General features: G+C 39.4%; 40 protein-coding genes. 25 read left to right on the forward strand and 15 right to left on the reverse strand.

Translation table 11 applies throughout. The features are described from left to right. Positions 1-792 precede the first annotated feature (792 nt). The 3 genes from phoB (at position 793) to CXF64_RS05785 (ending at position 3,939) form a co-directional block, all read left to right on the forward strand. Positions 793-1,482, forward strand: coding sequence for a phosphate regulon transcriptional regulator PhoB (phoB, locus tag CXF64_RS05775; RefSeq protein WP_006791869.1), 690 nt, complete (start codon positions 793-795; stop codon positions 1,480-1,482). Positions 1,483-1,547: 65 nt separating this feature from the next. Further along, positions 1,548-2,855 carry a phosphate regulon sensor histidine kinase PhoR gene (gene phoR / locus CXF64_RS05780; RefSeq protein WP_024608321.1) on the forward strand — a complete coding sequence of 436 codons (1,308 nt, stop codon included), beginning with the start codon at positions 1,548-1,550 and terminating at the stop codon, positions 2,853-2,855. A 115-nt stretch (positions 2,856-2,970) separates the two neighbouring features. After that, entirely contained in the window at positions 2,971-3,939 is a 969-nt protein-coding gene (locus tag CXF64_RS05785) for a PstS family phosphate ABC transporter substrate-binding protein (protein WP_010554592.1), read from the forward strand. A 233-nt stretch (positions 3,940-4,172) separates the two neighbouring features. Here CXF64_RS05785 and CXF64_RS05790 read toward each other — a convergent pair whose 3' ends face one another. The 8 genes from CXF64_RS05790 to sfsA form a co-directional block, all read right to left on the reverse strand. After that, positions 4,173-4,409 (reverse strand): hypothetical protein, encoded by a 237-nt coding sequence (locus tag CXF64_RS05790; RefSeq protein WP_024598974.1) that lies wholly within the window; start codon positions 4,407-4,409, stop codon positions 4,173-4,175. A 33-nt stretch (positions 4,410-4,442) separates the two neighbouring features. Continuing rightward, complete coding sequence (gene panC / locus CXF64_RS05795; protein WP_101216559.1) at positions 4,443-5,291, reverse strand: pantoate--beta-alanine ligase; 849 nt, start codon at positions 5,289-5,291, stop codon at positions 4,443-4,445. Continuing rightward, positions 5,291-6,085, reverse strand: a complete 795-nt coding sequence (gene panB / locus CXF64_RS05800; protein ID WP_007587166.1) for a 3-methyl-2-oxobutanoate hydroxymethyltransferase — start codon at positions 6,083-6,085, stop codon at positions 5,291-5,293. The genes panC and panB overlap by 1 nt, the downstream gene beginning before the upstream one ends. A gap of 30 nt (positions 6,086-6,115) precedes the next feature. Further along, positions 6,116-6,601: a 2-amino-4-hydroxy-6-hydroxymethyldihydropteridine diphosphokinase gene (folK, locus tag CXF64_RS05805; protein WP_024593696.1), complete on the reverse strand. Its 486-nt coding sequence runs from the start codon at positions 6,599-6,601 to the stop codon at positions 6,116-6,118. Between the two features lie 4 nt (positions 6,602-6,605). After that, positions 6,606-8,087 (reverse strand): polynucleotide adenylyltransferase PcnB, encoded by a 1,482-nt coding sequence (gene pcnB, locus CXF64_RS05810; protein ID WP_024608323.1) that lies wholly within the window; start codon positions 8,085-8,087, stop codon positions 6,606-6,608. Between the two features lie 78 nt (positions 8,088-8,165). Then, positions 8,166-9,110, reverse strand: coding sequence for a tRNA glutamyl-Q(34) synthetase GluQRS (gluQRS, locus tag CXF64_RS05815; RefSeq protein WP_024608324.1), 945 nt, complete (start codon positions 9,108-9,110; stop codon positions 8,166-8,168). 20 nt (positions 9,111-9,130) lie between these two features. Continuing rightward, on the reverse strand, positions 9,131-9,574 hold the full coding sequence (dksA, locus tag CXF64_RS05820) for an RNA polymerase-binding protein DksA (protein WP_002962671.1): 444 nt from the start codon (positions 9,572-9,574) through the stop codon (positions 9,131-9,133). Between the two features lie 316 nt (positions 9,575-9,890). Further along, complete coding sequence (gene sfsA / locus CXF64_RS05825; RefSeq protein ID WP_007587160.1) at positions 9,891-10,610, reverse strand: DNA/RNA nuclease SfsA; 720 nt, start codon at positions 10,608-10,610, stop codon at positions 9,891-9,893. A 123-nt stretch (positions 10,611-10,733) separates the two neighbouring features. Here sfsA and pepB point away from each other — a divergent pair, with 123 nt between their 5' ends. Next, positions 10,734-12,029 carry an aminopeptidase PepB gene (pepB, locus tag CXF64_RS05830; RefSeq protein WP_024589754.1) on the forward strand — a complete coding sequence of 432 codons (1,296 nt, stop codon included), beginning with the start codon at positions 10,734-10,736 and terminating at the stop codon, positions 12,027-12,029. 183 nt (positions 12,030-12,212) lie between these two features. Beyond that, positions 12,213-12,779, forward strand: a complete 567-nt coding sequence (locus tag CXF64_RS05835) for a phosphoribosyltransferase (protein ID WP_007377478.1) — start codon at positions 12,213-12,215, stop codon at positions 12,777-12,779. A gap of 48 nt (positions 12,780-12,827) precedes the next feature. Here CXF64_RS05835 and CXF64_RS05840 read toward each other — a convergent pair whose 3' ends face one another. Beyond that, positions 12,828-13,484, reverse strand: coding sequence for a Crp/Fnr family transcriptional regulator (locus tag CXF64_RS05840; RefSeq protein WP_002962665.1), 657 nt, complete (start codon positions 13,482-13,484; stop codon positions 12,828-12,830). Positions 13,485-13,772: 288 nt separating this feature from the next. Here CXF64_RS05840 and CXF64_RS05845 point away from each other — a divergent pair, with 288 nt between their 5' ends. Continuing rightward, complete coding sequence (locus CXF64_RS05845) at positions 13,773-14,009, forward strand: YgjV family protein (RefSeq protein WP_002962663.1); 237 nt, start codon at positions 13,773-13,775, stop codon at positions 14,007-14,009. A 367-nt stretch (positions 14,010-14,376) separates the two neighbouring features. Here the strand turns inward: CXF64_RS05845 and rdgC are convergent, their stop codons facing one another. Both rdgC and CXF64_RS05855 read right to left on the reverse strand, forming a co-directional pair. Then, positions 14,377-15,294, reverse strand: coding sequence for a recombination-associated protein RdgC (rdgC, locus tag CXF64_RS05850; protein ID WP_101216560.1), 918 nt, complete (start codon positions 15,292-15,294; stop codon positions 14,377-14,379). Positions 15,295-15,662: 368 nt separating this feature from the next. Then, a complete protein-coding gene (locus CXF64_RS05855; RefSeq protein WP_024593692.1) occupies positions 15,663-17,432 on the reverse strand; it encodes a sensor histidine kinase in 1,770 nt (589 codons plus the stop codon). 366 nt (positions 17,433-17,798) lie between these two features. Between CXF64_RS05855 and CXF64_RS05860 the strand changes: the two genes are divergently transcribed. The 14 genes from CXF64_RS05860 (at position 17,799) to CXF64_RS05925 (ending at position 33,703) form a co-directional block, all read left to right on the forward strand. After that, positions 17,799-18,167: a response regulator gene (locus tag CXF64_RS05860; protein WP_007587152.1), complete on the forward strand. Its 369-nt coding sequence runs from the start codon at positions 17,799-17,801 to the stop codon at positions 18,165-18,167. A 228-nt stretch (positions 18,168-18,395) separates the two neighbouring features. After that, positions 18,396-20,813: a bifunctional aspartate kinase/homoserine dehydrogenase I gene (gene thrA, locus CXF64_RS05865; protein WP_101216561.1), complete on the forward strand. Its 2,418-nt coding sequence runs from the start codon at positions 18,396-18,398 to the stop codon at positions 20,811-20,813. Positions 20,814-20,822: 9 nt separating this feature from the next. After that, a complete protein-coding gene (gene thrB, locus CXF64_RS05870; RefSeq protein WP_101216562.1) occupies positions 20,823-21,758 on the forward strand; it encodes a homoserine kinase in 936 nt (311 codons plus the stop codon). Positions 21,759-21,769: 11 nt separating this feature from the next. Next, the gene (gene thrC / locus CXF64_RS05875; protein ID WP_101216563.1) at positions 21,770-23,053 is read left to right on the forward strand and encodes a threonine synthase; all 1,284 of its coding nucleotides are present in this window, start codon (positions 21,770-21,772) and stop codon (positions 23,051-23,053) included. A 269-nt stretch (positions 23,054-23,322) separates the two neighbouring features. After that, positions 23,323-24,579, forward strand: a complete 1,257-nt coding sequence (glyA, locus tag CXF64_RS05880) for a serine hydroxymethyltransferase (protein ID WP_024593690.1) — start codon at positions 23,323-23,325, stop codon at positions 24,577-24,579. 104 nt (positions 24,580-24,683) lie between these two features. Then, positions 24,684-25,133 carry a transcriptional regulator NrdR gene (nrdR, locus tag CXF64_RS05885; RefSeq protein ID WP_024589761.1) on the forward strand — a complete coding sequence of 150 codons (450 nt, stop codon included), beginning with the start codon at positions 24,684-24,686 and terminating at the stop codon, positions 25,131-25,133. A gap of 3 nt (positions 25,134-25,136) precedes the next feature. After that, the gene (ribD, locus tag CXF64_RS05890) at positions 25,137-26,261 is read left to right on the forward strand and encodes a bifunctional diaminohydroxyphosphoribosylaminopyrimidine deaminase/5-amino-6-(5-phosphoribosylamino)uracil reductase RibD (RefSeq protein ID WP_101216564.1); all 1,125 of its coding nucleotides are present in this window, start codon (positions 25,137-25,139) and stop codon (positions 26,259-26,261) included. A gap of 27 nt (positions 26,262-26,288) precedes the next feature. Then, positions 26,289-26,942, forward strand: coding sequence for a riboflavin synthase (locus tag CXF64_RS05895; RefSeq protein ID WP_024608327.1), 654 nt, complete (start codon positions 26,289-26,291; stop codon positions 26,940-26,942). 29 nt (positions 26,943-26,971) lie between these two features. Then, entirely contained in the window at positions 26,972-28,084 is a 1,113-nt protein-coding gene (gene ribBA, locus CXF64_RS05900; protein WP_024608328.1) for a bifunctional 3,4-dihydroxy-2-butanone-4-phosphate synthase/GTP cyclohydrolase II, read from the forward strand. Between the two features lie 100 nt (positions 28,085-28,184). Further along, positions 28,185-28,649 (forward strand): 6,7-dimethyl-8-ribityllumazine synthase, encoded by a 465-nt coding sequence (ribH, locus tag CXF64_RS05905; RefSeq protein WP_007587130.1) that lies wholly within the window; start codon positions 28,185-28,187, stop codon positions 28,647-28,649. A 15-nt stretch (positions 28,650-28,664) separates the two neighbouring features. Beyond that, positions 28,665-29,075 (forward strand): transcription antitermination factor NusB, encoded by a 411-nt coding sequence (gene nusB / locus CXF64_RS05910; protein WP_007587129.1) that lies wholly within the window; start codon positions 28,665-28,667, stop codon positions 29,073-29,075. Positions 29,076-29,121: 46 nt separating this feature from the next. Continuing rightward, a complete protein-coding gene (gene thiL, locus CXF64_RS05915) occupies positions 29,122-30,096 on the forward strand; it encodes a thiamine-phosphate kinase (protein WP_101164009.1) in 975 nt (324 codons plus the stop codon). Then, positions 30,093-30,578: a phosphatidylglycerophosphatase A family protein gene (locus CXF64_RS05920; RefSeq protein ID WP_007587120.1), complete on the forward strand. Its 486-nt coding sequence runs from the start codon at positions 30,093-30,095 to the stop codon at positions 30,576-30,578. Before thiL ends, CXF64_RS05920 begins: the two co-directional genes overlap by 4 nt. A gap of 38 nt (positions 30,579-30,616) precedes the next feature. Further along, on the forward strand, positions 30,617-33,703 hold the full coding sequence (locus CXF64_RS05925) for a ligand-binding sensor domain-containing diguanylate cyclase (protein ID WP_007587118.1): 3,087 nt from the start codon (positions 30,617-30,619) through the stop codon (positions 33,701-33,703). 73 nt (positions 33,704-33,776) lie between these two features. On the opposite strand, the gene dxs is transcribed toward CXF64_RS05925, so the two are convergent. The 3 genes from dxs to CXF64_RS05940 all read right to left on the reverse strand — a co-directional run bounded on the left by dxs (position 33,777) and on the right by CXF64_RS05940 (position 36,877). Further along, the gene (dxs, locus tag CXF64_RS05930) at positions 33,777-35,639 is read right to left on the reverse strand and encodes a 1-deoxy-D-xylulose-5-phosphate synthase (protein WP_007587116.1); all 1,863 of its coding nucleotides are present in this window, start codon (positions 35,637-35,639) and stop codon (positions 33,777-33,779) included. A gap of 105 nt (positions 35,640-35,744) precedes the next feature. Further along, entirely contained in the window at positions 35,745-36,632 is an 888-nt protein-coding gene (ispA, locus tag CXF64_RS05935) for a (2E,6E)-farnesyl diphosphate synthase (protein WP_007587115.1), read from the reverse strand. 2 nt (positions 36,633-36,634) lie between these two features. Beyond that, entirely contained in the window at positions 36,635-36,877 is a 243-nt protein-coding gene (locus CXF64_RS05940) for an exodeoxyribonuclease VII small subunit (protein WP_002961738.1), read from the reverse strand. 321 nt (positions 36,878-37,198) lie between these two features. Here CXF64_RS05940 and pomA point away from each other — a divergent pair, with 321 nt between their 5' ends. The 4 genes from pomA (at position 37,199) to CXF64_RS05960 (ending at position 41,474) form a co-directional block, all read left to right on the forward strand. Further along, complete coding sequence (gene pomA, locus CXF64_RS05945; protein ID WP_007587114.1) at positions 37,199-37,966, forward strand: flagellar motor protein PomA; 768 nt, start codon at positions 37,199-37,201, stop codon at positions 37,964-37,966. Between the two features lie 2 nt (positions 37,967-37,968). Continuing rightward, positions 37,969-38,889, forward strand: coding sequence for a flagellar motor protein MotB (locus tag CXF64_RS05950; RefSeq protein ID WP_007587113.1), 921 nt, complete (start codon positions 37,969-37,971; stop codon positions 38,887-38,889). Positions 38,890-39,032: 143 nt separating this feature from the next. Beyond that, positions 39,033-39,548, forward strand: coding sequence for a hypothetical protein (locus CXF64_RS05955; protein ID WP_024589766.1), 516 nt, complete (start codon positions 39,033-39,035; stop codon positions 39,546-39,548). Positions 39,549-39,590: 42 nt separating this feature from the next. Next, the gene (locus tag CXF64_RS05960; RefSeq protein ID WP_101216566.1) at positions 39,591-41,474 is read left to right on the forward strand and encodes a DNA topoisomerase III; all 1,884 of its coding nucleotides are present in this window, start codon (positions 39,591-39,593) and stop codon (positions 41,472-41,474) included. A 133-nt stretch (positions 41,475-41,607) separates the two neighbouring features. Here the strand turns inward: CXF64_RS05960 and CXF64_RS05965 are convergent, their stop codons facing one another. Continuing rightward, positions 41,608-42,918 (reverse strand): M20 metallopeptidase family protein, encoded by a 1,311-nt coding sequence (locus tag CXF64_RS05965; protein ID WP_101216565.1) that lies wholly within the window; start codon positions 42,916-42,918, stop codon positions 41,608-41,610. A gap of 111 nt (positions 42,919-43,029) precedes the next feature. Between CXF64_RS05965 and CXF64_RS05970 the strand changes: the two genes are divergently transcribed. Continuing rightward, positions 43,030-43,887 carry a tetratricopeptide repeat protein gene (locus CXF64_RS05970; RefSeq protein WP_024589769.1) on the forward strand — a complete coding sequence of 286 codons (858 nt, stop codon included), beginning with the start codon at positions 43,030-43,032 and terminating at the stop codon, positions 43,885-43,887. The last annotated feature ends 309 nt before the right edge of the window (positions 43,888-44,196 follow it).

A 44,196-nucleotide genomic window follows, 5' to 3' on the forward strand; every position in this document is an offset into this window, starting at 1 on the left:
GTTTTTACTTAGCCCGCTAGGTTACAAACCTCACGCCGCGATTAAATCGCCCCTAGATTGAACAAATTTTAATCCTGAAAGGTCAACAGGCCCTAAGCCAGTAACTTTGTTGCTGGCTTTTTTAATGTCAGCCCTTTTTATATTGCAGGTTACGGCTTCTATTGATCAGATCGCTGTACTATCAACGCCGTACTTTGGGATCACGCATTTACTAACACAGCCTTTTCGGATCATTACTTTACTAAGCCAAATACACTTTTTCGCTATTTTAGGCTCTGAGATAATTTGATCGTTATTTATTTGTATAAACAATCAACAACTTATGGCTTTGACTAGGTACAACTCTGATCTGAGAGTGGATCGGCTTGGTAAAAATCTGATCCTTTATTTGGAGCTTAGTAAAATTTAGATCTATTTTTAAACGTATTGATTGTTACACAGGCGGGTATGTTAATTTTAAAATAGCTTTAAAGTTACTTTTAAACGATCGATCTGTAAAAAAGTCTTGGTTAGTAAAACAATGATCCCAGCTAATTTTGTATTATTTAATGATTTACTAGCGACAAAAAGCAGATAATTTCAAAAATTAGCTATTTTATAAATTTATCGTAAATCTCTTTTTATTACGTTAAATATTAAAAAGGTTTTAAAAATATGACGTTAATGAGGTTTTTTGTCACTAATTTGTGTTTTTTTTACCACCATTTTAATTTACACGTTACACTTTCATAAAAATGTCATACTTAGTCATAATAATGAAAACTAATTCGATAGCGTAAGAGATAAATTGGAATGTCACGTAAAGTACTAGTCGTAGATGACGAAGCTCCTATCAGGGAGATGTTGGTTTTTGTTTTAGAGCAAAATGGATTTCAAGCAATTGAAGCAGAAGATTACGACTCTGCTATTGCAGCTATGGTTGAACCTTACCCAGATATGGTTTTACTTGATTGGATGTTACCAGGTGGAAGCGGTATTCAAATTGCTAAAAAGTTTAAGCAAAACGAACACACCCGCCAAATCCCAATTATTATGCTTACAGCCCGCGGCGAAGAAGAAGACAAAGTACGTGGCCTTGAAGTAGGTGCTGACGATTACGTCACTAAGCCGTTTTCTCCTAAAGAGCTTATGGCGCGTATTAAAGCGGTTATTCGCCGTGTATCGCCAACCTCATTAGAAGAAGCTATTGAAGTACATGGCCTGCGTTTAGACCCTATTTCGCATCGTGTTACCTCAGAAGGTAATGAGCTTGATATGGGGCCAACCGAATTTAGATTACTGCACTTTTTTATGACTCACCCAGAGCGTGTTTATAGCCGTGAACAACTGCTTGATCATGTATGGGGAACTAATGTTTACGTAGAAGATCGCACGGTTGATGTGCACATTCGTCGTCTGCGTAAAGCAATTGGCCCACTTGGACATGACCGTTTGGTGCAAACTGTACGTGGTGCTGGATATCGTTTTTCAAGTAAGCTGTGATCAGCTTAAAGCTTAGCTAATGTATGAAATACGCATGTATTACTACTCTAAGGTAAAGTGAGTGTATGTATCGAGTTGTTAATAAGCAGGCGTTAGTAAAGCGCCTGTTTATCTATTTTTTACCCTTACTATTAATTGGTGTGCTAGTTGGCGCGCCATTTTTGCTTTTATTTTTAGGATCTTTTTCCCTCCTTATTTGGCACTACCATCAACTTTATCGTTTGAGCGATTGGCTACTTAATCAACGTAGCTTTAATCCACCTGAGGGCGAGGGTGCATGGGAGCAAGTGTTTGAAGGTATTTATCATCTACAGCACCGTAATCGTAAAAAACGTAATGAGCTTGCTGATTTAATTCGTCGCTTTCGCGATGGAGCTGAAGCAGTACCTGATGCGGTAGTGGTACTGCAAAATGATTTAAGTATTGTGTGGTGTAATCAACTAGCGCTTAAAGTGCTTGGTTTGCAGTGGCCAACCGATCATGGTCAGCGTCTTGATAATTTAATTCGCGAACCTAAGTTTGCTAAATACATGCACAAAGGTGAATTTGACGACGCGCTTGAGCTGGATAACGGCCATAGCATTGAGCAAGTACTAGAATTTAGGGTAATGCCTTATGCAAGCACGCAACTTATGGTTGTTGTGCGTGATGTAACGCGCTTAAAACAGCTAGAACAGATGCGTAAAGACTTTGTAGCCAATGTGTCACACGAACTACGTACACCGCTTACAGTGGTTACTGGGTATCTTGAGATGATGGATGGCGACATGATGCCGCCGCCAGCAATGTGGAACAAAGCGCAAAATACTATGCTTGAACAATGCAAGCGCATGGATAGCTTAGTCAGCCAATTATTATCGCTTTCGCGTATTGAAGGTGCTCGTCGCCAAGACAACGATAAAGCTATAAACGTACCGCAATTACTTGGTTATATTCACACTGAGGCAAACTCAATTAATCAAGATAAAGGCCATGAGCTTATTTTTAATATTGATAAAACCCTCGATATTAAAGGCTCTGAGGATGAACTGCGTAGTGCGTTTTCTAATTTAGTATTTAACGCCATTCATTACACTAAACCCGGTGGCAAAGTGGAAGTATGTTGGCAGCGCAAAAACAATAAAGCGTGTTTTAGTGTTACCGATAATGGTGATGGTATTGCGCCAGAGCATATTAACCGTTTAACTGAGCGTTTTTATCGTGTTGATAAAGCCCGCAGCAGAACAACAGGTGGCTCAGGTTTAGGGCTTGCGATTACAAAACATGTACTAACGCGCCACGATAGTAAATTAAATATTAGCAGTGAAGTTAACAAAGGTTCGTGTTTTTCTTTCGAATTTTCAATAGATAAGACAGTTTCGCTAGCTAAGTAATTAGGCTGAAAAGCAAAGTCATAAAAGTGTCATTTAAGAGTAATGTAACTGTCATGTACTCACTTTAGAGTGGGCAGCAGTTAGAAAATGGGACGAACAAACCGGAGAACCCTACATGAAATTTAAAAACTTAGTTGCCGCAATGGGTGTGGCTGTTACAACTTTCGTATCTGCACAAGCAGTTGCTTTAGACCAAGATATTCCTGAGTATCAAAAAATTAGTGGTGTTTCAGGTAACTTCTCATCAGTAGGTTCTGACACTTTAGCCAACATGATGACGTTCTGGGCTGAAGAGTACAAACGTATTTACCCAAATGTAAATATTCAAATTCAAGCGGCAGGTTCTTCTACTGCGCCACCGGCACTTACCGAAGGTACAGCTAACCTAGGTCCAATGAGCCGTAAAATGAAATCTAAAGAAATCGAAGCGTTCGAAAAACGTTACGGTTATAAGCCAACAGAAGTTCGCGTAGCTATTGATGCACTTGCTGTATTTGTACATAAAGATAACCCAATTGAAGGTCTTCGTATTGACCAAGTAGATGCTATTTTTTCATCTACTCGTAAATGTGGCGCACCAGAGCAAGTTAATCGTTGGAGCGATGTCGGCCTAACAGGCGATTGGGCTGCTAAAGACGTTCAGCTTTATGGACGTAACTCAGTATCAGGTACGTATGGTTACTTTAAAAAGAAAGCACTGTGTAAAGGTGATTTCCGTAATAACGTAAATGAGCAACCGGGTTCTGCATCAGTAGTACAGTCAATTTCATCTTCATTAAATGCAATTGGTTACTCAGGTATTGGTTATAAAACATCGGGCGTACGTACAGTACCGCTTGCTAAAAAAGGCGATAACTTTGTTGATGCAACACTTGATAACGTTGCGCAAGGTAAATACCCGCTATCGCGCTTTTTATATGTTTATGTGAATAAACACCCGAATAAGCCGCTATCACCTATGGAAGAACAATTTTTAAGAATGGTACTTTCAAAAGATGGTCAGCAAATTGTAGAAAAAGATGGTTATGTACCACTTTCTGCAAAGCTAGTAAAAACAGAACTTAAAAAGCTTGGTTTGAACTAATACCAATTGCATTAAATTAGTGAGTTATTATAGCGATAAGAAAATAGCGCAATAACAAGGCTAAAATTATGATACATAGTTGTTCTATATAAATAATTTTTAACGTAGTTAGTGAGTTATTTAATACGCTAGAATGGTCATGTTTTTAATAAAATTGGTATGATAAACCATAGGCAATAAAAAACCGCTCACTGAGCGGTTTTTTTGTACCTAAAACTAAAAATTTTAAGGAATTAAATATTACCTAATTTTTCGGCTTGTACTTTACATTGATTATAGCTCTCAACACATTTACCAGAGCATACTTGCTGCTTTAAGCTATCAGCAGTTGTTTGCTGTTCACATGTACTTTCGCATTGGTAATTTTGTTGAGCACACTGATTCATTTCAGGGTTTTCAACTTGGTTTTGGCAACCTACTAATAGTGCAAAAGTAAGGGCGACTACGCTTGTTTTTATTAAAGTGTGCATGCTTCTTATCCTTAAAATGGAGTCGCAATAATATTAAATTTCGACTTGAATATTGTCGATCAATCTAACACCACCAAAATAGGCTGCGGCTAAAATAACAAATTGAGTATCTTCGATTGTAGCAGTTTTTAATGTATCTCGTTGAGCAATCTCAAAATAGTCTGGTTTTAGGCCAGCTTGCTCTAAGCTCTGTTTAGCTAAGCTTTCAAGTTTTACGAAGTCTTTTTCGCCGCTTTTAAGTTGCTCAGCGCATGTATTAAGTGCTTTAAATAATACGGTTGCAGTCGCTTTTTGCTCATCAGATAAGTAACCATTACGTGAGCTCATAGCAAGGCCAGAAACTTCTCGCATTGTAGGTACACCAATAACTTCGACCGGAATTGATAGGTCGCGCGCCATGGTTTTAATTACTTGCAGTTGCTGAAAATCTTTTTCACCAAAGCAGGCGTAATCGGGTTGTACAAGGTTAAATAATTTTGTAACTACAGTGGCAACACCTCTAAAGTGACCAGGGCGTGAGCCACCACAGTAACCTAATGAAATATCAGGCACATCTACAAAGCTCTGTGCGCCAAGTCCATTTGGATAAATTGTCTCTACACTTGGGGTAAATACAATATCAGTGCCTAGTTCTGCAAGGCCTTGTTTATCTTCGTTTAGTGTACGAGGATAGTTATCTAAATCTTCGTTAGCACCAAATTGCATTGGGTTAACAAAAATACTCACAACGACTTTATCGGCTAAGTTTTTTGCTTTTTCTACTAGCGAAAAATGCCCACGATGCAAGTTGCCCATCGTTGGCACAAGTGCCACGCTAAGACCCGCTTGGCGCCATGCTTTAATTTGACTACGTAACGATCTGATTTCAATAATTGACTGCATTATTTAAACTCGTGTTCAGCGCTTGGAAACGCGCCATTTTTAACGTCTGTACAATACTTTTGAACGGCTGCAGGCATATTGCCTGTTTCGAGCAAAAAGTTTTTAGAAAATTTAGGAATGTAACCTGCCGAAATACCAACCAGGTCATGCATTACCAGTATTTGGCCGTCAGTTAAGCTGCCTGCACCAATACCAATAGTTGGGATGCTTAGGGCGTCTGTAATGCGTTTTGCCAGTGCACTTGGAATACACTCAAGTACTAATAATTGTGCGCCAGCAGCTTCAAGTGCTTTTGCGTCATCAATCATTTTTTGTGCTTTGTCTTCTTCGCGACCTTGTATTTTAAAGCCGCCAAATACATGTACTGACTGTGGTGTAAGGCCTAAATGCCCACAAACTGGAATACCTTGTTGAGTAAGCGTTTTAATGCTCTCGTAAAGCCATTCTCCGCCTTCAAGCTTAATCATGTTTGCGCCAGCGCGCATAAGCTCAGCTGCATTTTTACAAGTATCACTTACGCTTGAGTAGGTCATAAAAGGTAAGTCAGCAATTACAAATAATTCGCGGCTACCCGCGCGTACACAGCGGGTATGATATGCAATATCTTGATTGGTTACGCCAAGGGTGTCATCGCCGCCTTGTAGTACCATGCCCAAAGAGTCGCCCACTAAAATAACTTCAACGCCGTTATCATGAAATAACTTTGCAAAACTAGCGTCGTAGGCTGTTAATGCAGTAATTTTGTTATTTTCTGCTTTCATTTTATTTAAAGTAGAAACGGTTATTTTAGACATAATATCCTCGCAGGCAAAAGCCTAGGTTAATTACAGAGGTAATTGTTGTAAGTCGTTGAGCGGTAAATTATTTGCAATGGTTTTTAATGCAATGCCGCTAGGTAAAATAAGTTCAGGTGCAAGCTCTAATAGTGGATAAACCACAAACTCGCGATTATTCAAACCATAATGAGGCACAGTTAAGCGCACCGTATTTATAATTTGATCATCAAATAATAGAGTATCGATATCAAGTGTGCGTGGACCCCAACGCTCAGCCTTTCTTACTCGACCATGCTCAAGTTCAATACGTTGCGTTAAATCAAGTAATTGCTCTGGCTCAAGGGTCGTTTTAATGCACGCTACTGCATTGATATAGTCTGGTTGATCTTGTGGGCCCATAGGCTTACTTGCATAGTAATGCGATACGTTTATAAATTCACAATTAGGCAGCTTTTTAAGCGCGATTACCGCGTTATCAAGCTGCTCTTTTGGTGAGTTTAGGTTGGCACCTAAACCCAAATAAACACAGTACATGTTATTACTCAGCTGGCTTTTTAGTAGGTCGACGGCGCTTTCGCGGCTTAGGACCACCTTGGTGGCCTAAGTTTTTAACCATCTCTTTTTGGCCGTTTATATCTTGGCTTAAGTATTGTGTCCACCACTGGGCAAGCTCAGTATGCTGTGTTTCGCCCGCGTCTACGCGTAAGAGTAAAAAGTCGTAGGCGGCTTTAAAGCGAGGTTGCTGCGTTAGTCTGTAAGCACGTTGGCCTGCGCGTTTATCCAAACGGTGTTGAATATGCCAAATATCGCGAGCACCTAAAGTAAAGCGTTTAGGAACCGCAATGTGTTGTGAGTTATCGCTTAGTACTTTATTCATTGCTTGTGCGAAAGCATCGTACTCAGGTAGTTGCTCTTGGCTTTGAATCTTTTTAGTACGTTCAAGCAGTGGGAACCAAAGTAGTGCGGCAAAAATAAACGCTGGTGTTACTTTTTTATCTGCATTAATACGTTTGTCGGTATTTTGAAACATTTGCTGAATAAGCGTGTGTTCTAAGCCACTTGGGTTTTTATCTAAGATTTTATCAAGCTCAGGAAACAGTGAGCGGAATAAGCCGTATTTACGCAGCATTAAAAAGTTAGCTTCGGCCTTGCCGTTTAAAAACAGCTTAAGAATTTCTTCAAATAAACGTGCTGGCGGAATGTTATCAAGCAAACTTGCAAGCTCGCTAATTGGCTTTTCACTTTTAGGCGCAATGCTCATATCAAGTTTAGTAGCAAAGCGAACTGCACGTAACATACGAACAGGGTCTTCGCGGTAACGCGTTTCAGGGTCGCCGATTAGCTCAATTTGTTTAGCTTTAATTGCCGCTAAGCCGTTGGCGTAATCGTGAATACTAAAATCTTTGATTGAGTAATAAAGTGCATTGATTGAAAAGTCGCGGCGTTCTGCATCTTCTTCAATACTGCCAAATACGTTGTCACGTAGTAATTGGCCTTCATCGCTTGATTGGCTTATTTGATTTTTGTCTTCTTGCGCTTCGTGGTGGCCACGCATAGTCGCCACTTCAATAATTTCACGACCAAATACAATATGTGCTAAACGAAAGCGACGGCCAATAAGGCGACAGTTTCTAAATAGTTTTTTTACTTGATCTGGCGTCGCGTTAGTAACTACGTCAAAATCTTTTGGCTGTTGGCCTAACAATATATCGCGAATACAACCACCAACAAGGTAGGCATCGTAGCCACCGTCTTTTAAGCGGTATAATACTTTGATTGCATTTGGGCTAAATTGTTTGCGAGAAATACCATGCTCACCACGAGTGACAACAATAGGTTCACTGCTTACAGAAGCGCTTTCGGCACTGGTATTCGGGCCGATTATTTGTCGGCAAAATTGAAAAAGCTTGGAAATAATAGTCTGTCTCCTAGAAGGTGTGATTGACTCTGCATCGCAATCAAAAGTTACAGCAAATGGGGCGGTTATAGCCCAGTACAAGCTGTTTGACGTAATTAGCATATATTTAGGCGGCTATCATATACCAGCAGGGTTTAAAAATTAAGTTGATGTGTTGAAATTAAGCCGTTTTTAGCTATTTTATTTACTTAAATGTGTAAATTGGACTTTCTGACTACGTGGATGCTGAGAAATTTGTATTTCGGATACTTGTGGTACCTGTTTTAAGCTAAAGTTTTTAATTCCCCAAGCGATTAATTGTTCAATATTTAAATCGATTAAATCAGCTATAACAGGCAATCCTAAAAATTCAAATGCACTAATTAAAGCAGGCTTTGGATTTTGTTTGCTAATGGCAGGAGCATAATTTTGTTTAGACAATTTGAAACCAGGCTTGGCAACCGCTAAAGGTAAATGAGCAAATTCAGGTACAGGGCTATCGAGTTGTTTAAATAAACTAATTTGGCGTGCGGTTGGCTCAATTAAATCAGCGCCTCTTACAATTCGATTAATCCCTTGATCAATATCATCGACGACCACAACAAGTTGATATGCAAATAAGTCATCGCTGCGTTTAATTAAGTAATCTTCATGGGAAAGCGCGCTATTTACCGTTATATCACCTTGAATTAAGTCATTAAATTGAGTCGTTGGATGTTGCTGAACTAAGCGAAGCGCACCGGATTGAGTATTATGATTAAGTGCTTGGCAATGCCCCTGATAAATACCGCCAATGGCTTTTATTTGTTTGCGAGTACAGGTGCAACCATAAACAAGTTTTTGTTTTAAAAGTGAGTGGGTAATATCTTGGTATAAAGGCAGACGCTGCGTTTGATATACAACAGGTTCGTCCCAGTGAAGGGCGTAGGCATGTAAGGTATTAAGAATATCGGAGTCGGCGTTTTTAACCACGCGCGTAGTGTCAATGTCTTCTATACGAACTAACCAATCTCCTTGGTTAGCTTTTGCATCTAGATAACTACCCACAGCCGCTACAAGTGAGCCAAAATGTAATGGCCCAGAAGGAGACGGTGCAAAACGACCGCGATATTTACGCATAGGCGCAGTAACGGCTGTAGGAGACATAACTAATTAATAAGTATTAATTAGCCGCGTCCAGATTGCTTTTCTTTGATTTCTGCAAGTGTTTTGCAGTCTACGCATAAATCGGCAGTAGGACGTGCTTCTAAGCGACGTATGCCAATTTCGATGCCACAAGACTCACAAAAGCCAAAATCATCTTCTTTAATCAAATTAATTGTTTTTTCAATTTTTTTGATTAATTTACGTTCGCGGTCACGAGTACGAAGTTCTAAAGAGAACTCTTCTTCTTGTGCAGCGCGGTCAACTGGGTCAGGAAAGTTAGCAGCTTCGTCTTGCATGTGTGATTTAGTACGATCAACTTCGTTACGTAAATCATTACGCCAAGTTTCTAAAATCGCTCTAAAATGAGCACGTTGTGCATCATTCATGTACTCTTCGCCTGGTTTTTCTTGGTATGGTTCTAAACCGGCTTGAGCCAATAAACCATGTTTCTTTTGGTCTGGCATAACTCTCTCCTAAATCCTTAATTTAATGCCTCAGCATTAGCCGGCGGTATAAATAACAGAATCTTATATCCTAGGCAAATTTATTTTTAATTAATCGAATTAGCTTCAGCCATGCTTACTGAGTAAAAAGTGTATTAATAGTCTATTTACACTTTTAATTAATTCACATATTCGCTTTCTAAAACTTGCCTTGTTATGTGGGCAAAAGCTTTAAAAACAAGTTAATTTTTATAATTCACTTTGTATAACTTTTTTTAATTTGAGTACTTTGCTTATTTTGCAAATTACGCTTAGTTCAATCCCTTGGTTTAATACACTATTGTGCAAATACTATTTTTTTATGAAGTAAAACTTCATTAGCAGAAATTGTGGCCTTGTATGCTAATACTTCAACGCCGGCTATTATTGCTTGGCTTAATAGCGTGGCGTATTTTTTATCAATATGCGCAGCTGCACTTACTGTATTTATTCCTTCATGCAAAACAGCGAACAGTAATACTGCTCGGTGGCCTTGTTCGATCATTTCTATTAGTTCGCGAATATGCTTTTGTCCGCGCAGTGTTTGCGCATCAGGAAAGTAGCCTTGCCCGCTTTGTGGTGCATCTTCGCTTAATAATGTGACTGATTTAACTTCTACGTAGCAATCAGGCTTATTTTCGTCTGTGAGTAAAAAGTCGATTCTGCTGTTTTCGCTGCCATACTTTACTTCGCTTTGCAATTGACTGTAGTCGAGTAGCTCGCTTATCACATTATTGTTTATTGCTTCTTCTACTACTTTATTGGCCACCGCTGTATTTACACAAATAAGCTGCGATAAGTTATTTTGCGTAAGCTCTAATGAATGCGGGTATTTTCGTTTTGCGTTATCGCTTGTTGAATAAAAAGCAGCAAAACCCGGCTCTGCGCATCCCGTCATTTTACCTGTATTAGCACAGTGGGCGGTAAATTCACTGCCATCACTTAATTGTAAATCAGCTAAAAAGCGTTTGTAGCGTTTTAATAAGGTGGCAGGTTGCAGAGTTGGCGTGTACTTCATGATAACTTCCAAAGCGTAAATACTGCACAGCAGTGTGGTTTATGTTATTTATCTCAAGCTGTTGGGAACTTAAGCGCTCTATAGTAAACTCGGTGGCACATTTAAGTGCAAGGGTATTCTAACATGAGTGAAAAATTTGTTGTTCAACTAAGCGAACAAGCAGCAGCGAGTCATTGGGGCGATAATGCGTCATTGTCTTTTAATGAGCGCGGTGCAACTGTTCATTTGTCTGAGCAAGAAACATTGAAAAATGTTCAAAAAGCTGGTCGTACTATTGCAATCCAAGGTATTAAAAACGTTGAATTAGCAGGCGATGCTTGGTGTACAGAAAGCCAGTGGGCTTTTTATCAAGGCTTTGTAACACCAAAATCGTTAAATGGTGTTGAGTTTGTTGATAACGCACAATCAGATATTAAAGAACTTGCTCACTTAAAAACGTCAGCAATTTGGGCACGTGAAATGGTTAACGGGACTGCCGATGACATTTACCCAGAGAGCCTAGCTGAAAAAGCAGCTGAGTTTATTCAATCATTAGCGCCTGAACACGTAAGTTACCAAATCATTAAAGGTGATGCGTTACTAGAGCAACAGTGGATTGGTATTCATGCTGTTGGTCGCGGTAGTGTTCGCCCACCAGTATTGCTTGAGCTTGATTACAACCCAACAGGTGACGAAAATGCACCAGTAAGTGCAGCGCTTGTAGGTAAAGGTATTACGTTTGACTCAGGTGGTTACTCAATTAAATCAAGCGAAGGTATGCTTGGTATGAAGTGCGACATGGGCGGCGCTGCAACAGTAACTGCAGGTTTAGCATTGGCTATTAACCGTGGTATTGAAAAACGTATTAAGCTGTTTTTATGTTGTGCTGAGAACTTAATTTCAGGTCATGCATACAAATTAGGTGACATTCTTACTTATAAAAATGGCACAACAGTTGAAATTGTAAACACGGATGCTGAAGGTCGCTTAGTACTTGCTGATGGTTTAATGGCAGCTGGGGAGACTGGCGCTCCACTTATTATTGATGCAGCAACACTAACCGGTGCAGCGCTTGTTGCTGTTGGCCAAGAGTACAATGCATTATTTGCACTTGATAAAGAACTTGTACGTGAAGTTGAGAGTTTTGCATCTCAAGAAATGGAAGCTGCTTGGCCACTTCCTCTTGAAAAATGGCATCAACAAAACTGCCCATCTCCTTATGCTGATACGGCAAATAGCCGTGCGCAAAAAGGTGGCGGTTATGGCGGTGCATCGAATGCTGCAGGCTTTTTATCGCGCTTTGTGCCAAACGATGGCAAAGGCTGGGTACACATCGATTTAGCGGCTGCATTTAACATGGGCAGTACAAGTCAATGGGCAGCGGGTGCAACAACTCAAGGTATGCGTACAGTTGCTCGTACTTTACAAGAAAAAGCATAATATTTACTAAATTACGCTTTTTACGCTAAAAATAGGCACCCTTGGGTGCCTATTTTTTAATTTACAGGCAAGCAATTTTATTTCATTTACGGTAAAATCAGTCGCCAATACCTGTTTGAGTTTAATTTTTGCTTAACTCTAAGCTGCGCTCAAATCTTATATCCACCACTGGGGTTTCTAATTATGTCAGATAAGTGCTACATCACAGCTCAACAGCTGCTTGAAGATTCGTTCCGCGTAGCGGCACAAGTATACCAAGATGGCTTTCGTCCTGATTTTATTATTGGTATTTGGCGAGGTGGTGCACCGATCGGTATTGCTGTTCAAGAATATTACGATTACAAAGGCATTGAGACTGATCACATTGCAGTACGTACATCGTCTTATTACGGTATTGGTAAACAGTCGAAAGAAATTAAAGTACACGGCTTACATTACATTGTAGAGAACGCAAATGCAGGTGATTCATTATTAATTGTTGATGATGTATTTGACTCAGGTCGTAGTATTGTTGCATTAAAAGAAAAGCTTTCAGAGCTTATGCGCTTAAACTTGCCACGTGATATTCGTATTGCATGCCCGTACTACAAGCCAAAAAACTCAAAAGTGGACACTGTTCCAGATTATTATATTCATGAATCTGAAGAGTGGTTAGTGTTCCCGCATGAATTATCGGGTTTAACACCGGATGAAATTATTGCTGGTAAATCTGATCTTGCGAAAATTCATGATATTTTGCTAGAGAAGTAATTAGTAATTTGCATAAATAAAAAAAGGCCGTTAAGGCCTTTTTTTATTTTAAAGCTGAGCAAAGCTATCTACGTACTCACTTAGTTTTGGTATATCGACTGCTTGTAAGCCATCGTTACTTCTAAGTACCAAGCCTTTTTCTACAAGTTCTGTAACAACACGTCTGTAAGCTCGCTCAGTGGTAGCAAAGCGTTCGGCTTCAGCATTTACAGTTGGGTAGGCTCTAAGTAGCGTAGGGTTGTTGTTCTCGGCCCTTAGTAAGCAATCTTTAGCTATGTTATAGCTAAGTGGTAGTAATAACTTATCTAAATTGATTTTTTGGTTTTCCTGAAACTTAGCCGCAATAGTTTGTGCGGTGTATAAGCTTAGTTCTGGTTTCTCAAGCAGTAGAGCACGCCAATGCCTTAATTCAATAAGGTTATAAGTGACATCGCTAAAGCACGTTACCGTATAAATACATGGATTATTATTTAGCGCTTCTATTTCACCAATAAGGGTGTTGTTACAATCCAATTGTCCTAACAGCAGGCGTCGTCCATTACCTACGTCGTAACTAAACGACACAGTGCCACTGCGTACAAGCACAAGCTTGCTTAAAGGCTGATCTTGATGGATCAGAACTTCTTTTTTTGATTGTTGATAGCTGCTACCGGCAAAGGTTAAAAGCTGATCAACAAGGTAACTAGAAAAATGGTATTGAAACATCAATGTGCTCTTCGGACATTTGTCCTATTTATTACATCTTAATGACGATAGCATTAAGACACTAAGAATTTACGCTAACTTGCTACTAATATTATTAGCTTTGCTAAGAGTATTATTTTACCTTCATTTCCCGTGTAATGATTTAAGAATTTGCTGGTATTTTCCGGCAAACTTTTTCAGGTTTTTTAAGCAGGTTAGCTTTTTTATTTTGTTGTAACTTTGCAATACTTACAAGTGCCATAAGATAGCAGTACATGTAATGCTAACCTAAAGGCTAGGAGAGAACAATTGAGTTGGGAATATTTAGGTTATATTGCATCAGCTTTATTAGTTGCATCGTTAACAATGACAGATGTAGTAAAACTACGTTGGTACAACATGTTTGGTTGTATTGTATTTACTGCATACGGTGTTGCCATTGGCGCAGTGCCTGTTATTTTTACCAACGGCTTATTGTCGCTTGTAAATTTATACCACATTATAAAAATATATCGCCAACCTAAAGTTGAAGACGCTAAAAGCTAAAATAAGTTATCTGCACAAAGTAAGTTAATGGTTTTAATTGAAATCAAAAACTTCAGTTTTTGTGCAGTCTAGCTTGAAGCGTATATAGATAATCTCATATCACTCTACATAACTTACCTTGATGAACCTTTGAACCATGCTGTAATCTCCTACTTAAAAGATGATTACCTTAGGTTTTAATACGTCGATCGTTAGCTAAATTCTGTTCGCGGTTAATAAATATATAAATAAGCGCTTCTAAATTTCATAAAAAAATCCGATAGCAGTAAACTGCTATCGGATTTTTATCTGTTATACCAACCTGCTTACATATGCTATTTAATTCATTAAATTGCTTAAATATTTATGCAGGTAGGCACTATGGTATTTACGCTTTTTCTAAATCTTCAACGTCACCTAAACCTGCAGTTAGTTCTTCAAGTAATTGCTTTATTTCTTCAGAAGCTAAAATAAAGTCAGCATCAAGTTTTAAAGCCATATCTTCTTTAGGAATATCTGCGTTTTCTTCTTTTAGAGTTTCAGAGTAGCTTAAACGTTTGATAGAGCCATCGTTTTGCAGCATAAACTTAAGACGCTCTTGCCAATCAAGTGCAAGTTTAGTTACGCGTTTACCACTTTCTAAATGCGATTTAACTTCATCACACGATAGATCATGACCTTTAAGTTTTACTTGTGCGCCGCTGTCGTCTGCTTCTTCAAGTTCAGCATCTGAGCCAATAGCAAAACCTTCTGGTGTACTAAAGTTAGTTAACCAATCAGTTAAAAATACATCTAGGTCGTAGTTAGCAAACGCAGGTACAACCGGAAGCGTTCCTAACGATTTACGAAGTAGTGCTAGTAGCTCTTCTGCTTTATTAAAGCTGCCACTATTTACAACAACCCAACCGTTTTCTTGGTCAATAAAGGCAAATTGTAAGCTCGACTTTTTAAATGCTTGAGGTAGAAGAGTATGAAGAATGTTTTCTTTTAATTCGTCTTTTTCTTTCTTTTTAACTGGGCGGTTTTCTTCAGCTTCTATCAGATCAATTTTCTCAGCAACTAGTTCATTAATAACAGAAGCAGGGAGTACTTTTTCTTCGCGTTTAGCGCAAACTAGAATACTTTTTTGAGAAAAATGCGATAGCGTATCGCCATGTTTTCCAAACGCTTTTGTCCAACCAAATGTTGCAAGCTCTTGACCAGTACATGGGCGAAATAAATCTTGCTCTAATGATTTATCAAAGTCTTCTTGAGTATATGAAACGTCTTGCTTAAAGCGGTAACAAATAAGGTTACTAAACCACATAGGGGAATTGATCCATTTGAAAAATTTGTACAATCATAGCAATAAAAACAGTATCTCGAAATGACTGATTTGTTACTAGGGCGTGTTGAACTTTATGGATTGAAATTTGTTCAATCTAGGGGCGATTAAATCGCGGCGCGAGGTTTGTAACCTAGTGGGCTAAGTAAAAACCGAGCAACAAAGAGTTAATCGTCCCTAGAAAGAACCCAAAGGGCAGCGCATGTTTGGTATTAATGCTGCGTTATCGCCTATTTATGGGGAATAACCACACTACATAGGCTCTGTCTTGCCTAAAAACCAAACACGTTGCTGCAAATTCAACCACCAAAGATCAACACGCCCTAATAATTTAATGCATATACTTTTATTTATTCATATTTATCAAAAATAGGCAGTGGCTTAGCCATGTTCTTCGGAAATTGAATATAGTAACGCAGACCTTTGCCCGGTTCACTCGTTGCATCAATAGAGCCACTAAGGGTTTGCTTGACCAAATTAAGCATTATATGGGTGCCTAATCCGCTACCACCTTCATCGCGTTTGGTAGTAAAAAATGGGTCAAATAATTTTTTTAATTGCTCGTTGGTAACACCGTTACCGTCATCTTTGTAATCAATAGTTAAGTTAGTGTCATCAGCGCTTATTTTAATATCCATTACACCGTTGCTTTTACCTTCAAAGCCATGAATAAGTGAGTTCATAATTAGGTTAGTAAAAATTTGGCTTATAGCCCCTGCAGGTAGATTTAAAACTAAATCATCAGGACATTCTAATTTTATAGTATGGGATGTCTTTTTTAGTTTTGGGTGCAGTGAGCGTATTACTTCGTTAGTGTAATCTTTAAAGTTAATGGTTCTTACTGCTTCACTGGCTTGATCGACCGCTATTTGTTTAAAGCTAGCAATAAGCTCCGAAGCTCTATCTAAGTTAGTGGTTAGTAAGCTTGTGCTTTGCTTTGCCTCGTTAATGAACTCTTCTAGTGCTTTTGGCGAAAGTGTTTTTTCGGTATAAGCATTTTCGAGTTTATTTAAGCGTTCTTGTAAAAATGATATTGCCGTTACACCTATCCCTATAGGGGTGTTTATATCGTGTGTAATACCTGCTACAAGTCCGCCTAGCGCAGCCATTTTTTCTGTGCCTAGTAAACGTTCCTGTGCAAGGCTTAACTCTTCTATATAGCGCTGAGATTCAGTTTGCTTTGTAATTAACTCTAGCTCTGTGCTGCGGCGTAAGTCTACTTCTTCGGTGAGGACAATTTTTTGCTTTTCGAGTTCGTATTTTTGCTGCTGTAAATCCATCATTGCTTGGCTTAAGTTGGATGTTTTACGGGCTACGTCTTGTTCAAGTTGTATGTTGTGTTGATCAAGCTTTTCGTTACTTATAATGAGTTCTTTTTGGGTGTGTTCAAGCTCTTTTCTATACTGAACCACTTTATCTATTAGTTTGTTAAATGACTGCTCCATCACTTTTAGTTCATTATGTTCTTCTGTTTCTATTTCTATATGTTGACCTTCTAGCTCGTCTAGCTCTAAATTTTCTAGTTGCTCAGTGAGTTCTGCTAAAGGGTCTGTAAGAAGTTTTCTAAATGCCATTAAAAATAAGATGATCAAAAAGGTGGTTTTAATCATCGCATTACCAATCAAAAAGTAGATTGATACCATAATGCGGCTAAAAACAACTTCTCGACTTGAGAATAAGGTAACGTCACCAACTTGAGTAGCACGACCTGAAAATTCAAAAATAAGTGGAAAGGTATAACCAAATAAACCCGATTTTGCGTCTTCTAAAATAACCTCTTCTTGTACTAACTGTTGGTTATATAGCTTGTGTATATCAAGAGAGCGCCCTAGCTGTGAAATAATTTCGCCGCTGTCGTCTCGAACAATAATCCCTTCAATCATGGGGATGGCGAGTAAACCTTCTGCTGTTGTAATTGTTTGCTTGGTATTAAGCTCCCAAATTGCACGTGTTAAGCTGCGACTAAAGGTTTTTTGTAAGGTACTAAGTTCATCGCGAATATAGTCTTTAGTATTGACGTATTCAGCAAGCACTTGTCCACAGGTCACTACAAAGGTAAGCAAAAAATAGACGGATAAAACGCTAGTCAGTAGCTTCTTAGAAAGACTTTTTTGTAACATGAGTGACTTGTTCATCCTTTATTATTTTTGTAACGTTACGATAGTAATTTAAAAGTTAGTCAATAAACCTCTAAAAATAAATAAAAAAGTTAAAATTTAATAAGATAAATCCAAAAAGTGAGCGTGTAGTATCAAAGTATTTAAACCAAGGTATAAATTAATAAATTCGTTATCTGTTATGTATTGTAGGCTTAATTAGTATTTGCTTTGGTTAATTATATCTTAAACGGATTTATTCTATATTTATCATTGTATTAAATTATTAATGCGCTGAGTGCTTTGAGGCGTGTTAAAGTGTCTAAAATGCAATGGAAGGCATTAGTTTAATAACCTTTTAATAACTTTGATGGTTGTGTAGTAGTAAACATGATGAAATTTTCGATATTAGTCTGTGACGATTCTGCAGTTGCCCGTAAACAAGTCGTGCGGTGTTTAAATGAATGTATAGACGCTCAAATACAACAAGCTACAAATGGAGCGCACGCTCTAGAACTTTTACGAGCACAAAGCTTTGATTTATTGTGCTTAGATCTCACCATGCCCGAAGTTGATGGTATACAAGTACTCGAGACTATAAAAACAGAAAAAATAGAGTGCTTTGTTTTAGTTATTTCTGCCGATATACAAGAAAAAATGAAGCAACGAGTCGCACAACTTGGCGCAATAGACTTTATCGATAAACCTATCAATAAATCTAACTTAAACGAAATATTGCATAAATTTGGCATTCATTAGGTTTTTTCATGTTAAAAAAGGCTGTTTTATCTTTTAATTTAGGGTTGACAGCATAGCCTTTGTTAAGGCAGTCTTAACATATGAAAACAATTAATCGCGTACTGACCATTATTATTACAACCATCATTCTTACTGGATAGTGGCATAGGTCGGTGCAACAAATTTAAAGGCCTGTGTTCACTTAGAACACAGGCCTTTTTTCGTTTTATGGGATGAGGAACATAAACAATGCGAGTTTTAAAATTTGGTGGGTCTTCGCTTGCCGACTATGCATGCTTACAACAGGTAGCTCAGCTAGTTAAAGCACAATTAAAAGATGAAATGCTTTTGGTACTTTCTGCTCCAGGTGGAATGACCGATTCGCTAGTTGCACTTGCAAGTGCTGCAGAACAAGGCTCTGACTTTTCGCAGCAATGGCAAGCATTAGTTAGCCGCTGTGAAGGTTTGAAAGCTGACGTTGAAAAAAGTGGTGTAGTAGTTACAAGTTGGCCAAACTTAGGCGAGCTTAAAAATAAACTAGATGGCGTATCACTTATACAATGTTGCCCTGATCAAGTTCGCGCATTTGTAATTAGCTTTGGAGAGCGCGTTAGTGTTTCTTTAATGCAGGCTTTATTGAACTCGCACGATGCAAGATACTTAGAAGCAACAAGCTGTATCGCTTCAACTGGTGGTTATATTGATGCAGAAGCTGATTTGGTGGCAAGTAAAGCTCGCTTTCAAGCTGTGCTTAAAGAAAGCCCTGCAACTATCTATATCATGCCTGGTTTTACGGCGAGTAATGATAAAGGTGAGCTTACAACGCTTGGCCGTAATGGCTCAGATTACTCAGCAGCCATTGCAGCAGCATGTTTAGAAGCTGAGATTTGCCAAATTTGGACTGACGTTGATGGTGTATACAGTGCTGATCCTCGTTATATTAAAAAAGCGACTAAAGTAGATTTTTTATCTTATAAAGAAGCGATGGAGCTTTCTTATTTTGGTGCAAAAGTACTTCACCCTAAAACAATTTTACCGTGTGCTAAAGCAGGCGTGCCGTGTGAAATTAAAAATACGCATAACCCAGACGCACAAGGCTCATTAATTGGTAACGATTATTCATCAGATGAGCCAGTAAAAGCGCTTTCGAGCCTACAAGACCTTGCAATGCTAACTGTCTCAGGGCCAGGCATGAAAGGCAAAGTAGGTATGGCGTCTAAGGTATTTAACGCGCTTGCTCACGATAACGTATCAATTGTATTGATCACGCAGTCATCATGCGAATTCAGCATTAGCTTTTGTGTACACGAAACAGACCTAGCACTTGCACTTGATGCGCTACAAACTGCATTTGAACTTGAATTACAAGCAGGGCTTATTGAGCCTGTACAAGTGCAGCGCAATTTAGCCATTGTTACTTTAGTGGGCGACAACATGCGCGCGCACCGTGGCTTAGCGGCTAAGTTTTTTGCATCGCTTGCACAAGCGCAAGTAAATATTGTGGCAATTGCACAGGATTCTACAGAAAGTGCTATTTCAGCAGTAATTGATGGCGAACTTTGTAACGACGCCGTAAAAATATGCCATGAAAACTTTTTCACGCATGTTCCATCAATTGATGTGTTTTTACTAGGTTGTGGCTTAGTAGGGCAAGAGCTTATTAATCAGCTTGAGCGCCAACAAGCGTGGCTTGAAAAACGTAATATTAAACTTAACTTGTATGGTGTTGCTAACTCTCGTCAATTACACCTTGATAGTGAAGGTATTGCTTTTGGTGATTGGCAGCAAAAATTGGCCTCATCTGAGCAGGCGTTTGATTTAAAACTAGTAGAGCAGTTTGTTAAGCAAAATCATTTAGTAAACCCTGTGCTTGTTGATTGTACGTCGTCGGATGCACTTGCTGCGCAGTATGTAGACTTTTTAAATGCAGGTTTTCATGTGGTTGCTGCTAATAAAAAAGCAACAACAAGCTCATACACGTATTACCAAGATTTAATTGCAGCAACGCAAAAGAATAATCGTAAATTTTTATACGAAACAAACGTTGGTGCAGGCTTACCAGTAATCGACAACTTACAGTCGTTATTTGGTGCCGGTGATGAGTTATTAGAGTTTAGCGGTATTTTATCAGGTTCACTTTCGTATATGTTTGGCGCACTTCAAGATGGTTTATCACTTTCTGAGGCAACTATTAAAGCCAAAGAAAGTGGCTTTACTGAGCCAGATCCTCGTGATGATTTATCGGGTACCGATGTAGCACGTAAGTTATTGATCATTGCTCGCGAAGCCGGTATGAAATTAGAGCTAAGCGATATTGAAGTTGAGTCAGTATTACCACCAGGTTTTGCACAAGGTGATAGCGTTGATGAGTTTATGGCAAAACTACCAAGTTTAGATGCTGATTTTAACGACCGTATCAAAAGCGCTGCGAGCGAGGGTAGGGTACTTCGCTATGTAGGCACAATTAAAGAAGGCCACTGTAAAGTAGGTATTGAAGCGGTAGATGCAAAGCATGCGCTTAGTGTCATTCGTGATGGTGAAAACGCACTGGCTATTTTAAGCCAATACTACCAGCCACGTCCGTTTGTAATTCGTGGTTATGGCGCCGGCTCGGAAGTAACAGCCGCGGGTGTATTTGCTGATATTTTAAAAACGTTATCGCGCTAGGAGCTCGTTATGATTGAAGTATATGCTCCGGCGTCTATTGGTAATTTTGCAGTGGGTTTTGATGCACTTGGCGCAGCGCTTGCGCCAATTGATGGCAGTTTGTTAGGTGATGTAGCCGTTGTAAGCGCAGCACCAAGCGACGAATTTATTTGCACAGGCGAGTACGCTCACAAGTTACCAAGTGATGCTAATGAAAATTTAGCGTACCAGTGCTTAGTGCATTTTAGAGCGCATGTTGCGCCTAATATGCCAAGCGTAAAGCTCGAGCTTAAAAAGAACTTACCAATTGGCTCAGGGCTTGGATCTAGCGCGTGTTCGGTCGTGGCTACCTTTGCTGCCCTTGATAAGTTTGCAAAAACTAATTTAAGTCAGGTTGAGCTTATTGAACTGATGGCTGACTTTGAAGCTGTAGTAAGCGGCGGTCGTCATTACGACAACATCACGCCATGTTATTTAGGTGGCTTGCAGTTAACAGGTGATTTAATTCCTGATAAATCGATTGCACTGCCTGTTGATGAAAATTGGTACTACGTTGCTGCGTTTCCTGGTTTTTCACTCAACACTGCAAAAGCGCGCTCTGTTTTACCAAAAGAGTTGAGCATGCATGCAAGTGTTGAGTTTGCTCAGCGTTTGTCGGCATTTAGTAGCTTACTGTTAACTAACCGTTTTGACGATGCGCTGAGCATAATGAAAGATGAAATAGCAGAACCTTACCGGGCACCGCTTATTAAAGGCTTTAGTGAAGCCAAAGTAAGCTTGCCAGCACTGGGCGCTGAAATAGTCAGTATTTCGGGCGCAGGACCAACCTTATTTACTGTGTGTAAAACACTTGAAGCTGCACAGCAATGCGCGCAGTGGTTAGAAACCAATTACATTAACGAGCAAGGCTTTTGCCACATTTGTAAATTAGATAACGACGGCACGCGTCAATTAACAGTTTTATAGGATAGGTAGTCATGCAATTACATAATTTAAAAGATAGCTCACAAAAAGTGTCGTTCGTTGAAGCTGTAAAAACAGGTTTGGGTCGTAACCAAGGTGTATTTTTCCCAGAATCACTGCCGCCACTGTCCGATGTTGATGCATTGCTTGATATGGACTTTGTTACGCGCAGCGGCAAAATATTATCTCACCTAATTGGTGATGAGTTACCAAGCGATACCGTGGCACAAATGGTTAAAAATGCATTTAACTTTCCAGTTAAGCTGGTGGAAGTTGAAGAGAACACATACTGTTTAGAACTGTTTCATGGTCCTACACTTGCGTTTAAAGACTTTGGTGGTCGCTTTATGGCAGAGTGTTTAACGCAGTTTAATAAAGACGAGAAAGTAACTATTTTAACAGCAACATCGGGCGATACCGGTGCAGCTGTAGCGCATGCTTTTTACAATAAACCAAATATCGATGTTGTTATTTTATACCCTAAAGGCAAAATTTCACTTGCTCAGCAAAAGCTATTTACTACGCTAGGTAACAATATTCATTGTTATGCAGTTGAGGGCAGCTTTGATGATTGCCAAGAGCTAGTTAAAAATGCCTTTTTAGATGAAGAAGTTAAATCAACACTTGGGCTTAACTCAGCTAATTCAATTAATATTAGCCGTTTAGTTGCTCAGGTTTGTTACTACTTTGAAGCCATTGCACAGCTACCAAAAGAAAAGCGCGCAACAGCGCATATATCAGTGCCAAGTGGTAATTTTGGTAATGTGTGCGCCGCAATGATTGGTGCGGTTATTGGTTTACCTGTTGGCAAATTAAGTGCAACAACAAACCAAAACGATACTGTGCCGCGCTTTATGCTTGATAAAAACTGGACGCCAAAAGCAACGCTTGAGTCGCTTTCAAATGCGATGGATGTAAGTAAGCCAAACAATTGGCCGCGTGTACAAACAATGTTAGATAATAACTGGTTTAGCTACGATAATTTTTATTCAACTAGCGTAAACGAGCAAGACACGCAAGCCGTGATGAAAAAAATTCAACAAACTGGCTATGTTGCGGAGCCTCATACTGCTATTGCTTACCAAGGTCTTGTTGAAAATCGTGCACCTGGTGCAGCGGGTATCTTTTTAGCGACAGCTCATCCTGCTAAGTTTAAAGAAAGCGTAGAGGGTATTCTAAATATTGAATTAGGTATGCCAAAACCACTTGCTGATGCACTAGCAAAACCATGCCTAGCAAGCGATATGAACGCCGATTACGACGCGTTACGTACCGAAATGCTCGCTAAACTAGGCTAAGTTAAATTACAAGGAAAAGCGGCTTGAGCCGCTTTTTTTATAACTTTATACGGATGAATACACTTAGTTATATTTACTAATTAAATGTAGTAAATATAATTCATTTAAAATTATTATGGCTTTATAAAAAAATATCATCTTAAAAGAGCTGTGAAATAGTTTCAATCCCTGTTTAAATATCCTCAACTTAAGAGCGTAGGCAAAGAGTCGTTTAAAGCGTACAATAAAGCCTCTAAAAAACACCATACACGTTGCCCTAGGAGACCCCAATGTTAGAACGTAGCATGAATATTTCGGATTTTGATCCAGAGTTATTTGACGCGATAACCAAAGAAACTGCTCGCCAAGAAGAGCATATCGAACTAATCGCTTCAGAAAACTACTGTAGCCCACGCGTACTAGAAGCGCAGGGTTCACAGCTTACAAACAAATACGCAGAAGGTTACCCTGGCAAACGTTATTATGGCGGTTGTGAGCATGTTGATGTTGTTGAGCAATTAGCAATTGACCGTGCTAACGAGTTATTTGGTTCTGACTACGCAAACGTACAGCCACATGCTGGTTCGCAAGCTAATGCAGCTGTTTTTCTAGCATTATTAGACGCTGGCGATACTGTATTAGGTATGAGCTTAGCTCATGGTGGTCACTTAACTCACGGTTCTCACGTAAGCTTCTCTGGTAAGCTTTACAATGCAATCCAATACGGACTAGATGAAGCAACGGGCGAAATTGATTACGCACAAGTTGAAGCACTAGCACTTGAGCACAAACCAAAAATGATTATTGGTGGTTTCTCAGCGTACTCAGGTATTGTTGATTGGGCTAAATTCCGTGAAATTGCTGACAAAATCGGTGCTTATCTGTTTGTTGACATGGCTCACGTTGCGGGTTTAATTGCGGCAGGTGTTTACCCAAGCCCTGTTCCTCATGCACACGTTGTAACTACAACTACGCATAAAACACTTGCAGGCCCTCGTGGTGGTTTGATTATTTCTGCATGTGGCGACGAAGCAATCTACAAAAAGCTTAACAGCGCTGTTTTCCCTGGTGGCCAAGGCGGTCCTTTATGTCATGTTATTGCAGCAAAAGCAGTGGCATTTAAAGAAGCACTTCAACCAGAGTTTAAAGTATACCAAACACAAGTTGTTAAAAACGCAAAAGCAATGGTTGCTGTAATGCAAGAGCGCGGCTACAAAATCGTTTCTGACAAAACTGAAAACCACTTATTTTTACTTGATTTAATCGATAAAGATATCACTGGTAAAGATGCAGATGCTGCCCTAGGCAACGCTAACATCACAGTTAATAAAAACTCAGTACCGAACGATCCACGCTCACCATTTGTAACATCTGGTTTGCGTATTGGTTCTCCTGCAATTACTCGTCGTGGTTTTACTGAAGTAGAATCAAAAGAGCTTGCTGGCTGGATTTGTGACGTACTAGATAACATCACTGATGAATCTGTACAGGCGCAAGTTAAAGAAAAAGTAAAAGCAATTTGTGCAAAATTACCTGTATACGCTTAATTGCATAAGCAGCAGTAATTTAGAGCACATAGGCCCTAATTTTTGCTAAGATAAAAGACCGCTATTTAGCGGTCTTTTTTGTTTTAAAACGGAAGTACCGAGCTATGCATTGTCCATTTTGTACCGCAAAAGATACTAAAGTTATTGACTCACGCCTTGTTGGCGGAGGCCATCAAGTTCGCAGGCGTCGTGAGTGTAACGACTGCCACGAGCGCTTTACTACATTTGAAGGCGCTGAACTGGTTATGCCTCGTGTTATTAAACAAGACGGCAGCCGCGAACCATTTAACGAAGATAAATTATTAAATGGCTTAAATCGCGCACTCGAAAAACGCCCAGTGAGCACCGAGCAAGTAGACGAAGTAGTGAATATAATAAAATCGCAACTACGCGCAACGGGTGAGCGAGAAATTTCAAGCCATTTGGTGGGTGAATACATTATGGAAGCCCTCAAAAAGCTCGATAAAGTAGCGTACGTAAGATTTGCCTCTGTTTATCGCTCGTTTGAAGATATACGCGAATTTGGCGAAGAAATTGCCCGCTTAGGGGAGTAATAAATGCAAAGCCAAACTACTTTTACCGAACATGATGAAATGTATATGGCACGCGCCATAGAACTTGCCAAAAAAGGCCGGTTTACTACCACGCCTAACCCTAATGTTGGCTGTGTATTAGTTAAAAATAATCAAATAATTGGTGAGGGTTTTCATCAATTAGCAGGTCAAGGCCATGCAGAAGTAAATGCACTGGCAATAGCTGGCAATAATGCACAAGGTGCAACGGCTTATGTAACGCTTGAACCGTGTAGTCATTATGGGCGTACGCCACCGTGTGCTGAAGGTTTAAAAAAGGCGGGCGTTGTAAAAGTAATTGCCGCTATGGTTGATACAAACCCACAAGTTGCAGGCAAAGGCCTTAAAATACTGAGCGATGCAGGTATTGAAGTTGCTTATGGATTACTTGAATCACAAGCTCGCGCACTTAACGTTGGCTTTTTTAAGCGAATGGAACAAGGCTTACCTTATGTGACCTGTAAAATGGCAGCAAGCATAGATGGTAAAACAGCGCTTAAAAATGGGCAAAGTAAGTGGATAACAAGTCCCGCTGCTCGCCAAGACGTACAATTATACCGAGCGCAAAGCTGCGCTATTTTAACCGGTGCCGATACCGTGTTAGTAGACGATGCTAAACTTAATGTGCGACTAAGCGAGTTGCCTTGCACGCTACCTACCGATTTACCGCTTCGCCAGCCCGTGCGTGTTATAATTGACTCACAGAATCGCTTAACGCCCAACCTTGCTTTATTTAAAATCCAAAGTGATGTAATAATATTTACGACTAAGGTTGATAAATCACTGCAATGGCCGCATTTTGTAAAGCATATTGAAGTAAGTGAAAGTAACGGCAAAGTTGATTTACAGGCTGTTTTAGAAAAGCTTGGGCAACTGCAGTTTAATAATGTTTGGCTTGAGAGCGGAGCAACACTTGCTGGTAAAATGACAGAACTTGATTTAGTTGACGAGTTTGTTTTTTATTTGGCGCCTAAATTAATGGGCCATGATGCAAAAAGTTTAGTTAATTTTCCTGAATTGACGAGTATGCAAAACATCGTTGATTTAACATTTAATGAATGTGCGCGCATTGGTGACGATTTACGTATCACCGCGTTAAAAACTCATTAAAATCACTTAATAAAAAAGAGTAGCGCTATGTTTACTGGGATAATAGAAGCCACAGGCAAAATTGCTTTATTACAAAAAAAACAAGGCGACTTAGCCATTCGTATCCAAAGTGCTGACCTTGATATGGAAGACGTAAAGCTAGGCGACAGCATTGCAACCAATGGCGTTTGCTTAACCGTAGTTGATAAACATATTGACGGTTTTAGTGCTGATTTATCTAACGAGACGATTGGTTTAACCGGTTTTGCTCACTATGCTTTAGGGCAAACGGTTAATCTTGAAAAAGCCATGCAACCTGTTTCGCGTTTGGGCGGTCATTTAGTATCTGGCCATGTTGATGGCATAGCAACTATCACAAGCATTACAGCAAACGCTCGAGCAACAGAATATTGGCTTACAACTGACGAAAATTTAATGAAATACATTCCGTACAAAGGTTCGGTATGTATTGATGGTATAAGCCTGACAGTAAACGCTGTAGAAGGTAATAAATTCAAATTAACAATTGTCCCACATACGAGTGAGCAAACCACAATTGCTCACTTTAAAGTAGGCACTCAAGTTAATTTAGAAGTCGATCAAATTGCACGTTATTTAGAGCGCCTTATAAAAGGTGCAGAGCAACCAACGGGCTCTGATATTTCGATGAGCTTACTCGCTAAAGCGGGTTTTATTAAATAACGAAACTGATAACTTACACGAGCAAATTTATGAATTTACACAGCGCACAAGAAATCATCGACGACATTAAAGCCGGTAAAATGGTTATTTTAATGGATGATGAAGATAGAGAGAATGAAGGCGATTTAATTATTGCCGCAGAGCATATTAGTGCACAAGCGATTAATTTTATGGCGACTCATGGCCGTGGTTTAATTTGTTTAACTATGACGCAAGAGCGTTGTGAGCAACTCGATTTACCGTTAATGGTTAAAAATAATGGTGCTGCATTTTCGACTAACTTTACAATGTCGATAGAAGCATCAAAGGGTGTTACTACAGGTATTTCAGCAGCAGATAGAGCGCGTACAGTGCAAGCGGCTATAGCTAAAGGGGCAGTACCAAGTGATATCGTGCAGCCTGGTCATATTTTTCCAATTATGGCACAACCTGGCGGCGTATTAACTCGCGCAGGACATACTGAAGCTGGCTGTGATTTAGCGCGTTTAGCTGGGCTTGAAGCATCATCTGTTATTGTTGAAATACTTAATGCCGATGGCACCATGGCGCGTCGCCCTGATTTAGAAGTTTTTGCGAAAGAGCACGATATTAAAATGGGCACTATTGCTGATTTAATCGAATATCGTAACTTAAACGAAACAACAATTGAGCAAGTTGCAAAATGTAAGTTACCAACTATTCACGGTGAATTTGATTTAGTTACTTACAAAGACACAATTGACGGCCAATTACATTACGTCTTGCTTAAAGGCGATATAAAAGAGCAAGAACCGACAAATGTACGTGTACATTTGCAAAGTACCTTTAACGATATCCTACTTTCAGACCGAAGTGCTGACCGTAGTTGGGGCCTTTCAGAAGCAATGGCTTATATCGCTAAAAATGAAGGTGCTTTAGTTATTTTAGGTAAGCAAGAAAGCACTGAAGAATTAGAGGCAACTGTAAAAGCATTCGCAGCAGCTGATGCTGGCGAAAGCGTTACGCCTCGTAAATTCAAAGGTACATCTCGTACTGTTGGCGTAGGCTCGCAAATACTTGCAGATCTTGGAATCAAACAAATGCGATTAATGAGTCGCCCTAAAAAGTACCATGCACTTTCGGGCTTTCATTTAGAAGTTGTTGATTATGTTGAGCCACAATAAGCGTCACGCTTAAACTAGGCTATTATTTTATTTTTATGGTATGATGCGCAGCAATTTTTGCGCAATCGCAACCGCTTGAACTTATTTTTAGGGTTATCAAATGAAAATTATTGAAGGTAGTAAGTACGCTCCTGGCAAAAAGTTTGCCATTGTCATTTCTCGTTTTAATGACTTTATCGGTAGCAGCCTCCTTGCAGGTGCTGTTGATGAGCTAAAACGCACTGGTGGCGTATCTGATGACGACATTACCGTTATTTATGTACCAGGCGCGGTAGAATTACCTTTAGCGGCTAAACGCGTTGCGGCAAAAAAAGAGTATGATGCAATCATCGCATTAGGCGTAGTGATCAGAGGTGGTACACCACACTTTGACCTAGTTGCTGGCGAATCAAACAAAGGTCTTGCGCAAGTATCACTTGAGTATGATATCCCGGTTGCATTTGGCGTATTAACCACAGAAAGCATTGAACAAGCAATTGAGCGTGCTGGCACCAAAATGGGCAATAAAGGCGGCGAAGCTGCTTTAGGCGCGCTTGAAATGGTTAATGTGTTAGATAAAATTTAAGTTTAAGGAATTTTTGTGAAACCAGCAGCAAGACGTAAAGCACGTATCTTAGCACTCCAAGCCGTTTATTCTTGGCAAATAAGTGGCAATTTAATTGCCGATATCGAACAACAAATGTTGATCGAAACAGACGTTACTAAAATTGATGTTGAATACTTTAAAGATTTAGCGACGGGTGTTGCTGTAAATTATAAGCAACTAGACGAAGCTGTATCACCACATTTAACACGTCCGTTTAATGACTTAGATATGGTTGAGCGCGCAATTTTACGTTTAAGCAGCTATGAGCTTAAGTTCCGTGAAGATGTACCTTATAAAGTTGCTATCAACGAAGGTATTGAGCTGGCCAAAATATTTGGCGCTGAAGACAGCCATAAATTTGTAAACGGTGTACTTGATAAAGCTGTTAAGCATTTACGCAAGTAAGTAAACCGTTAAAGAGGGGAGCCGGCATAGGCCGGCTTTTTTGTGTATGAAGGAATTTGAATTAATTAACCGCTACTTTAAAGGTCGCGGGATCACCCGTCGTGATGTAAACCTAGGTATAGGGGATGATTGCGCTTTAGTAACCGTTCCACAAAACTGCCAACTTGCCGTTACAACAGACACTCTTGTTGCTGGCGTACACTTTTTTGATGATATTTCTCCTCGTGCATTAGGTCACAGAGCGCTTGCTGTTAATTTAAGTGACTTAGCGGCAATGGGCGCTGAGCCAACATGGGTTTCAGTTGCGTTAACCTTACCAAGTATTGACCCACAGTGGATTGAAGAGTTTACTGAAGGCATGCATGAAATTGCAGAATACTTTAATGTGCAAATTATAGGTGGCGATACCACGCAAGGCCCATTAACTATCACTATTTGTGCAAAAGGGACTGTACCAGAAGGTACTGCACTTCGCCGTAGTGGTGCGAAAGTGGGTGATTGGATTTATGTTACAGGTCCGCTAGGTGACGCTGGACTTGCAATTGAGTCTCGCAAACAAGGTATAAGTATTGAGCCAGAACATTTAAAGTACTTAAATAAGCGCTTTGACTTTCCAACACCGCGTGTTGCTGCAGGGCAGGTATTACGAGGCCTTGCATCATCGGCTATTGATGTATCGGATGGTTTAATCGCTGATTTAAGTCATATACTTGATATGTCGCAAGTAAATGCAGTTGTGAATATTGAAAGTATTCCGACTTCAGATGCAATGCAAGCAAGCCTTGATTTTAATCAGCAGCTGCCATTTATTCTAAGTTACGGTGATGATTACGAATTAATTTTTACTGTACCTGATAGCAATAAAAGTATGCTAGAAATAAAACTGCGTCAATATGGTGTAGATGCAACATGCATAGGCCAAATTAAAAGTGGCGATGGTCAAATTGAACTTTTACACAACGGTGAAAAGTTTGATTTTAAGCAGCAAGGTTTTGAGCATTTTGCAAAGGAGCTGGTTTGAACAAAAACCGAAAGTTTAATTTAAAGCGCCCACATCAGTTTTTTGGTTTGGGTTTTGGTACTGGGTTAGCCCCTAAAGCACCTGGTACATTTGGCACTTTTGCTGCACTGCCATTCATTTTTATGACTATGTATTATCCGCTATGGTTGCAAATTGTGTTTGCCGTAGTGATAAGTATATTTGGTATATGGGCCTGCGGTAAAACGGCTGATGATTTAGGCGTACACGACCATCCTGCTATTGTATGGGATGAAGTGGCAGGCTATTACATTACAATGATTGGTGCAGCACTTAGCTGGCAAACATTACTCGTTGGTTTTTTGTTATTTCGCTTTTTTGATATAGCAAAACCTGGCCCAATCCGTATGCTAGACAAACGAGTACATGGTGGTTTAGGTATTATGGCCGATGATATACTTGCGGGCGTTTTTTCGCTTATATGCTTACAGGCGCTAATAAAAGTGGGTTTACTACCCTTTTAATTTTTTATATTTGATTTGTTTAACTAGGTGGCAGCAATATGATGCGATTTTTACTGGTTTGTGTACTGATGTTGTGCGCGACACCAAGTTGGGCTTCAATTAGTGATTACGTAGTTAAGCAATGGAATATAAAAGATGGTCTACCTTCGCAATCACTTAAAAGCGTAGTACAAGACCAGCAAGGCTATATGTGGCTTGGTACTCAGTTTGGCTTAAGCCGTTTTGATGGCACAACATTTACAAACTACAACACGCAAAATAGCCCGTTCTTGCCTAGTAATGGTATTAATAAACTTTTAGTCGATTCTAGTGGCTTATTATGGGTAGGTACTAAAAGTGGCTTGGTAGTTATTAATCCTGCCACATTTGCAGCACAAGAGTTTAATATTAAAGGTCCAGTAAGAGATATTCTTGAGGACTCTAAAGGCAGCATATGGATTGCGGCTAATGGTTTATACTATGTAGATAGAGGGCAAGTTGATTTACGCACTCAAGTAAATGGTCCCCTACCTATTGTTAATGCTACCGTAATTACCCAAATTGTTGGCTCTGTTAGCCAAATGGCACTCTCTCCTGAAGGTATTTGGCTGGTTAATGATCGTCATTTATTACGCCTTACTAAAAACTCATCAGACTTCTCTAAACTACGTTTAGAGCTTACCGCTAAAATATCGTTACCAGAGCGCTTAGCGCAAACCATAGTGCACGACTTATCATTCTTAAACGGTAATTTGTATATAGCCTCTGAGTTAGGTGCATACTTTTTAGATTTAGATGACGAACTAAGACCTTTTCCTTTACCTAATGCAAATAACTCAGCCGTTTATAAGTTTATGAGTGATACCGATGGTGGCTTATGGGTTTCGACTTATGGACGTTTATTATTTAGAGATAAAACCGGTGAGTGGCAATGGGTAGAGCCAAGCCAACTTGATCAAAGCATATGGTTTGCTGATATTTTTAGAGATGATAAAAATAACGTTTGGTTAGCAAGTTTTAGTGAAGGCTTATGGCTTGCCCATGAAGGGCGGGTAGAAAGGCATTCAGCAGTTTCAGATATGACCGAGTCTGTTATGGCTATTAGCCAAGCTCCAGATGGAAAACTGTGGGTTGCTAACAAAAGCGGCATTGGTTATTTCGATTTAGATAAAAGTTTTATTAATTTAGTTCCAAGTAGTAAATATGGATACGCGTCAGTACACGATCTACAATTCGATGGTGAACGATTATATATAGCCACGGGGCGCGGCTTATTTGTTTTTGAAAACAAGACACTTTATACCGTCCCTGGTCGAGCGCTTCGCGATAACCCGGTATTTGCAATAAGTCGCTCTAGTAAAGGCGGTTTTTGGATTGGTACCGGACGCGGTTTATATCGATTAAATTATGCTGGTTTAACGCCTTTTGCATATAACGCTTTTTTAGGTAGTAAGTTTATTACCTACGTATTGGATAAAACAAACTTTGGTGTGATTGGTACTAGTAAAGGCGCATATTACTTTACAGACCGTGGCATTGAAAAAATTGGTGACCAAACAACACTTGAAAGTGCATACGTAACTAGCGTGCTACATATAGATGGCGTGGGTATTTTAATCGGCTCTCTTAACGATGGGCTTTTTTACAGAAGTACGCAAGGGCAGTGGCGTCAACTCGATGCAGCTAATGGCTTACCGTATGGGTCTATATTTAGCCTAGAATATGATGAAAAGTTAAAGCATGTTTGGGTAAGCACCATGAAAGGTGTTTACAGAATGCCTGTAGAGCAATTTAAAACAGAGATAAAAAGCTTAAAAGTTGAAGAAGTGATTTCATCTTTTGACCGTCAACTCGATGGTAAAGCGAATCAATGTTGTAGTGGACTTGGGCATGATGCGGTAGCAGACACCGGTAATTCTATTTGGTACCCAAGCTTACAAGGTGTTGTTGAAATACCTAAAAATGTAGAGCTATTTGGTGTGCTTGCATTAAAGCCAACAATAGAAACAATAACAACACCACTTCGTCATTTAACCACCGCTGCGCTTGGTAAAAAACCATCATTAGAAACAGACGAGCGTGATATAACGCTAACTTACACAGCTATTGATTACTATGCACCAAACAGTATTGAATTTAGATATAAACTAAGTGGCTTAGATAGTGACTGGCGCTATGCTAATACGCGACGTGAAGCTATTTATACTAACTTGCCTCCAGGCTCGTTTTTGTTTCAGTTAGAAGCGAAGCGCCAAGGTGAAGACTGGACTAAAGCGCAAGAAGTAGAATACGGTTTTGTAGTGCCTGAGCGCTTTGACGAAACTATTTACTTTAGGCTTTTAATTACCAGTGGCTTTATTTTGCTTTTTTATCTCATTTTTTGGGTATTTAGAGCGCAAGAGCGTAGAAAACAAGAAGCATTAGAGGGCTTGATCACCGAGCGTACCTTAGAGCTTCGTCAAGCTAATGATAAATTAGGCCAAGTGAATTCACAGCTTAAATTAGTTAGTCACTCAGATGAGCTAACGGGGCTGCGTAGCCGCCGCTTTTTGTTTGATCAACTCCCTAAAGATATTGAACACTTTCAACGTAATTCACAATCGCTGCAGGCACAAGGCAAGTCACTGGTGCTGGTAATTATTAACTTTGATAATTTCAGCCGTATTAATGATGCCTATGGCCCAATTGCAGGTGATAGCTGCTTACAGCAAATGGCTGCATTATTAAATTCGCGTACGCAGGGTTCTGACTATGTGGCACGTTGGAGTGGTGATGAGTTTTTACTATTATTACGTGATTTTAAATGTAATAAAATAGACAGCTATGCTTCAGATCTTTGTAAAGTAATAGCGGCTAATTCATTCCAATTACCAAATGGAAAAACAACTAATATCACGGCATCAATTGGTTGGTCATTTTATCCATTACCACTTTTGGGTGGGCAGGTAATTAGCTGGGAGACATCTATTAACCTAGCAGATATTTCACTACACCAAGTTAAAAAGCGCGGTGGTGATGGTGTTGCAAATATTACGTTTGATGATCAGCTTGATGCATTTGAGTTTGAACAAAATTCTAACGTTGATCAACAATTAGGTATTTTACAAAGCAATGGCCTAGCTGATATTAAAGTGTGGATGCGCTGATCAGCAATATTTGATATTAAAAAAGGAGCCTAGGCTCCTTTTTTAATATGCTCAACTTTAAATGTATAGGAAGTTAATTAATAAACGCTTTAATAGCGGTTAATATTCCTTGCTCGCCTAATCCCATTTCATCGTGCATTTCATCTTGGGTGCCGTGTTTAATAAACTCATCAGGAATACCTAAGTTAAGGATATTAATATCAGCTTTTTGCGTTGCTAAGAATTCGTTAACTGCAGAGCCGGCACCGCCAGCAATCGCATTATCTTCAAGCGTAACAATTACATCGTGGCTAGTTGCAAGCTCATTTAAAAGTGCAGTATCAAGTGGTTTAATAAAACGCATATTAACAAGCGTTGCATCTAATTCATCTGCAGCAAGCTGTGCATTTTCAAGTAATGTACCGAACGATAAAATGGCAATTTTACTGCCTTTCTTAATTGTATCTGCCTTGCCTATTTCAAGCAGTTGCATAGTGCTTTCAATGTCTGCAGTACCTGCACTACCTCGAGGATAACGAACTGCAACAGGGCAGTTTGCTTTATAACCGGTGTATAGCATTTGACGGCACTCGTTGGTATCGCTTGGTGCCATAATTACCATATTTGGAATGCAGCGCATAAAGCTTAAATCGTACGCACCTTGGTGAGTTTCACCATCGGCTCCCACAATACCAGCGCGGTCAATGGCAAATAATACAGGTAAGTTTTGCAGTGCAACATCATGTATTAATTGGTCATACGCACGTTGTAAAAAGCTCGAGTAAATAGCAACAACAGGTTTTAAACCTTCACATGCAAAACCAGCAGCTAAAGTAACGGCATGCTGCTCAGCAATAGCTACATCAAAGTATTGATCTGGATGCTCTTTAGAAAAACGTACCATGCCTGAACCTTCGCGCATTGCAGGCGTGATAGCCATTAACTTGCTGTCTTGTTCGGCCATATCACATAACCAATCGCCGAATACTTTTGAAAAAGTAGCAGCACTAGGTTTAGATTTAGGTAGGCTAGTTGTGCTCGGATCGAATTTTGGTACACCATGGTAGCCAATAGGATCGGCTTCAGCCGGTTTGTAGCCCTTACCTTTTTGGGTTTTTATATGTAAAAGCTGTGGGCCTTTTAAATTACGCATATTACGTAATGTATCTACAAGCATGTTTACATCGTGACCATCAATGGGACCAATGTAATTTAGGCCTAATTCTTCAAAGAAGGTACCTGGGATCATCATGCCTTTAATGTGCTCTTCCATTTTACTGGCAAGTTGCTTTACCGGAGGCACCCCTGAGAGTAACTTTTTACTACCTTCACGAATGTTAGTATAAAAGCTACCTGATAAAATTCGAGCAAAGTGATTTGTTAATGCGCCAACATTTTCAGAAATCGACATTTCGTTATCATTTAAAATAATAAGCATGTCTGATTTTACATCACCTAAATGATTCATCGCTTCAAATGCCATGCCTGCGGTTATAGCTCCGTCACCAATAATGGCTACAGACTTTCGACCTTTACCTTCTTTTTGTGCAGCAATAGACATACCTAAAGCAGCCGAAATAGAGGTGCTTGAATGGCCTACGCTAAACGTATCGTATTGGCTTTCATCGCGAAAAGGAAAAGGGTGCAAACCGTCTTTTTGGCGAATAGTGTGCATTTGCTCGCGACGACCAGTAAGAATTTTATGCGGATAAGCTTGATGACCCACATCCCAAACTAGGCGATCGTCTGGAGTGTTATAAACATAATGCAGCGCAACGGTTAGTTCAACCGTCCCTAAACCAGACGCTAGATGACCGCTACTTTGCGATACTGAGTTGAGTAAATAATCGCGCAGCTCATTGCTAAATGCAGGGAGTTTGTCTTGCGCTAAGTCACGCAATTGGGCTGGCTCGTCAACCAAATTAAGTAATGGATACTTGCTACTATCAAGTGTCATGGTTTTATATATATCCTTCGCTAACATTAATTAATTCAAAGCTTTTACGAATAATTAATGTTGAGTAATAATGTCAGTGCTAATTGCAATACGTATGAGCAAAAATTAGTGGTCACGCTCAATTAGGTAATTTGCTAGCGACGCAAGAAGTGTTGTGTCAGCATCTATATTTGCTAACGCTTCATGGGCTTGTTGTATTAAATTTTGCGCCTTTTCTTTAGCGCCTAGCATACCTAATAACGCCGGATATGTCGCTTTATTCGCGGCAATATCGGAGCCTTGTGGCTTTCCTAAAATAACTGTATCGCCTTCAACATCTAAAATGTCGTCGTGTACTTGAAATGCTAGCCCTATAGCATACCCAAAAACACTTAAATTTTCTAAGGTTTGTTGATCAGCCTTTTCACTGCACAGTGCACCAAGTGTAATTGCGCAATTAATTAGAGCCCCGGTTTTTAGCTTATGTATTCGCTCAAGCTCTTGTACGGTAATCACTTTATCAGTTGCTGCTATATCAAGGCCTTGTCCGCCAACCATACCCTGAAGGCCTGATGCGTGGGCAAGTGTAGCAATCATTTTTACTTGTGTTTGCGATGAGCATTCAAATTTGTGATTCGCAATAAGCTCAAAAGCAAGAGTTTGAAGAGCATCACCGGCTAAAATTGCATTTGCCTCGCCAAACTCTATATGACAAGTAGGGCGTCCGCGGCGTAAGTCGTCGTCGTCCATTGCTGGTAAGTCATCATGGACTAACGAATAGCTATGAATACACTCAATTGCAGCAGCAAGTACGTTTAAGTCTTGATGGTTTGCGCCGAGCATTTTACCTGTGGCATAAACTAAAAATGGACGTAATCTTTTACCACCATTAAATAATCCATACTGGGTGGCGTTCTTTACCGTTTCTTCTGTATCGAGAGGCTGGTTAAAATGCTGTTGTAAGGTCGCTACTACATCTTTTTGAGCACGTTCAATATGATTTTTTATGCTCACAGCTATTCCATATCATTATCAAAATTTGTAAGTACTGACTTTTCGCCATTCCCCATCAAAATTGATACTTTTTGTTCTGCTTGCTGTAATTTCCCTGATGAAGCACTTGCTAATGCAATTCCACGCTCAAATTGCTTTAACGATTGCTCAAGCGATAAGTCACCTTGTTCCATGTCACTAACGATTGTAGATAATTCTTCTAGTGCTTGTTCGAAACTTAAGTTTTCAGGTTTTTTAGTCGCCATCTTTATTTCAGCTTACATAATAAATTTAGGGGTCAATTTTAGGGGGAATGCTAAACTAGGTCAAAGGATGATATTGGTTTTTTACCTTTATAACGTTAAATTATATTTCAAGTGCATTAATAAAGCCTTAATAGCGGTCTGTTGGTTTAATAAATCAATTGATAATTAGGTAGCCCTTATAACTTGATCTAAGATAGTGCTAAAGGCTGCTTTTTATGTTTATTTATAAAAATGGCTTAAGCAATTCAATATGTTGCCGATAAGCAGTTAATAATAAAAGTTTATGATAAGGCCATTAAGCATGAAACTTCTGGAGGAAATGTGGATTTAGCAACCATAATCGGGATCCTAGGCGCAATTGGCTTAATTGTCATGTCTATGTTTATGAGTAGTAGCGGTGAAATGGCTATGTTTTACAATACCCCGTCTGTGGTTATTGTATTTGGTGGTTCACTCTTTATTGTTTTATCAAACTTCACCATGTCGCAATTTTTGGGGATAGGTAAAGTTGTTGCCAAAGCGTTTATGTTTAAAATCGAAACGCCAGAAATACTTATCGAAAAAGCAGTAGAACTTGCGGATTCAGCTCGTAAAGGCGGTTTTTTAGCACTCGAAGAAGCTGAAATTCCAAACCCCTTTATGCGCAAAGGCGTCGATATGCTCGTTGATGGCCACGACGCAGATGTAGTTCGCGCTACACTTCAAAAAGATATTTCTCTAACCACGACTCGCCATGAATTGGGCGCGGGTTTATTTAAGTCGTTAGCTGATATAGGGCCTGCAATGGGTATGATTGGTACTCTAATTGGTTTGGTTGCAATGTTGTCTAACATGGATGACCCAAAGGCAATTGGTCCGGCAATGGCAGTAGCACTATTAACAACTTTATATGGCGCGTTTTTAGCCAATGTTGTGGCAATTCCTATTCAGGTAAAACTCGAACTGCGTAAAGACGAGGAAGCTATGAATCAGCGTTTAATTTTGGATGCTATTTTAGGTATACAAGATGGTCAGAATCCAAAAGTAATCGAAGGTATTTTGAAAAATTACTTAGCTGAATCTAAACGCAAAGTAGATACCGAGGAGTAACTATGTCTGATCAAGAGTGTAAATGCCCACCACCAGGTCTACCTGCATGGATGGGAACGTTTGCCGATTTAATGTCACTGTTAATGTGCTTTTTTGTACTCTTGCTCGCGTTTTCAGAAATGGATGTACTTAAGTTTAAACAAATTGCGGGCTCTATGAAGTTTGCTTTTGGTGTGCAGAATAAAATTGAAGTAAAAGACATCCCTAAAGGTACCTCTGTTATTGCCATGGAGTTTACCCCAGGCAAACCAGAGCCAACCCCAATAGAAACCATTCAGCAGCAAACAGTCGAAATGACTCAACAAATGTTAGAGTTTCAGGCTGGCGATGAAAGTTCAGCAGGCGGCAGGCAAGAACAGCGCGGGGATAAACGCGGTGGTGAATCTCGTAGTACCTCACAAGAAGAATCTTCTGAGCAAGCAACTTCAGCAGCCGATCAGGAGCAAACTAACGAGCTTGTTAAAAAGATAGCGCAGCAGCTTGAAAAGCAAATAATCGATGGCGCAATTGAGCTTGAGTCTTTAGGGCAGCAAATAATTATTCGCATTAGAGAGAATGGTTCATTTCCTTCAGGTAGTGCATTTTTACAACCTAAGTTTAAACCTATAATTCAAGATATCGGTGTGCTGTTAAAAGATGTACCCGGTGAAATAACAGTATCTGGCCATACAGATGATTTTCAGGTATCGAATGAGTTATATATTAATAATTGGGACCTATCATCAAAGCGTGCTGTAGCCGTTGCAAGTGAACTGCAAAAAGTCCAAGGATTTGATAAAACCCGAATGATGGTGGTTGGTCGAGCTGAAACACGACCACTTGTACCGAATGACACAGATGAAGATCGCCGCAGGAATCGCCGAGTAGAAATATCTATATTACAAGGTAAAGCAAAAGAGTCAGCTCCTATCGACGTAAGGTAGTACTGCTTGGCAAAGCTTATTTTTTAGCTTAAAGTAAAACTCCTTAACAATTGTAATGGAGTACTTATGAAAATAATAAATAAATATTGTTATATGCCGGGCAACGGAACTGGTGGAGACGATGATAAGACTAAAGAATAACCATGCCTTTATGGGTTGATAAAGTAATCTTTTTTCTTGAACTTAGCTGGGTTTTATTTTTAATCCCGGCTATTTTTATTTTCTATTTACGTAAAGATTTTTTGGCATTACGGTTTGTATGTATAACAGGAGCATTTTTTTTATTTGGTGCACTTATATTCGATTCTTTAAAAGAGTTTGATAAAGATATTTATATATATAGGTATCTTGTTTGGGCGTTTAATGACATTGCTTGGATGGCACTTATTGCATATCTAGGTTTAAAAGATAAAGTTTATTTATGGCAATGTGTGGTAGGTCAGTTAGTTGTTATTATGGCACCAATTTTACAACTTTTTCGTGTTGTTGATCGCCACCTTTGGGATTTATCTTATAGTACGCTGATCTATAAAACGCTTTTACCTTTAATTAATATAGGCACTGTAGTGGTGTGCTATCTTCCGCTGATTTATTTAGTGATCAAAAATAATAAAGTTGTAACCAGTAATGGTTATAAAAAAGCCCCTCCTTTAAAATAGCTGTGCTAAACTACTGTTTATATGAACAGTGGTGAGCAAGCTATGAAACTCTACATTGCAGAAAAACCTTCACTTGGACGCGCTATTGCTGATGCGTTACCAAAACCACATAAAAAACACGATGGTTATATAGAAGTCGCTAATGGCGATTGTGTATCGTGGTGTATTGGGCATTTGCTAGAACAAGCAGAACCTGATGACTATGATGAGCGTTTTAAAAAGTGGCAGTTTGAACACTTGCCTATAATACCTAAGCAATGGAAGCTAAAAGCTAAAACCAAAACACGTAAACAGCTCACTGTTTTAAAAAAATTAATTAAACAAGCTTCGCAACTTATTCACGCTGGCGATCCAGACCGTGAAGGCCAGCTATTAGTCGATCAAGTAATTGAAGAAGCTAAAATAAGTCAGGCTAAAAAGCAGAGTACACAACGTTTACTCATTAGTGATTTAAACTTATCGGCAGTAAAAAAATCATTGAGTAATATGCGCTCTAATCGAGACTTTATTCCGTTAAGTGTATCTGCTTTAGCACGCTCTCGTGCTGATTGGCTATTTGGTATGAATTTAACGCGTGCATATACATTAGCGGGTCAAAAAGCAGGATTTGGTAATGTACTTTCGGTAGGACGGGTACAAACCCCTATTTTAGGGCTTGTTGTTAATAGAGATAACGAAATAGCACACTTTGTATCTAAGCCTTTTTACGATGTACTGGTGCATTTACTTACTCCAGATAACCAGCCATTCATAGCTAAGTGGGTTCCTAGTAAAGCATGTGAGCCACATCAAGATGAAGAAGGGCGAATACTTAACAAAGCACTCGCAGAAAATGTTGCTTCGCGTATTACCAAACAAAATGCTGAGCTTACAGCGCTTGAGCAAAAACAAAAAAAACAAAGTGCTCCATTACCTTATAATTTATCTGCACTGCAAATAGATGCGGCTAAAGCATTTGGAATGCCGGCTCAAAAAGTGTTGGATATTTGCCAAATACTTTATGAGCGACATAAATTAATTACCTACCCACGCTCGGATAATCGTTATTTACCTAAAGATCACCATCAAGATGCATCTGCTATTTTTAAAGCTATAAGTGCTAATGGTGGGCAAAGCACCGAATTGGTAAATGGGGCTGATGTAAAAAAGCGTAGTAAATGTTTTAACGGTTCAAAAGTGGCTGCCCATCATGCCATTGTCCCTACGGCTAAGCAGTTAAAGTCAGCGAGTTTGAGCGGTGACGAAGCGAAGGTATATCAATTAATAAGCCGCCATTATCTAATTCAGTTTTATCCCGACTATATATATAACGAAACTAAAGCAGAGATAACAATCGCTGGCGGATTATTTAAAGCAAATGCAAAACAAGATGTAAGCTTAGGCTTTAAGGTATTAATGGGTAAGTCTGAATTAAAAGATGAAGCTACGTTACCTCCTTTAACAGAAGGTATGTCTCTTTTTTGTGAGCAAGGCGAAGTAGTCGAAAAGCATACATCACCCCCAGCTTATTTTACCGATGCTACATTATTGGCTGCGATGACCGGCATTAGTCGTTACGTTAAAGATCCACAAATTAAAAAAGTATTAAAAGACACTGATGGTTTAGGTACGGAGGCAACACGTGCGGGAATAATCGAGTTGCTATTCAAGCGGCGTTTTTTAAAACGTGAAGGTAAGTCAATTAGAGCGACCGAAACGGGACTTGCCCTTATTAGCGTATTACCACAAGGTTTAGCGAGTCCTGATTTAACCGCAAAGTGGGAATCGAGCTTAGGTGATATTGCGCAGCAAGTAATGAGTTATCAGCAATTTTTACAGCCGTTACTTGCCGACTTAAATGGGTTTGTACAATTAGCAGCAAACTGCGATAGCAATGCATTTGCAAGGTTACCAAAAAGCTCACCTAAAAAACGTTTTGCTAAATGAGGTGGAAAAGCGACCTTTAAAAAGTCGAGTTATAAAAAAAGCTCTGTTGCTAGTTAGCTACAGAGCCATTTTATTAAACGATATCACTTAACCTGAACTCTGCTTGAGATAGATTTATTATCCAGAATTCAGGTTACTTATTAAATAAAGCAACAGCAGCATTACTCATTGCTTTTATTCCGGTAGGGATAGCAACTTTATAATCTGGTGCAAATTTACTAGAGTGTAGGGAAGGGAGTACTTCACCTGTTTTTATCGAATCTGCATATTGTGCTTGGTTTACGCCACCTAGCCAAAATAAGGTAATAGGGATGTTTTCATCGGTGCGTCCGTATAGGCCAAAGTCTTCACCCGCCATTACAGCTTGTGTTTCAAGCACATTAGTATCACCAATTGCGTTGGCAATAGAGTTTCTAACAATGTCTGTTTGTGCAGGGTTATTATAAGTAGATGGAATAGATTCATCTTCATGTACATATACTACAGGGTAGTTTGATTCATTTAAGCCAGCACTTTGTGCAATACCTGCCGTGATTCGTTTTATTGCTGCTATTTGAGCACTTCTAACATTTGGGTTATAGCTTCTGAGAGTGAGTTGTAGTTTTACTTCATCCGAAATCACATTATGTTTTGAGCCACCATGAATAGACCCAACCGTAATAACTGAAGGCTCTAGCGGTGAAAGTTCTCGGCTTGTGATTGTTTGCAGAGCAAGTACTGTGCGTGCAGCTATAACCACAGGGTCTATAGTTGTATGCGGGTAAGCACCATGACCACCTTTACCTTTAATTGTAATATCGACAGAATCTACACTTGCCATAGTGTATTCATTTTTCATTGATACCTTACCAGCGGGGACGCTAGCACTTACATGCAAAGCAATTATATGATCAGGTTTTTCATATTTACTAAATAGCCCTTCGCCTAACATCGCTTTAGCACCCCCACCAACTTCTTCGGCAGGCTGTGCAACCATCATCAAAGTGCCTTTCCATTGATCTTTGTGTACTATTAATTGCTCAGCAGTACCAATAAAAGAGCTCATGTGAATATCGTGGCCACAACCGTGCATTACACCTACTTTAGCACCATGCTCGTCTATTACTTTAACTTTTGAGGCATAGGACTTTCCTGTCTGCTCTATAATAGGTAAGCCATCGGTGTCAGTACGGATCATCACGGTTGGACCGTTTCCGTTTTTGTAAATGCCGACAATACCAAAGCCACCTACATTACTTGTTACTTTAAAACCCAGCTGAGTTAATTTATCCGCTATTTTATTACCCGTTTCTTGTTCGTGATAAGAAAGCTCTGGCGATTGGTGTAAATCGAGGTAAAACTTTTCTATAGCTGGCATGGTTTTGCTTAAATTCAAATCGAGTCCATTTGCTTGTACTAATGGGCTTGCTAATAAAAGTATTGCACTTAGATAAGTTAATTTCATGTTTTCCCTCATTGTTGAATATGTATACCGGATGATTTAGGTATATGACTTGTAATTATTATGTTCACCACCATATAAAAACCTAAATAGATGAATATGGCAATCAATTCAATGAGCAACATAGTTAGTATTAATGCGCAAAACCTTCAACAAGTACTCGGTGAAACATCACAACAAAAATTGGTGTTGCTTAACTTTTTCTCTCCTCAAAGTCCTGACTGCATCGGACAGGCTGCAATTTTAGATAAAGTAGCGGCAGAATATGCAAGCTATATAGTAGTAGCAAACCTAGATTGCGATGCAGAGCAAGCACTCGCATCTCAACTTGCGCAACAAGTTGGTCTGCAAACACTGCCTACGCTTGTATTATTAAAAGACTCTGCACCAGTAGATTTACTTGCAGGTGTTCAAAGTGAGGCACAAATACGCGAAGCCCTAGCAAAGCATTTACCTGCGCAACAAGACTTACTGTTAGAGCAAGCAAAACAAGCGTTATTAAAGTCAGATTTAAATGCTGCATTTAATTATGCAAAGCAAGCTTATGAAATAGACAGCGGTAATGCACGCATCAAATTAGTGCTTGCAGACATATGTATTCAAATTCACAAGGTAGATGAAGCCCAAGCGCTTATAAATACAATAGACGCACAAGAGCAAGATGCTTACTTTAATAATATAAAAGCAAAATGCGAAGCTGCGCTTGAAGCAAAAGACTCACCAGAGATTAAAGAAAAGCAACAACAAGTAGAAAAGTACCCTAATGACCTAGAATTAAAAGAAGAGCTCAGTATTTTACTCAATGAAGCAGGCAGAAAAGAAGAAGCATTGGATATACTATTTACAGTGCTTCAAAAAGATCTGAATTTCAATGAAGCGAAACCAAGCTTTTTAGCCATTATTGCCTCTTTACCCGATGGTGATGCGCTCGCAGCAAAGTATCGTCGCAAGTTATATAGTATTTTATACTAGATTCTAATAACTATTACTTTTGAGAAGCACCTATATAGGGTGCTTTTTGTATTTTTAGGGTTTTAATTAAAAGCTTTAGTATGGTTTAGCTATGTAAAAACAAGAGTTATCAACAGGTTTTTGTGGGTAACTTGTGCTTATCATGTGTGCTTGCTTGGGGCTTAATTTTAATTACTATTTTATGCAAATAACGCTTGCGTAAAATCCGCCGCTCCCTATAATGCGACCCCACTGAGACAGGAAACGCCAACGCATAGCGAGGCACGAACTACTCAGAGAGTTAAGTAAAACTTCGGTTTTAAATTATCT

Origin of the sequence: Pseudoalteromonas sp. GutCa3, assembly GCF_002836155.1 — a bacterium.
GTDB lineage: Bacteria > Pseudomonadota > Gammaproteobacteria > Enterobacterales > Alteromonadaceae > Pseudoalteromonas > Pseudoalteromonas arctica.

Excerpts from the sequence above, each read along its gene's own strand:
- thrB (WP_101216562.1), top strand. The coding sequence starts at position 20,823 with ATGATTGAAGTATATGCTCCGGCGTCTATTGGTAATTTTGCAGTGGGT.
- pcnB (WP_024608323.1), bottom strand. The coding sequence starts at position 8,087 with ATGCTAATTACGTCAAACAGCTTGTACTGGGCTATAACCGCCCCATTT.
- CXF64_RS05960 (WP_101216566.1), top strand. The coding sequence starts at position 39,591 with ATGAAACTCTACATTGCAGAAAAACCTTCACTTGGACGCGCTATTGCT.
- dxs (WP_007587116.1), bottom strand. The coding sequence starts at position 35,639 with ATGACACTTGATAGTAGCAAGTATCCATTACTTAATTTGGTTGACGAG.
- phoR (WP_024608321.1), top strand. The coding sequence starts at position 1,548 with ATGTATCGAGTTGTTAATAAGCAGGCGTTAGTAAAGCGCCTGTTTATC.
- dksA (WP_002962671.1), bottom strand. The coding sequence starts at position 9,574 with ATGCCAGACCAAAAGAAACATGGTTTATTGGCTCAAGCCGGTTTAGAA.
- CXF64_RS05790 (WP_024598974.1), bottom strand. The coding sequence starts at position 4,409 with ATGCACACTTTAATAAAAACAAGCGTAGTCGCCCTTACTTTTGCACTA.
- CXF64_RS05940 (WP_002961738.1), bottom strand. The coding sequence starts at position 36,877 with ATGGCGACTAAAAAACCTGAAAACTTAAGTTTCGAACAAGCACTAGAA.
- pepB (WP_024589754.1), top strand. The coding sequence starts at position 10,734 with ATGAGTGAAAAATTTGTTGTTCAACTAAGCGAACAAGCAGCAGCGAGT.
- CXF64_RS05860 (WP_007587152.1), top strand. The coding sequence starts at position 17,799 with ATGATGAAATTTTCGATATTAGTCTGTGACGATTCTGCAGTTGCCCGT.
- thrC (WP_101216563.1), top strand. The coding sequence starts at position 21,770 with ATGCAATTACATAATTTAAAAGATAGCTCACAAAAAGTGTCGTTCGTT.
- phoB (WP_006791869.1), top strand. The coding sequence starts at position 793 with ATGTCACGTAAAGTACTAGTCGTAGATGACGAAGCTCCTATCAGGGAG.
- panB (WP_007587166.1), bottom strand. The coding sequence starts at position 6,085 with ATGTCTAAAATAACCGTTTCTACTTTAAATAAAATGAAAGCAGAAAAT.
- CXF64_RS05965 (WP_101216565.1), bottom strand. The coding sequence starts at position 42,918 with ATGAAATTAACTTATCTAAGTGCAATACTTTTATTAGCAAGCCCATTA.
- sfsA (WP_007587160.1), bottom strand. The coding sequence starts at position 10,610 with ATGAAGTACACGCCAACTCTGCAACCTGCCACCTTATTAAAACGCTAC.
- CXF64_RS05785 (WP_010554592.1), top strand. The coding sequence starts at position 2,971 with ATGAAATTTAAAAACTTAGTTGCCGCAATGGGTGTGGCTGTTACAACT.
- gluQRS (WP_024608324.1), bottom strand. The coding sequence starts at position 9,110 with ATGTCTCCTACAGCCGTTACTGCGCCTATGCGTAAATATCGCGGTCGT.
- nrdR (WP_024589761.1), top strand. The coding sequence starts at position 24,684 with ATGCATTGTCCATTTTGTACCGCAAAAGATACTAAAGTTATTGACTCA.
- panC (WP_101216559.1), bottom strand. The coding sequence starts at position 5,291 with ATGCAGTCAATTATTGAAATCAGATCGTTACGTAGTCAAATTAAAGCA.
- ribD (WP_101216564.1), top strand. The coding sequence starts at position 25,137 with ATGCAAAGCCAAACTACTTTTACCGAACATGATGAAATGTATATGGCA.
- thrA (WP_101216561.1), top strand. The coding sequence starts at position 18,396 with ATGCGAGTTTTAAAATTTGGTGGGTCTTCGCTTGCCGACTATGCATGC.
- glyA (WP_024593690.1), top strand. The coding sequence starts at position 23,323 with ATGTTAGAACGTAGCATGAATATTTCGGATTTTGATCCAGAGTTATTT.
- CXF64_RS05950 (WP_007587113.1), top strand. The coding sequence starts at position 37,969 with ATGTCTGATCAAGAGTGTAAATGCCCACCACCAGGTCTACCTGCATGG.
- CXF64_RS05970 (WP_024589769.1), top strand. The coding sequence starts at position 43,030 with ATGAGCAACATAGTTAGTATTAATGCGCAAAACCTTCAACAAGTACTC.
- rdgC (WP_101216560.1), bottom strand. The coding sequence starts at position 15,294 with ATGTGGTTTAGTAACCTTATTTGTTACCGCTTTAAGCAAGACGTTTCA.
- CXF64_RS05925 (WP_007587118.1), top strand. The coding sequence starts at position 30,617 with ATGATGCGATTTTTACTGGTTTGTGTACTGATGTTGTGCGCGACACCA.
- CXF64_RS05955 (WP_024589766.1), top strand. The coding sequence starts at position 39,033 with ATGCCTTTATGGGTTGATAAAGTAATCTTTTTTCTTGAACTTAGCTGG.
- CXF64_RS05855 (WP_024593692.1), bottom strand. The coding sequence starts at position 17,432 with ATGTTACAAAAAAGTCTTTCTAAGAAGCTACTGACTAGCGTTTTATCC.
- CXF64_RS05840 (WP_002962665.1), bottom strand. The coding sequence starts at position 13,484 with ATGTTTCAATACCATTTTTCTAGTTACCTTGTTGATCAGCTTTTAACC.
- folK (WP_024593696.1), bottom strand. The coding sequence starts at position 6,601 with ATGTACTGTGTTTATTTGGGTTTAGGTGCCAACCTAAACTCACCAAAA.
- ribBA (WP_024608328.1), top strand. The coding sequence starts at position 26,972 with ATGAATTTACACAGCGCACAAGAAATCATCGACGACATTAAAGCCGGT.
- thiL (WP_101164009.1), top strand. The coding sequence starts at position 29,122 with ATGAAGGAATTTGAATTAATTAACCGCTACTTTAAAGGTCGCGGGATC.
- ribH (WP_007587130.1), top strand. The coding sequence starts at position 28,185 with ATGAAAATTATTGAAGGTAGTAAGTACGCTCCTGGCAAAAAGTTTGCC.
- CXF64_RS05895 (WP_024608327.1), top strand. The coding sequence starts at position 26,289 with ATGTTTACTGGGATAATAGAAGCCACAGGCAAAATTGCTTTATTACAA.
- CXF64_RS05835 (WP_007377478.1), top strand. The coding sequence starts at position 12,213 with ATGTCAGATAAGTGCTACATCACAGCTCAACAGCTGCTTGAAGATTCG.